Here is a 56811-nt window from a genome sequence, read left to right on the forward strand (position 1 = left end):
AGAGCTAGTGCCGCCCGCACCCGGCCAGCGCGCCTGCCACCATGGTCAAACAACGATCAACAGGCCGGCGCGCCGTGCTCCGCGCGCGGCGGCGTTTACCGCATCGCCATCGCGCGGGCGTAGTTGACCTGGTTGTGGACGTGCTGGGCCTGCGCCTGGTTGTACACCGGGATGCGGGCGACGTACGTGAACGGCCCGTTGGACACGGTCACCTGGACGACGCCGCTCAGCACGGTCTCCTTGGCCAGCAGGAACAGCAGGCTGAAGAACGTGAGGAAGCAGAAGCCGACGATCGCCAGTACGACGGCCCACGTCGGGGTCTTCTGGCTGGACACCCACTGGTCCTGCGACACCCACGTGGACCCGCGCAGCGGGCAGCCGCCCACCGGGGTGTGCACCATCGTGGTGGTCACGGCGATCTCGCCGATCTGCGCGATCGGCTGCTCACCCGGTCCGCTGACGGGCACCAGGCCGCCGGTGGTCGGCTGGCCGCCGTAGGTGGGGCCGCTCACGGGCTGGGCGCCGTACGTCGGGCCGCTCACCGGCTGGGGGTTGTACGCGGGTCCGCTCACCGGCCCGGGTGCGTACGGCTGCCCGTACTGCGGGCCCTGCTGGGGCGGGTACGGACCGGGAACCTGCGGCGGGTACGGCTGGCCGCCACCGGACATCGGCGCGCCACTCGCCGGCATGGGTGCGCCGCTCGCGGGCATGGGTGGCCCGCTCGCGGGAGCCGGCGGGGGACCGCCGTACGCCGGTTGACCCGACCAGGGTTGGTCAGGCTGCTGCTGGTGTGCCCCGTGGTCCGCCATGGAGGTGAGCCTATCGGTAGCCGCGTGTTCACGGGTCAGCCGGCGGGTGCCGATTCCCTGTCCGGCTCCCCATCCGCCGGTTCCGGCGATTGCGGCCGGTTCTCGCGGACCTGTTTGCGTACCAGATGGACGTACCCCACGAGGGTGAGCGCGGCGAACGCCCACCACTGCAGCGCGTATCCGCCGTTCTGCAGGGTGCCCTCGTACTCCACCGAGACCGGCCGGAGCCCGTCCTGTTCGATCGACACGTAGCCACCCAGCACCGGGTACGGCAGCTCGCGGCCGAGTTGTGCCGGGTTGATGCGGCGTACCTGCAGGCGGCCGCCGGTGCGCTCGACCTTGCCGAGCTGGCGCTCCGGCAGGCGCACCGCACCGGTGACCGTGACGTCGCCGGTCGGCGCGGCCGGGTACTCGGGGATGGCCAGCGCGTTGGCGCCCGCCGGCACCCATCCGCGGTCGACGAGCAGGGCCGTTCCGTCGGGGAGGACCAGCGGGGTCAGGATCTCGTAGCCGACCCGGTCGTCGATGGTGCGGCCGCGGGCCAGGATCTCGTTGGTGGGGTCGTACCGGCCGGTGGCGGTGACCCGGGTGTACCGCTGCTCCCGGGCCGGCGCGCGGCCCGTCACCAGCACGTTCTCCACCGCGACCGGCGCGGCGACCGCGGCCGCGTCGATACGTTCGTTGATCGCGGACTTCTGCTGGTACCTGCTCAGCTGCCAGTTGCCCAGGCCCACCATCACCACGGCGAGCCCGAACATCAGCGCCGCGAGGCCCAGCCATCGCCGCGTGAGCAGGAACCGGTACACGCCCCAACTCTAGTGAGGCTCACGGGCGCTTGTTCGGTCGCGGTATCGTGCGACCCGCCGGTGCCGCCACGCGGTGCCGGCGCACAAGCGTGAGCGTGCTCGGGAGGCTGGACGGGGTATGAGCTCGATTCCGCGGATCGTGATCAGCGCGCCCTCCTCCGGTCACGGCAAGACCGCCGTGTCGGTGGGTGTGCTCGCGGCGTTGGCCGCGCGGGGGCTGCGGCCGTCCGGGTTCAAGATCGGTCCGGACTTCGTCGACGCCGCCTATCTGGGCCTGGCATCCGGCCGTCCGGGCCGCAACCTCGACCCTCGGCTGGTCGGCTCGCACCGCATCGCGCCGCTGTTCACGCACGGTGCGACGGGCAGCGACGTCGCGGTCGTCGAGGGGACGATGGGGCTGTACGACGGGCTCACCAGCCGCACCGACAGCGAGTCGACGGCGCAGATCGCCGGGCTGTTGCGCGCGCCGGTGATCCTGGTGGTCGACGTGGCGGCGATGGGTCAGTCGGCGGCGGCGCTGGTGCACGGGTTCCGCACGTACGACGAGCTGCTGTGGCTCGGCGGAGTGGTGCTCACCCGCACGATCTCCAGCCGGCACGAGCACCTGCTGCGCGAGTCGCTCGCCGACATCGGCGTCCCCGTCCTGGGCGCGCTGCGTCGCCGCGACCTGGCCGCGCTCGGCGCCGGCGGTGCCGCGCTGCCGCCGCGCGAGCACGGGCTCGCGCCGGCGGCGCACCGGAACCTCGACGCGCTGCGCGGCATCCGGCGGCTCGGCGAGCTGATCGCCAACGCGGTGGACCTCGAACGGGTGCTCATGCTGGCGAGGTCGGCGCCGCGGCTGGCGACCGACGCGTGGTCGCCCACCGACGCGCTCGCGCTCGACAGCGTGGTCGACTCGACGGGCGACGTCTTCGCCCCGTACGGCACCGGCCACCGGCCGGTGATCGCTGTCGCGTCGGCCTACGGCTACGCCGAGATGCCCGAGCTGCTCGCCGCGGCCGGTGCCGAGATCGTGCACATCGACCCGCTGCGCGACGACCGGCTGCCCGACCGCGTCGACGCGCTCGTGGTGCCGGGTGGGCTGCCCGAGGCGTACACCGACCAGCTGTCGGCGAACACGCGCCTGCGTGGCGACGTGCTGAACCTGGCCCGCACCGGCCGGCCCATCATCGCCGAGGGCGCGGGCCTGGTCTGGCTGGGTCGCGAGATCGACGGCCTGCCGATGTGCGGCGTCCTGGACGCCACCGCCACGACCACCGACCGGTACGTCGTCGGCTACCGCGAGGCGGCGGCCTGCATGGCCTCGGTCGTCCACGGCCGGGGTGACTCGGTCACCGGGCACAAGCTGCACCGCACCAGCATCACCCCGCGTGCCGGGTCCCGGCCGGCCTGGGTCTGGGCCGGTGGGCATCCGGAGGGCTTCATCGAGGGCGCGGTGCACGCGTCGTACCTGTCGCTGCACTGGGCCGGCGTCCCGCGGATGGCGTCGCGGCTGGTGAGCGCGGCGGCCGCGCTGTCGTCGGCGTACTCGCCGCCGCACCCGGTCACCTCGGCGCCGCCGTCGATGGCCCAGAGCTGGGCGTTGCCGGCCGCCGGCACGTACAAGTCCCCGGCCGCGTCGGTCACCCCGGCCCTGCCCCCGCCGTACGTCACCGACGGCGACGACCTGCCGCCGCTGGAGCCGTGGGCGCCGGAGATCCCGCCGCGCGTCGACCACACGTCGGTGGCGTCCGCGCCCCCCACGGGAACGGCGGCGGTGTCACCGGCGGTGTCCGCGACCACCCCACCGCTGGGAACGCCGGTGGTGTCACCGGCCGGCTCGGTCTCGGCCGGCTCCGCGTCGGCGGGCTCCGTTGCGGCGGGCTCCGTTGCGGCGGGCTCCGTTGCGGCGGGCTCCGTTGCGGCGGGCTCCGCACGGGTCGGTTCGGCGCCGGCGGACGAGGCGTCGGTTCCGGCATCGGCACCGGCGTCACCGGCACCGCTGACCGCGGGGTCGGTGCCGACCCACGATCCCGAGCCGCTCCCCGCCGACACGGGTGGCTGGCCGCGGCTCCCGTCCATGCTCGGCGACCCGAAACAGACCGCCGACGCCGCACCGGCCGGCGAGCCGGTCTCGGCCGTCCCGGCGCCGTCCACGCCCGTGTCGGGCACTCCGGCGCCGTCCACGCCCGTGTCGGGCACTCCGGTGTCGGGCACGCCCGTGTCGGGGGCGCCGGCCGCGGCGCCGGCTTCGTCGGTGCCGGCCCTGTCCGCGCCGGTCTCCGCCGTACCGGTGTCCCCGCCCGCGGGGCCGCCGGCAGAACCCGCGGAACCCGCAGAGCGCGCCGACCAGCCGGACGGAACAGGTCCCGGCAACGACGGGCCGGACGACAGGCCTGACAACGGGCCCGACGACAGGTCCGACGGGAACAGGCCGTCCGGAGCGGAGGCTGTCTGATGCACACCGGCTGGCCGGTGCCCGTGCGACGGTTCCCCGATCTCACCGTCGCCACGCCACGGCTGCACGTGCGGCAGCTCGCGGCCGGCGACGCTGACCCGGTCACCGAGATCTTCGCCGACGCCCGCACCCGGCGGTGGCTGCCGTTCCCGCCGCAACATCTCGTGGTCGACGGCCTCTCCTGGTGCACCGACCTGGCCCAGGAGCGCCGGCACAACGGCGACGGCGACCACTACGGCGCGATCCGGCGCGAGGACGGCTGCCTCGTCGGCTGCCTGTGGACCCAGCGCGCCGACTGGGTGGCCGGCTCGGTCGAGGTCGCGTACGCGGTCGCACCGGCCGCACGCGGGTTCGGGGTGGCGGCCGAGGCCGTCGACGCGTTGGCGATCGCGTTGCTGTTCGAGCACGGCTTCGAGCGGGTCGAGGTGCGCGTGGCGCCGGGCAACATCGCGTCGCGGCGGGTCGTGGAGAAGGCCGGCTTCAGCTACGAGGGGCTGCTGCGCAACGCCGGGTTCGTCCACAGTGGACGCGTCGACGTCGAGATGTGGTCGCTGGTGAGCGCGGACCTCAGGCCGACCTGAGCCGGGTCACCGGGCGCGTGACGGCTTGGACGCGCCCACCACGTGCGCCGGTGGCGGGGCGAAGCCCAGCACCGGCGCGCCGGCCAGGGCGTCGCGCAGGGTGTAGGCGATCGCCTCCTTCGGCTTCACCCGGTCGTCGGGAGCCACCGTGTGGAACGGGTTGTCCGGGTCGGCGATGAAGCCGGCAGCGGTCAGACCCGGCGTGATGCCGATGAACCAGATCGCGCGGTTGTCGTCGGTGGTGCCGGTCTTGCCGGCCACCGGACGTCCCACGATCTTGTAGACGGCCGGAGCCGTCCCACCGCCGCACGCCCCGCCGGCGGCGTTGTACCCGGTGACGCAGCGGGCCGCGTCGAGTCCGCCGCGGGCGACCTCCGGCGCGATCGCCTGCACGCAGTTCGGCCCGGGAGCGTATGGCTTGCCGTCGGCGTTCACCGTGACGCCGCCCGGCGCGGTGACCGACGCGACCGGCAACGGCGAGCAGTACTTCCCGTCGGCGGCGAGCGTCGCGTAGGCGCCGGCCATCTCCAGTGGGCTCGTGTCGGCGACGCCCAGCGTGAACGCGCCCCACGTGCGGGCCTTGGCGGGGGAGGCCTGCAGCCGGTCGATGTCGGTGTGCCAGGTCAGCCCGAGGCGTTCGGCCATCCGGACGGCCGCCTCGGGCCCGACCCGCTCCTCCAGTTGCACGAAGAACGTGTTCACCGACTTGCCGAAGCCGCTCCACATCGTGTGCCGGCCGGCCATCGACGCCGACGCGTTCGACGGGCACCAGTACTGCCCGTTGCACCGGGCGGGGCTGTTCCACTCGGTCTTCCACCGGGAATGGTACCGGTGCGGGCTGTTGATCGCGGTCGACAGCGGCATGCCGCGTTCGATGGCGGCCAGCATCGTGAACAGCTTGAACGTGGAGCCGGCCTGGTAGCCGGGCAGGTTGCCGCCGCCGAGCAGGGGATTCACGGTCGCCGGGTAGTTGCCGCGGACGCCGAGGCGGGCCCGTTTGGGGTCGGTGTGCCGGCCGTTGCCGGCCTGGTCGAGCGAGTAGACCCGGTTGACGGCCATGGCGCGCACGTTCCCGGTCCCCGGCTCGACCGCCACCGTGCCCAGCGCGAACGCCGAGCCGATCCGCTCGCGGCTGGCGACCTGCGCGTACGCGGCCGCCTGCGCCTTCGGGTCGAGCGTGGTCACCACGGTCAGCCCGCCGCGGCGGAGGAGATCGAGCCGCTCCATCGCGTTGGCGCCGTACTCGGGCCGGGTCATCCACCAGGTCTTGAACAGGTCGCAGAAGAAGCCCCAGTGGTTCACCGCGCCGGGCACGTCGACGCAGTCGTTCGGCGGCTCGTGCAGGTTGAGCTGGATCGGCGCGGCCTGTGCCTCGGTGGCGACCTCCGGGGTCACGAACCCCGACGCGACCATCCGGTCGATGACGTAGTTGCGGCGGTCGTGCGCGGCGGTCCGGTCGCGGGTGGCCGGGTCGTACGCCGACGGCGCCTGCACGAGCCCGGCGAGCAGGGCCGACTCGCCGATGGTCAGCTCGGCGGGTGTCTTGGAGAAGTAGACCTCGGCCGCCGCGTAGATGCCGTACGCCCGGTGCCCGAAGTAGGCGGCGTTGAGGTACCGCTCGAGGATCTCCTGTTTGGAGACCTCCTTCTCCAGGTCGATGGCGAGCCGCATCTCCCGCAGCTTGCGGGTGGGCGTCTGCTCGACGGCGGCGAAGACCTCCTCGGGGGAGTCGGCCGAGTCGCGCAGCGACATGCGCACGTACTGCATGGTGATCGTCGACGCGCCCTGCGAGACGCCGCCGGCCCGCTGGTTGGCGACGAACGCCCGGGCGATGCCGCGCGCGTCGACGCCGTTGTGCTCGAAGAACCGGACGTCCTCGGCGGCGATGATCGCGTGCTGCATGTGCGGCGAGACCGTCTCGAGCTCGACGGGGATGCGGTACTCCTCGTAGAACTGGGTGATCAGCGTGCTGCCGTCGGCGGCGTACACCCGCGACACCTGCGACAGCGGCGCGGTCCTGAGCCGGCCGAGGTCACCGGCCAGTTCGGAGGCACCGGTCTTGATGCCCAGACCGCCGAGGGCCACCAGCGGGTACAGCAGGGCAGCGACCACCACACCCGCGACGATTCCGGTTCGGACGAGGGTCGCGACCCGCCTTATGAAACGGACTCGCGCCATGGCTCTAGGCTAGGACAAATCATCCCAATTCATAGCCGAGTCGAGGTGGCGGATCATATTCCGATGAACCTGTACCCGCTGGGACTGAAGCTCGACGGGTTGCGCGTGCTCGTCGTCGGTGCCGGCGCGGTCGCGACCCGCCGGGTGCCGGCGCTCCTCGACGCCGGCGCGGAGGTCACGGTGGTGGCCCCCGAGGCCACGCCGGCCCTCGAAGGCATGGCGCAGACGGGCCGGATCACGTTGCACCGCCGCCGGTTCGAACCGGCGGACGTCGACGGCGCCTGGTTGGTGACGGTCGCGGTCGACGACCCGGCGGCCGGCGCGCTGGCGAGCGCCGCGGCCCGGGAGCGCAAGGTGTTCTGCGTCCGCGCCGACGACCGGCACGCCGCCACGGCCTGGACCCCGGCGGTCACCCGGCACGGCCCGGTCACGGTCGCGGTCCTCGGCGGCGGCGACCCCAAGCGCTCGGCCGCGGTCCGCGACTCGATCCGCGACCACCTGGAGAGCGCCAACGAGGAAGCGGCCGAACCGCAGCGGGGGACGGTTGCGCTCGTCGGCGGCGGCCCCGGCGATCCGGAGCTGATCACCGTGCGGGGGCGGCGGCTGGTCGCGGCCGCCGACGTCGTCGTGGTGGACCGGCTGGCGCCCGGCCTCCTGCTCGACGAGCTGAGGCCCGAGGCGGAGGTCGTCGACGCGTCCAAGATCCCGTACGGCCCGGCGCGTACCCAGGAGGAGATCAACGCCGTTCTGGTCGACCGCGCTGTCAAAGGGAAGTTCGTCGTGCGGCTGAAGGGCGGCGATCCGTACCTGTTCGGCCGCGGCGGCGAGGAGCTCCTCGCGTGCGCGGCGCACCAGATCCCCGTGCTCGTCGTCCCCGGGGTCACCAGCGCGCTGGCGGCCCCGGCCGCGGCCGGCATCCCGGTGACCCACCGGGGGGTCGCCCACGAGCTGGTCGTCGTCTCGGGTCACCTGCCGCCGGGCCACCCCGAGTCGCTCGTCGACTGGTCGGCGCTCGGCCGACTGCGCGGCACGCTGTGCGTCCTGATGGGTCTGAAGAACCTGCCGGCGATCGCGGCCGCACTCATCGACGGCGGCCGGCCACCGACCACGCCGGCCGCGGTCGTCCAGGAGGCGACCACCGCGGCCCAGCAGGTCGTGCACGCCACCCTGGCCACCGTCGCGGGCGAGGCCGCGCGGGTCGCACCACCCGCGGTGGTGATCATCGGTGACGTCGTGAGGGCGCTAAGCCTGGAGGAAGCCGCGCCGGGTGTCCAGGAGGAGGGCGAGTAGCCGGGCGGCGTCGTGCGGGGTGTCGACCCGGTACCGCGCGCGGGTGTCGCCGGGCCCGACCTTGACGCCCACGTCGGACCCGTCGAGGTGGGCGAACGCGTTCTCGTCGGTGACGTCGTCGCCCACGAACACCACGGCGCTCGCCGACAGCTGCGCGCGCAGCGTGTCGAGCGCGGTGCCCTTGTGGGTGGTGATCACCGACAGCTCGATGACCTCCTTGCCGTTGGTGACCACGACGTCCGGCCAGGTCGCCGGGCCGCCGCGGACCGCCTCGGCGACCCGCTGGGCCACGTCGCGGGCCGCGGTGCGCACGTGGACGGCCACGCTCGCCGGCTTCACCTCCAGCCGCACGCCCGGCTCGTGGCCGACCAGCGTCGTGAGCTCGCGCTCGACGTCGCCGAGCAGCTTCTGCCGGTCTTCGGTGAGCTCGTCGACGAAACCGGTGCCGAACTCCGAACCGTGGCTGCCCACCAGGTGCACGACGGGGGACAGCCCGGTGAGGACGGCCAGGTCGGCGCGGGCCCGGCCGGAGATCAACGCGACCGCGGTCCGCGGCAGCGCGGCGAGGCCCTCGATCGCGGCGACGGCCTCCGGAAGCGGCGCCGCCTCCATCGGGTTCTCCACGATCGGGGCGAGGGTGCCGTCGAAGTCGGCGGACACGAGCAGGGTGGGCACCCGGGCCACCCGCTCGATGGCGCTCGTCAGTTCACTGGTCATGCCGGTCGGCCCGTTCGGTCGAGAGCGGTCAGGAAGGATTCGGCCCACGCCTGCACGTCGTGGGCGCGGAGGTATCGGCGCATGGCGCGCATCCGGCGGGCCGCGTCGCCCGCCTCGATCTTCACGGCGCGCATCAAGAGTTCCTTCACCCCGTCGAGATCGTGTGGATTGCACAGGAACGCCTGGCGAAGCTCCGCCGCCGCTCCGGCGAACTCGCTGAGTACCAGCGCACCCCCGTTGTCGGCCCGGGCCGCCACGTACTCCTTCGCCACGAGGTTCATCCCGTCGCGCAGCGGCGTGACCATCATGACGTCGGCCGCGAGATACAGCGCGGCGAGCTCGGCCCGGTTGTACGACTGGTGGAGGTAGTGGACGGCGGGTTCACCGACCCGACCGTACTCACCGTTGATCCGGCCGACCTCGCGTTCGACCTTCACCCGCAGCGCCTGGTACTGCTCGATGCGCTCCCGGCTCGGCGTCGCCACCTGCACCATCACCGCGCCCGGCACGGTCAGCCGCTTCTCGGCCAGCAGCTCGCGGAAGATCTTGAGCCGGCGCTCGATGCCCTTGGTGTAGTCGAGCCGGTCGACGCCCAGGATGATCGCCGCCGGCCTGCCCAGCTCCTCCCGGATCTCCGCGGCCCGCTGGCGCACCTCCTCGCTCTGCGCCAGCCGCTCCATCTCGACGAAGTCGATCGAGATCGGGAACGCGCCGGCGAGCACGGTGCGCCCGTCGGGCAGCTCGACGCTGTCACCGCGCGGGCGCAGCCCGAGCACGTGCCGGGTGAGCTGCAGGAAGTTGTGGGCGCCGAGCGGACGCTGGAAGCCGACGAGGTCGGCGCCGAGCAGGCCCTTGAGCACCTCGGCCCGCCGCGGCAGCTGCATGAACAGCTCGACCGGCGGGAACGGGATGTGCAGGAAGAAGCCGATGCGCAGGTCGGGCCGCTGCTCGCGGAGCATCGCCGGCACGAGCTGGAGCTGGTAGTCCTGCACCCACACGGTGGCGCCCTGTGCGGCGACCTTCGCGGTGGCGTCGGCGAAGCGCTGGTTGACCTTGCGGTACTCCTCCCACCAGCGCCTCTTGTAGACCGGCGGCTCCACCGCGTCGTGGTACAGCGGCCACAGGCTGGAGTTGGAGAAGCCCTCGTAGTAGCGCTCCATCTCGTCGGCCGACAGTGGCAAGGGGCACAGCTCCATGCCGTCGACCTCGAACGGGTCCGGCGCGGGCCGGCCCGCCTTGGTGATGCCGCCGGTCCAGCCGACCCAGGTGCCCTTGTGCTGGGCCAGGACGGGTTGTAACGCCGTGACCAGGCCTCCCGGGCTGCGCCGCCAGGTGGTCCCCTCGGGGCTGCGCACCTCATCGACCGGCAGTCTGTTGGCGACCACGACGAACGAACTGTTTCCCGTCACCTGGCAATTCCCTCCGGGTTTGCGGCACGTGTCCCCCACGCTACCGACCGTTCTCCCAGATACGTGCCTCGATATCAGGCCGTGCTGGGCGTTCAGCAGGGCGCCTGCGATGCTCTAACCTTTGCCGTTTCTTCATGGGAGCCAGTACATGTCCGACTTCGACGATGAACCGCGTGGCCGTTCGGCGACCGGTGCGGTGGTCATCGCCGTGATATTTCTCGCGCTTCTCGGCACCGGCGTGGGGCTCGTGCTCGGCTCCCAGCACGAGAAGGACGGCGGCGACCGGGCCGCCGGGCCCTCGCCGACGGCAACCGCGCAACCGACGCCGACGGGCACCCCGAAGACCACCGGAACCACCCGACCGCCGACCAACACCGGCGGCTCGTTCCGTCCGACCGCCCGCGACCGGTGCCCCGACCAGACGGTGGCGGCGGCCGGCACGTCCCTGACCGTGAAGCGGTACCTCAAGACCAGCCGCTCCGAGGTGTGGATCTGCTCCGGCGGCGGCAAGCTCTACTACCAGGGCCACACGCTCGGGAATCCGTTCGACGGTGCGACCACCGAGTCGAGCATCTTCCTCCCGGCGGAGGAGGGCGACTCCGACCTCTACTTCGCCCGCAACCGCGACACGACCTACTACGTCGGTGTCGACCGCCTGCGGATCGAGAGCAACGGCGTCGAGCAGAGCAACGAACCCGCCGTGGACCGCTACGAGGGGTGATTTGAGCTAGCGACGGGCCGCCTGGAAGAATTCCGGGCGGCCCGTCGCTGTATATGGCCGAATCATCTCCCAGACATCGAAGGGGCGCCCCACCGTGGCCCAGTACATCTACACGCTCGAGAGGGCACGCAAGGCGCACGGCGACAAGGTCGTGCTCGACAACGTCACGCTGAGCTTCCTGCCCGGGGTGAAGATCGGTGTCGTCGGCCCGAACGGCGCCGGTAAGTCCAGCCTGCTGCGGATCATGGCCGGTGAGGACCAGGTCAGCAACGGCGAGGCCCGCCTGATGCCCGGCTACTCGGTCGGCATGGTGGCCCAGGAGCCGAAGCTCGACGAGTCGCTCACGGTGCTGGAGAACATCGAGCTGGCCGTCGCCGACGTCAAGGCCAAGGTGGCCCGCTACAACGCGATCGCCGAGGAGATGGCCACCGACTACACCGACGAGCTGATGGAGGAGATGGGCCGCCTCCAGGAGGAGCTCGAGCACGCCGACGCGTGGGACCTCGACTCCAAGCTCGAGCAGGCCATGGACGCGCTGCGCTGCCCGCCCGGCGACGCCGAGGTCGGCCCGCTCTCCGGTGGTGAGAAGCGCCGCGTCGCGCTGTGCAAGCTGCTCCTGGAGCAGCCCGACCTGCTGCTGCTCGACGAGCCCACCAACCACCTCGATGCCGAGAGCGTGCTCTGGCTCGAGCAGCACCTCGCCAAGTACCCCGGCACCGTCATCGCGATCACGCACGACCGGTACTTCCTCGACCACGTCGCCTCGTGGATCCTCGAGCTCGACCGCGGCCGCACCTACCCGTACGAAGGCAACTACTCCACGTACCTGGAGAAGAAGGCCGAGCGGATGCAGATGCAGGGCCGCAAGGACACCAAGCTCAAGAAGCGGCTCGAGGACGAGCTCCAGTGGGTGCGGTTGAACGCCAAGGCCCGCCAGACCAAGTCGAAGGCCCGCCTCGACCGGTACGAGGAGATGGCCGCGGAGGCGGAGAAGACCCGCAAGCTCGACTTCGAGGAGATCCAGATCCCGCCGGGCCCGCGCCTGGGCAACACGGTGATCGAGGTCAACGACCTGCAGAAGGGCTTCGGCGACCGCACGCTGATCGACGGCCTGTCGTTCTCGCTGCCGCGCAACGGCATCGTGGGCGTCATCGGTCCGAACGGCGTCGGCAAGACGACGCTGTTCAAGACGATCGTGGGCCTGGAGAAGCCCGACAACGGCACGGTGCGGGTCGGCGAGACGGTCTCGCTGTCGTACGTCGACCAGGGCCGCGAGGGCCTGGAGGGCAAGCAGAGCGTGTGGGAGGTCGTCTCCGACGGGCTCGACCACCTGATGGTCGGCAAGGTCGAGATGCCCTCGCGCGCCTACGTGGCCGCGTTCGGCTTCAAGGGTCCCGACCAGCAGAAGCCGGTCAACGTCCTGTCCGGTGGTGAGCGCAACCGGCTGAACCTGGCGCTGACGCTCAAGCAGGGCGGCAACGTGATCCTGCTCGACGAGCCCACCAACGACCTCGACGTCGAGACGCTCTCCAGCCTGGAGAACGCGCTGCTGGAGTTCCCCGGCTGCGCCGTGGTCATCTCCCACGACCGCATGTTCCTCGACCGGGTGGCCACGCACATGCTGGCCTGGGAGGGCGACGACGAGAACCCGGCCAAGTGGTTCTGGTTCGAGGGCAACTTCGAGGCCTACGAGAAGAACAAGATCGACCGGCTGGGCGCCGAGGCCGCCCGTCCGCACCGGGTCACCCACCGCAGGCTCACCCGCGACTAAGGGGGCACCTCGTGAATCTTCACCGGCCTGCGCCGGGCCCGGACGACGACCGGCGGCGTTGCGGTTCCGCCCGGATACAACACCGGTATCCGGGCGGAACCGCGCCTTGCCGGATCGTCGTCCGGGCCTCGCCGCAGACTCGGCAAGATCCACGAGGCACCCCCTAGTGGCGCGCTTCCACTACGCCGCCTCGTTGCGCTGGTCGGACCTCGACGCGTTCGGACACGTCAACAACTCGCGCTTCCTCACGCTGTACGAGGAGGCGCGGGTGGCGTTGATGTTCGTGGAGGCGCGCAAGGCCGGGGTGGTCGGCTTCGAGCAGGGCGTGGTGGTGTCCCGGCACGAGGTCGACTACCTGCGGCCGGTCGACTACACCGACCCGGTGCACATCGAGATGTGGATCGAGCAGATCCGCTTCAGCCGGTTCACGATCGCCTACGAGCTGTTCGACGGGACAGACCTGGCAAGCCGGGCAAAAACCATCTGCGTCCCCTTCGACCTTGCCGCCGGACGCCCGCGCCGGATGACCGACGCCGAGCGGGAGTTCCTGGAGCCATGGCAGGAGTGATCCCGGCCGAGGCGCGGCCCGACGTCGGCGCGTTCCTGAGTCGCCTCCTGCGCCTCGACAAGGCTGCCGTAATCAGGCTGGTCCCGGGCGTGGGGAGCACCGCGTTGTGGGGGCGGGTGCCGTTCGGGGTCCTGGTCGTCCGCGGGCTTCCGGCCGTCTCCAGCCGTGATGTCACGGTCCGCGCACAGGATCTATTGGACGCGCTACGGGGCGACGCCACTCTTCCAGCTTCGCGTGATCACGAGTGGAGGTGGCTGCTCCCGCCGTCGACGGGTCGACGCATCGAAGAGATCCCGGCGGCAGAGGTGCACCGGGTGGCCGCCGCCGCTGCCGAGACGGCCCGCACGGCCCTCGACCAGGGGGTGGGTGGCCGGGCGGTGGGCAGCCGCCGGGTCCGCGACGCGCTGCTCGACCACGTGCCGATCGTGGTGGAGACCGCCGACGGCCGGGTCGAGGTGCCGCAGCGACTCGTGCAGGCGGTGATCCGCATGAACTTCGTCGGCGGTCCCGACGGCCCGCCGGTGAGCGTGCGCCGGGCCGGCCCGTGGGTCGCGTTGGCGGGGGCGTACGGCACCGGCTGGCATCGACCGATCGGGGAATCCCTCAACCTGCAGGTCTCGCCCTACCGTCCGAACGGCTGAAGGCTTTATCATCCGATCACTCACGGGGGGAAATTGGGGGGATGTCAACCGTCCTCCAAACGGGTACCGTCGTGCCTCGGGTCCAACACGCGGTACTTATATGAATACTCACCGATATGTGTGGGCCCCTGGGGAGAAGCGCGGAAGCAGGGAGCGCGGGCTATGCCATGGTGGTCCTGGCGTGCCGGCCAAGCCGACACGTCGCCGGGTAGCGAGTCGCCGTCAGCGGTCGCGACGGTTGTGGGAAATCCGTCCGATGGAGCCCTTGCCGGGTCCGACGGAGCGGTCCGTCCGGTCACGCTCGACCGGTTGTCGGAGGCATTGGACGCGGTCGACATCCGGTACCTCACCGACGTGTCGGGCAGCCTGCTGGCGCTCTGGGAGCGGCACGCCGTGCTGTTCACGCTGGAAGGGCCGACCGACGAGATCCTGGTGATGCGGGTCCGTCCGCACGCCACGGTGCCGCCCGACTGGGGCGACCGGGCGTACCGCGTGGTCAACGAGTGGAACCACACGCGGCGGTTCTGCAAGGCCTACGTCGGTGACCCCACCGACCGCAACCAGCTTCCGATCTATGCCGAGATGCAGGTGCCGCTCGGTGCCGGCGTGCACGACGCGCTGCTCAACGAGATGGTCGACTGCGCGGCCGCGGTGGCCACCGGCTTCGTCGACTGGCTGCACGACGACGGGGGTCTGCTGTAACCGGGATCATCCGGACGCCGACGGTCGAGAGTCCGGCGCTGTCCGGCCGGCTGGGCCGGCAGGTGTTCCTGAAGCTGGAGAACCTGCAGCGCGGGGGTACGTTCAAGCGGCGCGGGGTGGCGGCGCGGTTCGCCCTCCTGTCCGTCGGGGAGCGGGCGCGGGGCGTGCTGGCGGTGAGCGGCGGCAACTTCGGCCGCGCCGTGGCCGACCTCGCCGGTGAGACGGGTGTCGCCGCCACGATCGTCCTGCCGGCCTCGGCGCCGGCGGCGTCGGTGGGGTACATCCGGTCGGCGGGCGCGCGCACCGAGGTCACCGACACGGTCGAGCAGGCGTTCAAGCGCGCCGACGAACTGGCGGTGTCGACCGGCGCGGTGCTGCTCGACGACGTCTCCGACCTCACGATCGCCACCGGCTACGGCACGCTCGCCCCCGAGATCGTGGAAGACGTTCCCTCGGTGACCGACCTCGTCGTCTCCGTGGGTGGGGGAGCGCTGCTGGCAGGGGTCTGCCGCGCGGTCGACCTGCGGGTCTGGGCCGCGGAGCCCGACGGTGCCGACTGCCTGTCGGCCGCGCTGGCCGCGGGTCGACCGACGCCGGTGCCGGTCACGACGCGGATCTCCACGCTCGGCGTGCCCGAGGTGTCGCCGCTGATCCTCGAGCAGGTGGTGGGCCGTCTCGCCGGGGTGGTCACCGTCTCCGACGAGGACTCCTTCGCCGCGACGAGGTGGCTGATCGAGGAGGCGCGGGTGTGGGCGGAACCGGCCGCGGGCTGCGCGGTGGCGGCCGCGGAGGTCATCGCGGCGACCCTGCCGACCGACGCCGTGGTCTGCGTGATCGTCTGCGGCGGCAACGCGACGCTGGCTGACGCGGCGAGCATGGGACGATAGAGGCTGGCCCTCCCGCGTCACCAAAGAATGGACCTCGTCTGTGCCACCGATGCTCGACCCCGGCAGCCACCCCGGCGCGACCTCGCCGGAGCGCATCCGCAACTTCTGCATCATCGCCCACATCGACCACGGAAAGTCGACGCTGGCCGACCGGATGCTGCAGCTCACCGAGGTGGTCGACGCCCGGCAAATGCGCGCGCAGTACCTCGACCGCATGGACATCGAGCGTGAGCGCGGCATCACGATCAAGAGCCAGGCCGTGCGGATGCCGTGGCAGGTGCGCGAGGGCGATCTGGCCGGCGACCCGTTCGTCCTGAACATGATCGACACGCCCGGTCACGTCGACTTCACCTACGAGGTCTCGCGCAGCCTCGCCGCCTGCGAGGGCGCGGTGCTGCTGGTCGACGCGGCGCAGGGCATCGAGGCGCAGACGCTGGCCAACCTGTACCTGGCGATGGAAAACGACATGACTATCATCCCGGTGCTGAACAAGATCGACCTGCCGGCCGCCCAGCCGGACAAGTACGCCGAGGAACTGGCGCACCTGATCGGCTGTGAGCCGTCCGACTGCCTGCGCGTCTCCGGCAAGACGGGCGACGGGGTGCCCCACCTGCTCGACGAGATCGTGCGCCAGTTCAAGCCGCCGGTCGGCGACGCCGCGGCACCCACCCGCGCGATGATCTTCGACTCGGTGTACGACGTGTACCGGGGTGTGGTCACCTACATCCGGGTCATCGACGGCCGGCTCGACCCGCGCGACCGGATCAAGATGATGTCCACCGGTGCGGTCCACGAGCTGCTCGAGATCGGCGTGATCTCGCCGGAGCCGATCAAGTCCGGTGGCCTGGGTGTCGGCGAGGTCGGCTACCTGATCACCGGCGTGAAAGACGTGCGCCAGTCGCGCGTCGGCGACACGGTCACCCTGAACGGCAAGCCCGCCACCGAGGCGCTCGGCGGGTACAAGGACCCGAAGCCGATGGTCTACTCCGGGCTGTATCCGATCGACGGGTCCGACTACCCGATCCTTCGCGACGCCCTCGACAAGCTCAAGCTCAACGACGCCGCCCTCAACTACGAGCCGGAGACCAGCACCGCGCTCGGCTTCGGCTTCCGGTGCGGCTTCCTCGGCCTGCTCCACCTGGAGATCATCCGCGAGCGGCTCGAGCGCGAGTTCGCCCTCGATCTCATCTCCACCGCTCCGAACGTGGTCTACCGGGTCGACATGGAAGACGGCGCCGAGCACATCGTCACCAACCCGAGCGAGTACCCGGCCGGCAAGATCGGCTCGGTGTACGAGCCCACAGTGCGGGCCACCGTGCTCACGCCCAACGACTACGTCGGCGCGGTGATGGAGCTCTGCCAGGGCCGCCGCGGCCAGCTGCTCGGCATGGACTACCTGAGTGCCGACCGCGTCGAGCTGCGCTACACGCTGCCGCTGGCCGAGATCATCTACGACTTCTTCGACCAGCTCAAGAGCCGTACCAAGGGCTACGCGTCCCTGGACTACGAGCCCTCCGGCGAGCAGGAGAGCGACCTGGTGAAGGTCGACATCCTGCTGCACGGCGAGCCTGTCGACGCGTTCAGCGCGATCGTGCACAAGGACAAGGCGTACAACTACGGCGTCACGATCGCGGCGAAGCTGCGCGGGCTGATCCCGCGGCAGCAGTTCGAGGTCCCGATCCAGGCGGCGATCGGCAGCCGGGTGATCGCCCGCGAGACGATCCGCGCCATCCGCAAGGACGTGCTCGCCAAGTGCTACGGCGGCGACATCACGCGGAAGCGCAAGCTGATCGAGAAGCAGAAGGAAGGCAAGAAGCGGATGAAGATGGTCGGCCGCGTCGAGGTGCCGCAGGAGGCGTTCATCGCCGCCCTGTCGACCTCCGACGGCACCGACGGCAAGGCGTCCGCGAAGAAGTGATCCGGTTCTGCCCCGCCTGCGCGGCGGCGCTGCCCGGCCTGCCGCCCGTCTCCTGCGTCTCGTGCGGGTACGCCCTGTTCGTCAACCCGAGGCCCACCGGGTTGACGATCATCATGGACGGCACGCGCGTGCTCGTCATTCTGCGCGCGCACGAGCCCCGGTCGGGAATGTGGGCCCTGCCGGGCGGATTCTGCGATGGCTGGGAAACCCCCGCCGATGCCGCCGTACGTGAGGCGCGCGAGGAACTAGGTGTCGACGTGGCGCTCACCGGATTCGTGGGCATGTATATCGGAGACTACGAATACCAAAACGAGACATTGCCCGTTCTCGATTGCTTCTGGCTGGCCCGCATCGTGGCCGGAGACCTCCGCGTCGACCCCACCGAGCTGGCCGGATACACATGGGCGGAGATAGGTTCTACCCCGCCAATGGCCTTTGAAACCATGCAATCTGCACTCGATGAGGTGGCCCGAAATCTCATTGGTGGTGTTTGACTTCCGATATCCCGGGGCATCCCTCTAGCAACAAGCCAATACCCCCGGATCGGGAGAGGAACTCGACCGTGACTGTCACTGGCATTATCACTGCGCTGATCGTGGGTCTGATCATCGGCGCGCTCGGTCGGCTCGTGGTACCAGGTCGGCAGAGCATTCCGATCTGGTTGACCATGGTCATCGGTGTCGTCGCCGCCCTGCTGGGCACCGTGCTGGCCCGCGCCCTCGGAATCGCCACCGCCACCAGCGGCATCGACTGGCTCGAACTGCTGGTCCAGGTCGCCCTGGCCGCCGTCGGTGTGGCCCTGGTCGCCGGCTACGCCGGTCGCGGTCGCACCCGCCGCACGTACTGACCAGCACGTAACCAACACACGGAGCGGCCCCGAGGCGTGAGCCTCGGGGCCGCTCCGTGTCGTGTGGAAGAGGTGCTAGCGGAGCCAGGGGACCGAGCGGTCGAGCAGACCGCGGGTCTTCAGTTCCTTGCGCAGCGGGATCTCGTCGTCGACGTAGCCGTTCCAGTTGATGCCCCAGTAGTTGGCGCTGCTGGTGGCCTCGCCGCAGATCTGGCGCTGCACCGGCGTGCGGTTCTGCCACCACTCGCCGTTGTAGTCGATCGGCATGTCGTCGAGGTGGCGGATCCACCGGTAGGTGTAGCCGACGAACAGCATCTTGCGGGTCACGTCGCTGTAGTTGGGCGAGCGCGAGTGCCACAGACGCCGGTCGAAGATGAAGCAGTCACCCGGGTTGGCCGTGATCTCGACCGTGCCCTCCGGGTCGGGGTTGTGGACCGTGGTGTCGGCCGGCCGGGGAAGCGAGTTCCACAGGTGGCTGCCCGGGATGACCTTCGTGGCACCGCGACCGGTCTCGGACAGGTCCGACAGAACGTACGCGACCTTCAACGAGAACATCGGGCGCGGGAGGTTCGGGTCCATCGTCTCCGGGTCGGAGTTCTGGCGGTACCCGTCCTGGTGCCAGCCCCACGACGGGGGCTCCTCCTCGGGCGTCGGCGGCGTGACGTCGAGGTGGTTGTGGTGCGTGTAGATGTTCCAGCCGGCCAGGCCCCACATGTACGGGAACACGGTCGGGTGGGTGAGGAGCTGGCCGAACAGCTCGTCCCGGTTCAGGAACCCGAGCAGGTGCAGGACGCCGGTCTTCTCCTTGACGTTGCCGGCGACCTTCTCTTCCTCGTACACGCGGTCGACCGCGGCAACGAGTGCGGCCCGGTGCTCCTCGGTGAGCACGTTGCGTACCTGGAGGAAGCCCTGCTCGAGAAACTCCTTCCGGTCGGCGTCGCTGATCGGCTCGTAGCCGGTCAATCCGCCGTAGTCGAACGGTGCCGACACGTTTCCACCCCTTGTTGCGGCTCGGTGGGACAAAGAACGCCCGATAGTAACCCCTGGGCACCACGGGGCAACCTGACCGCGGGAAGCCTCACATCTCGTAACGCAAAGCAACGGTGGGACCGTCAGGAGTGGACCTCGGCGACCACGACCGTGCCGGTGGCGGTGCCGTCACCGGACGCCCAGGAGCCGGACTCGGCGTCCCACTGCCGGCCACCGAACGTGACCCGCCTGACCCCCCGGTCGGTGGCGTGCGCGACCAGCCAGTGCGCGTACTGCCAGCCGGCCTGCTCGTTCCTGACGGTCACCGAGACACCGGCGGCGTCGAGCGTGCCGGTCTTGTCGCCCCAGTCGAGGCGCAGCCCCTGCACGAGCGCCTCGGCGGCGGCCACCCCGCGCGACTCCGGCTTGCCGTCGACGGTGCAGCCGACCGAGCCGCCGGCCTCGCCGGCCAACGCGGTGGCCAGCACGAGGGACTCGTCGGCCCACTTCTCGTACGCCTCCGGGTAGGCGCTGCGCTGCACCGCCTGCGCGGCGTCGGTGACCCGCATGTCCTGCCAGCCCTTGACCCGCACCAGCGCGTTGTAGAACCGGGCCGACGCGTACCGCGGGTCGGCGATCTCCTCCGCCTTGCCCCAGCCCTGGCTGGGACGCTGCTGGAACAGGCCGATCGAGTCGCGGTCGCCGCCGGTGAGGTTCTCCAGCTTCGACTCCTGCCACGCGGTGGCGAGCGCGACCACGATGCCCTGGCGCGGAATCCCACGCCGGATGCCTACCGCGGCGATCGTGGCGGCATTGGCCAGCTGACCGGCCTCGAGCTCGACCTCGGTGCCGGCCGGCACGCCGACCTTGCACGGGTACCCGGACGGCAGGAGCTTCGGCACGTTGTCGAGCATCCGGACCACGGCGACGACGCCGAGCCCGGCCAGCACGACAAAGGCCATGAAGCCCGCGAGCGCCGCCCATTTCCGCATGGCGAACAGAGTACGTCCGCTGTGTGGGAAACCTGTGAAGATGCGCTGGCAGTTGGCCCGATCTAGGGAACCCAGCGCGGCGAACGCTTCTCCAGCAGGGCGGAGATCCCTTCCCTGCCCTCGTCGGAGGTGAAGTACCGCACCGACAGGTCGGTCAGGGAAGCCAGCCGCTCCCGCACCGACGACTGCAGCAGTTCCTTCGTCCCCGCCAGCGCGGCGGGGGCGCCGCGCAGCAGAGCCTGCGCATACGCGTCCACCCGTTCGTCGAGCGACGACGCGGGCACCGCCGCCGTGACCAGGCCGATCTCGACGGCGCGACGCGCGTCGAACGTGTCGCCGGTGAGGAACAACTCGGCGGCCGCGCGCGGGGCGAGGCGGGGCAGCACCGTCGCGGAGATCACCGCGGGGATCACCCCGATGCGCACCTCGGTGAACGCGAACGTCACGTCGTCGGCGCACACCGCGATGTCGGCGGCCGCGACGATGCCGAGGCCGCCCGCCCGCGCGGCGCCGCCGACGCGGGCGATCACGGGCTTCGGGGACTCCCACAGCGCCGCCAGCACCTCACCCATCCGACCGGCCGGCACTCTGCTTGATGCGCCCGCCTCTGCGGGCGCGGGCCCCGGGTCCTCTGGGGCGTCGCCTTCCCTCGTCGCTCCAGTCGCTGCGCTCCCTGCGCTCCTCAGTCCAGGCGACGCCGGCCCCGGGGCCTGACCGGAGGAGAAGCCCGCAACGGTCTCCTTGAGATCGGCGCCGGCGCAGAACGCGGGACCGGTGTGCGTGAGCACGATCACCCGCGTGCCCTCGTCGGCGGCCGCGACCCCCAGCGCCGCCAGCAGGTCGGTGATGAGCTGTCGGGACAGCGCGTTCCGGTTCGAAGGGCTGTCGAGCGTGATCGTGGCGATGCCACCCGCGACTGAATGCCGGATCATCGCAGAAAGGTAGCGTGGACGGCATGCCCGGCCCACTCCCCACTGGCGATCCGGTGCCGGCAACCGGGCCGGTCGCAGCCCAACGTCCGAGCGGACGGTTCGGCGTCTACGCGCACGTCCCGTTCTGCGCCAGCCGCTGCGGGTACTGCGACTTCAACACCTACACCCCCGACGAGGGCGTGATCCGCGAAGGCTACGTCGACGCCGTCCTCGCCGAGCTGGGCAGGGCCGCCGACCTGGTCACCCCCGCGCAGGTCGACACGGTGTTCGTCGGTGGCGGCACGCCGACCCTGCTGCCGCCGCGGGATTTGGGCCGCATCCTCGACGGCATCGACAAGGTGTGGGGCCTCAGCGGCGACGCCGAGATCACCACCGAGGCCAACCCCGAGTCGGTCACGCCCGCGTCGCTCCGGGACCTGCGCGCCGCCGGCTTCACCCGGATCTCCCTGGGCATGCAGTCGGCGGCCGCGCACGTCCTCAAGGTCCTCGACCGCCGGCACACGGCGGGCCGCGCGGCCGCCGCCGCGGGCGAGGCCCGCGCGGCGGGTTTCGGCCACGTCAACCTCGACCTCATCTACGGGACCCCCGGAGAGCGGCCCGAGGACTTCGCGGCTTCCCTCGACGCCGTGGTGGCGGCCGGAGTGGACCACGTGAGCGCGTACGCGTTGATCGTCGAGGACGGCACCCGGCTGGCGGCCCGCATCCGGCGCGGCGACCTGCCCTTCCCCGACGACGACGTGGCCGCCGACCGGTACCTGGCGGCCGAGGCGGCCCTCACCGCCGCCGGCTTCCACTGGTACGAGGTGTCCAACTGGGCCACCGGCGACGACGCCCGCTGCCGGCACAACCTGCTCTACTGGCGCGGCGCCGACTGGTGGGGGCTCGGACCGGGCGCGCACAGCCACGTGGGCGGCACCCGGTGGTGGAACGTCAAGCATCCGGCGGCCTACACGGCGGCGCTGGCGCGGGGGGAGTGGCCGGCGGCCGGCCGGGAGGTCCTCGACCCCGAGGAGACCGCCACGGAGGAGATCATGCTCCGGCTGCGCCTGGCCGAGGGCCTGCCGCTGGAGCGGCTCACGCCCGCCGGGGTCGGGGCCGCGCGCACGCTGGTCACCGATGGTCTTCTCAACGGTGACGCGTTCGCGGCCGGAACCGCCGTACTGACGCTGCACGGCCGCCTCCTCGCGGACGCGGCCGTGCGGACGATCCTGCTGGCGTGACTACTTGATGCCCTGCCTACTTAATGAACTGGATCGACATCGGGTAGCGGTAGAACTCGCCGTTGGTGGCCTTGACGCCACCGATGATGCCGAAGACCATCGGGACCAGCCAGACGATCAGCGGCACGAAGAACAGGAAGCCGCAGGTGATGATCGCCACCACGAAGCTCAGCGCGTAGGCGATCGCCCAGGTGATGTGGAAGTTCAGCGCCGAGATCGCGTGCGCCCGCACGGTCGGCGAGACGTTGCCCTTGGCCACGTAGGCGATCAGCGGGCCGACCCAGCCGAGGAAGCCGCCGCCGACGAAGACGCCGGCCGCGCCGCCCCAGTGCGCGATGAGCGCGTAGGTCTTGTCGTCGGCGGTTGGGTAGCCGGGCGGCGGGGTGCCGTATCCGCCCTGCTGCGGGTAGCCGGGCTGCACGCCGTAGCCACCGGCCGCCGCGCCGTACGCCCCGCCGTAGTTCTGGCCGGAGGGCTGCTGGTACGCCTGCTGCTCCGAGGGGTAGGTGTGACCCGCGCCGCTGGACGGGGGCGCGTAGCCGGCGCCGCTGGTCTGGCCGGGTGGCGTGTAGCCGGCGCCGCTCGACTGGCCCGGTGGCGTGTAGCCGGCGCCGCTCGACGGCGGGGCATAGCCGGCGCCGCTCGACGGTGGCGCGTAGCCCGCGCCGCTCGACGGCGTCGACGGGGTGGAGTAGCCGGCGCCGCTCGGCGGCGGGGCGTAGCCGGCGCCGCTCGACGGCGCCGGCGGCTGGTAGTCGCTCCCGCCCGGCATGCTGTACCCACCGCCGGGGCCGCTGCTCGGGGCCGAGGGCGGCGGGCTGTAGCCCGAGCCGGGAGTCTCGCCCGGCATCGTGTAGGGGTTGCTGGGTGCGGAGGGATCCGGGTTCGGATCTCCGCTCGGGCGAGGTGGTTCCGTCATGTTCGCCACGGTAGGACCGCCGTACCAGCCGGCGCCACCGACACACGGCTGATCGTGCCCTGAACTATCCCTGGTGATCGCCCCCGAGGCGGGCATCGCGCTCGGCCGCGCCGCGTCGTAGACTGGCACTCGTTGATGACGAGTGCCAGCCGGCCGCTACGCGGGCCGGCTGAGTCGGTTGTGAGGTGGTGACCATGGCCCTCGACGAACGGAAGCTCGACGTGCTGCGAGCGATCGTCCAGGACTACGTCGCCACCCAGGAGCCGGTCGGCAGCAAGGCCCTCGTCGAGCGGCACCACCTGGGGGTGTCGCCGGCGACGGTCCGTAACGACATGGCCGCGCTGGAGGACGAGGGCTACATCCACCAGCCGCACACGAGCGCCGGGCGGGTACCCACCAACCGGGGCTACCGGCTGTTCGTCGACAAGCTGTCGCGGGTCAAGCCGCTGTCTCCCGCCGAGCGGCGGGCGATCGAGCAGTTCCTGGTCGGCGCCGTCGACCTCGACGACGTGGTGCACCGGTCGGTGCGGCTGCTCGCCCAGCTCACCCGGCAGGTGGCGGTGGTGCAGTACCCGAGCCTGAGCCGGTCGAGCGTGCGTCACCTCGAACTGGTGCCGGTGTCGACCACCCGCATCATCCTGGTGATGATCGCCGACACGGGCCGGGTCGAGCAGCGGCTGGTCGACCTTCCCGGTCCCACCCCCGCCGACGACGTCACCGAGCTGCGCCGCCTGATCAACGACAAGCTGGGCGGCAAGCGGCTCATCGACACGCCGCCGCTGGTCGAGGCGCTGGCCGACGAGGTGCCCCAGAGCCTGCGGGCGCCGATGGCCGCGCTGTCGTCGGTGCTGCTGGAGACGCTTGTCGAGCGCACCGAGGAGCGGGTGGCGCTGGCCGGCACGTCCAACCTGGCCCGCGGCACGATGTACGACTTCCAGGGCACCCTCCGCCCGATTCTGGAGGCGCTCGAGGAACAGGTCATCCTGTTGAAGTTGTTCGGTGAGATGGAGCCGGCGACGCGGGTCCTCATCGGCGACGAGAACGAGATCGAAGACCTGCACAGCACGTCGGTCGTCACCACCGGCTACGGTCCGGGCGTTACCGTCGTCGGAGGGATGGGCGTCCTCGGCCCGACCCGCATGGACTATCCGGGCACGATCGCCACGGTGCGGGCGGTTGCCCGGTACGTCGGCGACCTGCTGGCGCAGAGTTGAGACGAGAGCTTCTGGGATGAGCGGCACGAGCGATAGGGCGGGCGTGGCGAAGGACTACTACGGGATCCTCGGCGTGAACCGGGACGCCGGTCCTGACGACATCAAGCGGGCCTACCGCAGGCTCGCCCGCGAACTGCACCCCGACGTGAACCCCGACCCGGGCGCGCAGGAGCGGTTCAAGGAGGTCAACGCGGCCTACGAGGTCCTCTCCGACCCGCGTAAGCGGGAGATGTTCGACCTCGGCGGCGACCCGATGTCCAGCGCCGGTGCCGGTGCGGCCGGCAGCCCGTTCGTCGACTTCCAGAACATCATGGACGCGTTCTTCGGCACGTCGCAGGCGCGCGGCCCGCGTCCGCGTACCCGTCCGGGTGCCGACGCGATCCTGCGGCTGGAGCTCGAGCTCGACGAGACCGCGTTCGGCGTCGAGGCGCCGATCACCGTCGACACCGCGGTGCTGTGCACCACCTGTTCCGGTGCCGGCACGGCCGCGGGCACCCACCCGGCCACCTGCGACATCTGCGGCGGCCGCGGCGAGGTGCAGGCGGTGCAGCGCACGTTCCTCGGCCAGGTGATCTCGGCCCGCCCGTGCGCCGCCTGCCAGGGCTTCGGCACGGTCATCCCGCACCCGTGCGCCACCTGTGGCGGCGACGGCCGGGTCCGCACGCGGCGCAGCCTCACGGTCAAGATCCCCGCCGGTGTCGAAGACGGGATGCGGATCCGGCTCGCGTCGCAGGGTGAGGTCGGCCCCGGCGGCGGCCCGGCCGGCGACCTGTACGTCGAGATCGCCGAGAAGCCGCACGACGTGTTCTCCCGCAAGGGCGACGACCTGCACTGCCGGGTCACCGTCCCGATGACCGCCGCTGCCCTGGGCACCCGCCTGACGATCAAGACCCTCGACGGCGAGGAGGCGGTCGAGGTCCGCGCCGGCACCCAGCCCGGTGCCACGCTGCGGATCCGCGAGCGGGGTGTGCAGCACCTGCGCGGGGTCGGCCGGGGTGACCTGTTCGTGCACCTCGACGTCCGCACCCCGACCAAGCTCTCCGCCGACGAGGAGCGCCACCTGCGCGAGTTCGCCCGCGCCCGCGGCGAGGAGGTGGCCGAGCTGAGCAAGCACGGCGGCTTCTTCTCCCGGGTGCGAGACGCCTTCAACGGCCACTAATCCCCCCGCCCCGCGCGCCCCGCTGCCCCCGCGCCGCTCGCGCGCCCCTCTCCACGCGCCGATCGTGCACTCCTGGCCGCCACTATTTCGTGCTATGTCCGCCTTTGATGGCGGCCACAAGTGCAAGATCGGCGCGTGGAGAGGGGCGGCGGAGGGCGGCGGAGGGGGCTGGCCGTCGTGCCTGGGGCGGTCGCGGTCGGCGGCGGGTTGGGCTCGTACGCGGGGGCCAGGGCTGGGACGCGGGGAACCGGGGCTGCGACGCGGCCTGGCCGTCCCGTCGAGGCGGCGGGGTTCCGGTCGTCCCGGGGCCGCCCGGTGGGAGCTGATTCCCGGGGCAGCGTGGTCGGCGCGATCGTCGAAGTGCCGGTCGACGCCAGCCGCGCGGGAGGCGGCCGCCGGCCTTCGGGGCGGCCTTGCAGAATGAGCCGGTGAGCCCACCCCTGTTCCTCGTCGACGAGTTGCCGCCCGGCGACGTCCTGCGTCTCGACGGCCCCGAGGGCCACCACGCCGCCGTCGTGCAGCGGCTGCGGGTCGGCGAACGCATCGTCGTGGGTGATGGTCGCGGAACGCGGGCGTCCGCGGTGGTCACGGCCGTGCGCAAGGGCGTATTGGACGCCGAGCTCGTGGCCCGGTCACACCGGTCCGCCGCGCGGCCTTCGATCGCCGTGGTGCAGGGCATCGCGAAAGGTGACCGGGCCGAGCTCGCCGTGGCGACGATGACCGAGGTCGGCGTCGACCGGATCGTTCCCTGGCAGGCGGCGCGCACCGTCGTCCGGTGGAAGGACGACCGGCCGCTGCAGCGCTGGCGGGCGACGGCCCGGGAGGCGACCAAGCAGTCCCGCCGCGCCTGGCTGCCCGACGTGGCCGACCCCGTGAAGACGGCCGACGCCGCGCGGATGCTGGCCGGCACGGCGGTGGCGCTGGTGCTGCACGAGGAGTCCGACCGTCCGCTGTCGACGGTGGACCTGCCGGCCGAAGGGGAGATCGCCGTGGTGGTGGGCCCCGAGGGCGGCATCGACGCCGACGAGCTGTCCGTGTTCGTCGCCGCCGGTGCGTTGCCCGTACGCCTCGGCTCCGACGTGCTACGCACCTCCACGGCCGGCGCCGCGGCGGTGGCCGCCCTGTCGGTGCGCCTCGGACGCTGGTAGCGCCCGCTCCGCGGGCGTGGCCCGTAACATGCCAGAGGTGTCCGATGACTGCCTGTTCTGCCGCATCGTCGCCGGGGAGATCCCGGCGACCGTCGTGTACGGGAACGAGAGCGTGATCGCCTTCCGTGACATCCAGCCGCAGGCGCCGGTGCACGTGCTCGTGATCCCGCGCGCGCACCACCCGAACGCCGCCGCCATCGGTGAGGCCGACCCGGCCGTCGCCGGCGCGATCCTCGCGGCGGCCGGCGCGGTCGCGAAGGCCGAGGGCCTGGCCGACGACGGGTACCGGGTCATCTTCAACACCGGCCCGAACGCGCTGCAGACGGTGTTCCACGTGCATGCCCACGTGCTGGGTGGCGGACCCCTCGGGCCCATGCTGGCCTCATGAAGGCGTACGAACGGCACGTCCGGCTGGCGCAGCGGAAGGGGCGCATCCCCGCCGTGTCGGTGGCCGTCCACCGGGCCGACCGTCCACTATGGACCTTTCAGATCGGGTGCGACGCCGACTCCCGGTTCCGCATCGGCTCGATCACCAAGACGTTCACCGCCGTCCTGGTGCTGCAGTGCCGCGACGACGGCCTGCTCGACCTCGACGAGCCGATCGGCAAGTACCTCGACGTGCCCGCGCACGGCGACGTGACCATCGCCCGCCTGCTGTCGCACCGCGCCGGCCTGCAACGCGAACCGCACGGCGACATGTGGGACACCCTGCGCGCCCCCGACGACGAGGAGCTGCTCGCCACGCTCGACCGGGCCGAGCGGGTGCTGCCACCGGGCCGCCGTACGCACTACTCCAACCTCGCCTACGGGCTGCTCGGCCGTCTCGTCGCGCAGCTGCGCGACCAGCCGTGGGCGGCGGCCCTCGCCGGCCGCGTCCTGGAGCCGCTCGGGCTGGCCGCGACCACGCTGGAGCCCACGTCGCGGGCGGTGCCGGGGTACCTCGTCGACGCGTACTCCGACCACGCCCGGCGCGAGCCGGTGCTCGAGTGCCGCGGCCTGGCCCCGGCCGCCCAGCTGTGGAGCACGGCGGCCGACATGGCCCGCTGGGCCGGTTTCCTGGCCGATCCGTCCACAGTGGACCCGACCGGTGCCGTGCTCGCGTCGTCCACTGTGGACGAGATGCGGTACCCCCGCGCGGTCGCCGACGAGAGCCGCTGGTACGCCGCGTTCGGCCTCGGCCTCAACGTGGTTCCGCAGGCCGGCAACGACCGGATCCTGCACGTGGGGCACGGCGGCGCGATGCCCGGCTTCCTCGCCGCGGCCTACGGCCGGCGCGGCGGCGACGGGGTGCCGCCCGGCCTCGGGGTGGCGAGCCTCGGCTCGTCCGGCACCGGGGCCGAGGTCATGCAGCTGGCCCACACGCTGCTCACCACGGTGGTGGCCGACGACCCCGCCGACCTCGAGCCGTGGCGACCCGGCGAGCCGGCACCGGCCGACCTGCGCTCGGCGCTCGGCCGCTGGTGGGGCGAGGGCTTCGAGTACGTCTTCTTCTGGTGTGACGGGCGGCTGCGGGCCCGCGAGGTCGGCGACCCGCCGAGCCTGCCGCCGGCCGTGTTCGTGCCCGTCGACGGCCGGCCCGACGTGCTGCGTACCGAGTCCGGCCGGGAGGCCGGCGAACTGCTGCGGCTCACGCGCGACGACGCCGGCGCGGTGGTGCGGATGCACTGGGCGACGTACCGGTTCACCCGCGGTCAGGAGGCGTTCGACGGCACCGTCGCCAGCGAGCCCGGCTGATACAACCGTTTCAATCTCTGCGGGGTAGGGTGCGCCGTTATGGTCGTCCAGGTGAGAAAACTGCTGCTGGTCGCGCTGCTCACGGTCGCGTTCACCGCGGGCTGCGCAGGATCGGACGGAGACGCGGGCACGTCGCCCACGGCCAGCGGCACCGCCGCGGCCGACAACACCAAACAGGTGTGCGACGAGGCCAGGGCGCTCGGCGAGGAGTACAAGAAGAAAGCGACCGAGATCCTCACCCGGGCGCTGCAGCAGGCCGGCACCGACGAGACGAAGTCGGAGCAGATCCTGGGCGAGATCGTGCCGCTGTCGAAGGAGTACAAGGCCAAGTTCGAGGCGCTGGGCGCCAGGGCGAACGACCAGAAGTTGAAGGACGCGCTCACCACGCTGTCCAAGGACCTCGACAACGCCTCGGCGGAGACCGCGGCCGAGTCGACCGGCGTCGCCGAGGAGACGCTCACCGGGATCTGCGGCGCGTGAGGCGTACAGACCCCGATTGCCCGACGCGGAGGATAACGGCAGGCCGGGGCGGCCCGGGGCAGATACCATAGGACGGAGTCATCAGTCCCCAGAACCAGGAGTATCTGGCCCCCGTGGGCCGCCCATGACCGAGACGCAGCCCCCCGCCAGCCCCTCCGGCGAACCCGGCGTTCCCGGCGTACCGCCGGTGCACGTGCAGACGAGGATCACCGTCGACGACCCGCACGTCATGGTCAGGTTGCTCGGCGCGCGCGACGAGCTGCTCAAGCAGGTCGAGAGCGCCATCGCCAGCGACATCCACGTGCGCGGCAACCAGATCACGATCACCGGCCAGCCGGCCGACAACGCGCTGGCCGAGCGGATCTTCTCCGAACTGCTCGAACTCATCCAGAAGGGCGAGACACTGACCGCTGACGCCGTGCGGCGCACCGTCGGCATGCTCGAAGAGGGCACCACCGAACGGCCGGCCGAGGTACTGACACTCAACATCCTGTCCCGCCGCGGGCGCACCATCCGCCCCAAGACGCTCGGGCAGAAGAAGTACGTCGACGCGATCGACCAGCACACGATCGTGTTCGGCATCGGCCCCGCCGGTACCGGCAAGACGTACCTGGCCATGGCCAAGGCCGTGCAGTCGCTGCAGGCCAAGCAGGTGAACCGCATCATCCTCACGCGGCCGGCGGTCGAGGCGGGCGAGCGGCTGGGCTTCCTGCCCGGCACGCTCTACGACAAGATCGACCCCTACCTGCGTCCCCTCTACGACGCCCTGCACGACATGATCGACCCCGAGTCGATCCCCAAGCTGATCGCGGCCGGCACCATCGAGGTAGCCCCCTTGGCCTATATGCGTGGTAGGACTTTGAACGACGCGTTCATCATTCTCGACGAGGCGCAGAACACCACGCCCGAACAGATGAAGATGTTCCTCACCCGGCTCGGGTTCGGGTCGAAGATCGTTGTGACCGGTGACGTCACCCAGGTCGACCTGCCCGGGGGGACCCGGAGCGGGCTGCGGGTGGTCCGTGACATCCTCGACGGGCTGGAAGACGTGCACTTCGCGTCGCTGGGCAGTGCCGACGTCGTGCGGCACCGGCTGGTGAGCAATATCGTCGACGCGTACGACCGTTGGGACGCCGCTCAGGAGTCCCAGGAGCAGCAGCAGGGTGTGCACGCGATGCCGGGCCGGCGTTCCGGCCGCCGCCGTTAACCGAATACAAGAGGAACCCGTGTCTATCGAGATCGCCAACGAGAGCGGTGTCGAGGTCGACTCCGACGCCATCCAGTCGGTCGCCCGCCACGCGTTGGACGAGATGGGTGTGAACCCGCTCGCGGAGTTGTCGATCCTGCTCGTCGAGGCCGAGTACATGGCCGAGCTCAACCACCGGTGGATGGACGGCGACGGCCCCACCGACGTGCTCGCGTTCCCCATGGAGGAGAGCAGCGTCGACCACGGCCCCGGCGAGTCCAACGGTGGCGAGCCGGCGCTGCTCGGCGACATCGTGCTCTGCCCCGACGTGGCCGCGAAGCAGGCCGCCCAGGCGGGGCACAGCACGGCCGACGAGTTGGCGCTGCTGACCGTCCACGGCACGCTGCACCTGCTCGGCTACGACCACGCCGAGCCCGACGAGGAGCGCGAGATGTTCGGGCTTCAGGCCCGGCTGCTCGACAGCTGGCGAAGCACCCGTTAGGTAGGACGCGACGATGGCGACGACGACCCTGCTCACCACGGCGGCCGGGTTGGTGGTGCTCGCCGGGCTGTTCGCCAGTACCGAGGCGGCGCTGGCCGCCGTCTCGCCGGCGCGGGCGGCCGAGCTGGCCCGGGAAGGCGCCCGCGGGGCGAAGACCCTGCAGGCGGTCGCGGCCGACGCGCCGCGGCACATCAACCTGCTTCTCCTGCTGCGGCTGGCGTGCGAGCTGGTCGCGACCACGCTCGTCGCGCTGGTCACGATGGGTGAGTACGGCGCCACGTGGAGCGCGGCGCTGATCACGGCGGGGTCGATGACCCTGGTGAGCTTCGTCGTGGTCGGTGTCGGTCCGCGAACTCTCGGCCGTCAGCACGCCTACACGGTGGGACGGGTGACAGCGCCGCTGGTGCGCTGGTTGGGACGCGCGCTGGGCCCGCTGGCGTCGCTGCTGATCCTGATCGGTAACGCGGTGACGCCCGGCAAGGGTTACCGGCAGGGCCCGTTCGCCACCACGGTGGAGCTGCGCGAGCTCGTCGAGCTGGCCGAGCAGCGGGGCGTCGTCGAGCACGGCGAACGCGAAATGATCAACTCGGTGTTCGCGCTGGGTGACACGATCGCCCGCGAGGTCATGGTGCCGCGCACCGAGATGGTGTGGATCGAGGCCACGAAGTCGCTGCGGCAGGCGCTGGTGCTGGCGTTGCGCAGCGGGTTCTCGCGGATCCCGGTGATCGGCGAGAACGTCGACGACGTCCTCGGCATCGTCTACCTCAAGGACCTGGTCCGCCGCACGAGCAACGACGACCCGCTGTCGGCGCAGGAGCCGGTGGGCGGCATCATGCGGCCGGCGACGTTCGTGCCCGAGTCCAAGCCGATCGACGACCTGCTCCGCGAGATGCAGGCCGGCCGCACCCACATGGCCGTGGTGGTCGACGAGTACGGCGGCACGGCGGGGCTGGTCACGATCGAGGACATCGTGGAGGAGATCGTCGGCGAGATCGCCGATGAGTACGATGTCGCGGAGCGTCCACCGGTGGAGCGGCTCGACGACGGTGCGGTGCGGGTCACGGCCCGGCTGCCCGTGGAGGATCTCGGCGAGCTGTTCGGCGTCGAACTCGACGACCGCGAGGTCGAGACCGTCGGCGGCCTGCTCGCCCAGGCGCTCGGCCGGGTGCCCATTCCGGGTGCCGCGGCCGAGATCGGCGGCCTGCGCCTGCTGGCGGAGGGCACCACCGGCCGGCGCAACCGCATCGACACGGTGCTGGTGCAGCGGGTGGACGCTGGTGGTTCAGCCGACCGTGAGTACGAGAACGACGCGCAGGAGAGGCAACCCGCCGATGCTTGAGCAGCTGTCCGCCGAAGACGCGAAGCTGGTGACGCTCGCCCGTCAGGCCCGCGCGCGGATCAACGCGATCGAGGGTGCGGCGGTGCGTGACAGCGACGGCCGCTCGTACGCGGCGGCCGCGGTCACCCTGCCGTCAATGACGCTGTCGGCGCTGCAGCTGGCGGTGGCGAGCGCGGTGTCGGCGGGCGCCGCCCGGCTGGAGGCGGCCGCGGTGGTCACCGAGGCGTCGACCATCGACGACCCCGGCCTGGCCGCGGTGCGCGACCTGGCCGCGACCGCGCCCGTGCACCTCGCCGCACCCGACGGTGCGCTGGTGGGGACGATCGTCAACTGATGGAGTTCAGAGCTGGGTTCGCCTGTTTCGTCGGGCGCCCGAACGCCGGCAAGTCGACGCTGCTGAACGCGCTCGTCGGGCAGAAGATCGCGATCACGTCGAACCGTCCGCAGACCACCCGGCACGTGATCCGGGGCGTCGTGCACCAGCCCGACGCGCAGGTCATCCTCGTCGACACGCCGGGGCTGCACCGGCCGCGCACGCTGCTCGGCGAGCGGCTGGGCGACCTGGTGCGCCAGACCTGGAGCGAGGTCGACGTGATCGGCCTGTGCATGCCCGCCGACGAGGAGGTGGGCCGCGGCGACCGGTTCATCGCCGCCGAGGTCGCCGAGCTGAAGGCTTCCGTGCTGGCCGTCGTCACAAAAACCGATCTTGTGTCGCGGGAGAAGCTGGCCGAACGGCTGCTGGCCGTGCAGGACCTGCACCCGTTCGCCGACATCGTGCCGGTCGGCGCCGTCACCGGCGACAACCTCGACCGGCTCGTCGACGTCCTGAAGAGCCACCTCCCCGCGTCCCCTCAGCTCTATCCCGACGGCATGATCACCGACGAGCCCGAGCAGGTGCTGATCGCGGAGATGGTGCGGGAGGCGGCGCTGGAGGGCGTGCGCGACGAGCTGCCGCACTCGATCGCGGTGGTAGTGGAGGAGATGCTCCCGGAAGAGGGGCTCCTGCGCATCTTCGCCGACGTGTACGTGGAGCGGCCGAGCCAGAAGGCCATCGTCATCGGCCACCGCGGGAGCCGGTTGAAGGCGGTCGGTACGCAGGCCCGCGCGCACATCGAGGAGCTGCTCGGCCGGCGGGTCTACCTCGATCTGCACGTACGGGTGGCCAAAGACTGGCAGCGTGACCCTCGTCAGCTGCGCAAGCTCGGTTTCTAGACTTACCTTCGTGCCCCGCTTCCAGCGCAAGCTCTACCGCGACGACGCCGTCGTCCTGCGGGTGCAGAAGCTGGGCGAGTCCGACCGGATCATCACGATGCTCACCCGGCGGCACGGCCGGGTGCGCGCGGTCGCCAAGGGCGTGCGTCGAACGATGTCGCGTTTCGGTGGCCGGTTGGAGCCGTTCGGGCACATCGACGTGCAACTGGCCGAGGGGCGCACGCTGCACCAGGTCAACCAGGTGGAGGGCATCGACCTGCTGGGCCGGGCCTTCCTCGAGGACTACCCGCGCTACACCGCGGCGAGCGCGATCGCCGAGACGGCCGAGCGGCTGTCGCCGGAGGAGCACGAGCCGTCGCTGCGGCTGTTCCAGCTCACGCTGGGGGCGCTGCGGTCGCTGGGCGCCGGCGAGAAGCCGGCCGCGCTGGTGCTCGACGCGTACCTGCTGCGGGCGATGTCGTACGCGGGGTGGGCGCCGGCGCTGCGCGAGTGTGCCGTGTGCGGGTCGGCGGGGCCGCACCGTGCGTTCTCGGTGCCGGCAGGCGGTAGTGTCTGCCCCGACTGCCGGCCTCCCGGCGCCGCGAACCCCGCCCCCTCGACGCTCAACCTCATGTCCGCCCTGGCCGAGGGCGACTGGGTGAGCGCCGAAGCCAGCCTGGTCTCGGTGCAGCGGGAGGCGAGCGGCCTGGTGGCGGCGCATCTGCAATGGCACCTGGAACGCGCGCTACGCTCGCTGCCGCTGGTCGACCGATCTTTTTGAGGGCTTTGAGGGAGAGAGCGCAGTGAAGTACCGCGACCCGTCGCCGCACCCTTCTGGGGCGAAGCCGCCGGCCATTCCGGCTGAGGCGGTGCCGAAGCACGTCGCGGTGATCATGGACGGGAACGGGCGGTGGGCGAAGTCCCGCGGTCTGCCGCGCACCGCGGGTCACACCGCGGGGGAGCACGCCCTGTTCGAGATCGTCGAGGGTGCGCTCGAGCTCGGCGTCCAGTGGGTGTCGGCGTACGCGTTCTCCACGGAGAACTGGACCCGCTCGCCGGAGGAGGTCCGCTTCCTCATGGGCTTCAGCCGCGACACGATCCACCGCCGGCGCGACGAGCTGCACGAGCGCGGGGTGCGGGTCCGCTGGGCGGGCCGCCGCCCGAGGCTGTGGCGCAGCGTCATCTCCGAGCTGCAGGAGGCCGAGAACCTGACGCGCCGCAACGACCGGATGACGCTCACCATGTGCGTCAACTACGGCGGACGCGCCGAGCTGGCCGACGCCGCGTCCCGCCTGGCCGCTGACGCCGCGGCCGGCCGGCTGAACCCGAACCGCGTGTCCGAGGCCACACTCGCGAAGTACATGTACGTGCCGGAGATGCCCGACGTCGACCTGGTCCTCCGGTCGTCCGGCGAGCAGCGGTTGTCGAACTTCCTGATCTGGCAGGCCGCCTACGCCGAGTTCATCTCCCTGGACACCATGTGGCCCGACTTCGACCGCCGCCACCTCTGGTACGCCTGCGAACTCTTCGCCAAACGCGACCGCAGGTTCGGCGGCGCCCTCCCCAACCCGGTCGCCCCCGAAATCCACTAACTCCTGCGTGCCCCCACGCGTCCCGCGCCCGCGCCGCCGACGACCGGGCCCGCGCCGTCCCGCACCCCCGTTCCCACACCCTCCTGTGGCCCGCGCCCCGGCTCCCGCTCGTGCCCCGCGCTCCTGCCCCGCCCCGCGCTCCGCGCCCCCTCGCGCGCCGATCTTGCACTCCTGGCCCCCGTTATAGGCGGCATATCGGATTTATCGGCGGCCACAACTGCAAGATCGGCGCGAGAGGGGGGCGTGCGGGGCGGGCGGACGATCCGCGCGCCCACCCCGGCGCGATCTTGGACGTCTGTGCATGCCTGAGGGTGCACGATCGTCCAAGATCGCCGAAGCGGGGCGGCGGCGCAAGCGGCTAGAAGAGGGGGCGGAAGGTGCCCAGCCAGATGCTGACCGCGATCGCCGCTGCTCCCAGCCCCACGCTCGCCGCCACCAGGGCCACGTCCGGGGCCCCGAACGCCTGTGGCCGGGCGACCGTCCGCGGGGAGCCGGACGCGAAGCCCCGGGCGTCCATCGCCGCGGCCAGCCGTGTGCCGCGGCGGATGGCGCCCACCAGGAGGGCGAACGTCGTGCCCGCGAACAGGCGGACCCGCGCCACCGGGTTCCAGCCGGCGTCGATGCCCCGGGCACGGCGGGCCAGCGTCAGGGCCTCCCAGTCGGCGGCCAGCAGGGGGGCCAGCCGCCACGCGGCCAGCGCGCCGATCGCGAACCGGGCCGGGACGCGGGCCTGCTGCACCAGCGAGTCGGCCAGGTCGGTGGGGTCGGTCGACGCGAACGCCAGCACACCGGGCAGCGCCATCGCCAGCAGGCGCAGGGCCATGCCCAGCGCCGTGAGCAGGGCCTCGTCGCGGCGGGTGGTGAACAGGAGCGTCACCACGAACACGCCCACCGCCGCGAGCAGCAGCGGCGCCAGCCGCCGGGCCAGCACGGTGAAGCGCACCCCGGCCAGCGGCACGCACAGGAGCACCCCGGCGAGCGCCAGACCGGCGGTCACCGGGTCGGCGGCCACCACCAGCACGAACACCAGCCCGAACGCGCCGAGCAGCTTCGCCACGGGGTTGCGCCGGCCCAGGAACGACGTCGGCGACGCCATCGGTGCCAGCAGCCTCACAACCTGAACCGCCGATCGGCCACCGCCGTCACCAGGGCGTCGTCGTGGGTCACGAGCACGATGCCGCGACCGTCGTCGCGCAGGTCGGCGATCAGGTCGACCAGTTCGGCCCAGGTGCGCCGGTCCTGGCCGAACGTGGGCTCGTCGAGCACGAGCAGCGCCGGCGCCGCCGCCAGCGCCGTGGCCACCGACAGCCGCCGCGCCTCGCCGCCCGACAGCGTGAACGGGTTCGCCTCGGCCAGATGGGCCAGCCGCAGCCGCTCCAGCAACCCGACAGGAACCGGCAACCCCAACCGCCGCGGCCCCAACGCCACCTCGTCAGCCACGCGGGACGTCACGAACTGGTGCTCGGGGTTCTGGAACACCGACCCGATCCGCCCCGCCAGGTGCCGCGCCCGCCACTTCCACGGCGGCGTCGCCGCGTCGGCACCGGCGAGGCGCGCGGTCGCCGCGACGGTCCCGGCCGTCGGCGCCATCAGGCCGCCCAGCACCAGCGCCAACGACGTCTTGCCGGCTCCGTTCGGGCCGAGCACCGCGAGCGCCTCACCCTCCGCGATTTCAAGATCAAGATCCGAGAATACGGGCACAGTCGACCCCGGATAGCAGTGTGCAGCCGCTCGTAGTGCCAGAAGCGGCGCTCCGCGGGTCCCGCCGGTTCTTGCCGCGACGGGCGACGGACCCGGCACCCACACACCCTGCCCGGCCAGCGCGGACCCGTGGTCTTGAAAGATCTTCTCCGGCGGGCCGTCGGCGACGACGCCCGCCGGCGACAGCACCACGACGCGGTCGACCAGCGGCAGCGCCTCGGCGACGCGGTGCTCCACCAGGATCATCGTGGTGTCGAGGTGGGCCAGGAGCTTGCGGATGACGTCGGCGCCGGCCGGGTCGAGGTTCGCGGTTGGCTCGTCGAGCAGCAGCAGGCCCGGCCGCAGCGCCAGCACCCCGGCCAGCGCCAGCCGCTGCTGCTCGCCGCCGCTGAGGGCGTTCGTGTCGCGGTCGCGGTCGTAGGGGAAGCCGACCTCGGCGAGCGCCGCGTCGACGCGCGGCCAGATGTCGGCCCGCGGCACGCCGAGGTTCTCCAGGCCGAACGCGACGTCGTCGCCGGCCCGGGCCATCACCAGCGCGGTCTGCGGGTCCTGGAACAGCATCCCGGCCCGGGCCGCCTGCGGCGGTTCGCCGCCGACCAGGATGGTGCCGGCCTGCTCGCCGGAGTCCTCGGCGAGCAGGCCCGCGAGCGCGGAGAGCAGGGTGCTCTTGCCGGCGCCGGAGGCACCGAGCAGCAGCACCCGCTCGCCGCTGTCGATGCGCAGGTCGACGTCGCGGAGCGCCCAGGCCTTCCGCCCGGCGTGCCGCCACCCGAACCCGCGCAGGTCGACGTGGGTCACACCGCTGCTCTCTCCCGGCCGATCGGGAACCGGTCGAGCACGCCCGTGCCCGCCACCGCCGTGGCGAGGGCCCAGCCGCCCACGCCGGCGATGACCGCCGCGCTGAGTGCCGTGATCACCACGTACGGTACCTGGAAGGTCGCCAGGTTGTTGGTGGCGTAGTAGGCGAAGACGTCCCAGACGGCGGCGAACGCACCCGCCGCCAGGCCGGCCAGCGCCGCCACCGGCAGCGTGAACCGGTGGTACCGGAACGCGGCGAACACGAGTTCGGCACCGGCGCCCTGCACCGCGCCCTGCAGGATGACCAGGCCGCCCCACTGCGACCCGAGCACCGCCGACAGCGTCGAGGCGACCAGTTCGCAGTAGATGGCCGCACCCGGCTTACGGATGATCAACCCGCCGAGCACGGCCGGCATGAGCCAGACGCCGTACAGCACCGACTGCAGCGGGGGATAGAAGGCGAACGCGGTGCCGGTGGCGCTCCAGAGCAGGTTCCAGGCCCAGAACACGACCCCGAACGCGACGGCGATGACCGAGGCGACGACGATGTCGACGGTCCTCCAACGATTGTTGGTCATGATGCTGCCTCCCGATTCGGATGAACCAGGAGAAGACGCACGCCGCGCCCGGAATGTCCGGACGCGGCGCTGCGATCTGAGGTGACCGAACTCCCTGCGCTGGCATTACCCAGATCAGGTTCGAGGGTCTGCGACCTGCGTTCTCAGGCCGCACTCTCAGCGCTGTGCGCTCCCCTGTCGGATATGAAGTTGTCTCTGCACCGTATACCGACCGGACTGCCAGCACATCCGCTGTCCTATGGTGATGTCCGTGACGCAGACCGAGGAGCCCACCGACGCCACCAAGCAGGGCTGGCGGTTCGGGTCGGTCGAGGCGCTGGCCCTGCTGCTCATCGCCGTCGTGGTGTTCCAGGGGCCGATCAGCGACGTCCTGTCGCAGGCCGCCCTGGCGACCTGGGCCACGGTGTTCATCGCGATCGTCACCCAGGCGATGCCGTTCCTCGTGTTCGGGGTGGTGCTGTCGGCGGTGATCGCGGTGTTCGTCCCGGCGTCGTTCTTCGCCCGGGTGCTGCCGTCGAAGCCGGCCCTGGCCGTGCCGGTCGCCACCGGCGCGGGCGTGGTGCTGCCCGGCTGCGAGTGCGCGTCGGTGCCGGTGGCGGGCGCGATGATGCGCCGCGGCGTGACCCCCGCGGCGGCGCTCGCGTTCCTGCTGGCCGCGCCCGCGATCAACCCCATCGTGATGGTGGCGACCGCGGTCGCGTTCCCCGGCAACCCGGAGATGGTCGTCGCCCGGTTCGTGGCCAGCCTGATCGCCGCCTGCATCATGGGCTGGCTGTGGATCCGGCTCGGCCGCACCGAGTGGCTCAAACCACCGTCGCGGCCCTCGTTCGAAGGGCAGGGCAGGGCAGCGGCGTTCTGGGGGTCGGTGCGCCACGACATCATCCACGCCGGCGGGTTCCTGGTGCTCGGCGGCATGGCCGCGGCGACGCTGAAGGCCGTGGTGCCGGAGGAGTGGCTGAGCGCGGTGGCCGACAACCCCGTGCTCGCCGTGATCGCGCTGGCCCTGCTCGCGGTGCTGCTGTCGATCTGCTCCGAGGCCGACGCGTTCGTCGCGGCTTCGCTGAGCCAGTTCTCCCTCAGCGCCCGGCTGACGTTCCTCGTGGTGGGCCCGATGGTCGACCTGAAGCTGATCGCGATGCAGGCCGGCACGTTCGGCCGGAGCTTCGCGATGCGGTTCGCGCCGGCTACGTTCGCGGTGGCGGTGCTGGTGTCGGTCGCGGTAGGGGCGGTGATCCTGTGAATCGTCAGGCTCAGGCGGTCGTGCTGCTGCTCGTCGGCGGTGCGATCCTGCGGGCGTCGTTCACCGACCTGTACCTGCGGTACGTGAAGGAGGGGCTGCGGCCGTTCCTGATCGCGGCCGGGGTGCTCCTGGTGGCGGCGGCCGTCGCGACGCTCTGGTACGAACTGCGCCCCCGGAAGGCCGCCGCCGTGGCTGATCACGACGACGGCCACGGCCACTCGCACCGGGAGCCGGCCGTGGCCTGGCTGCTCGTGCTGCCCGTGTTCGCGTTGCTGCTGGTCGCGCCGCCGGCGCTGGGGTCCTACGCGGCGAACCGGGCCGGCACCGCGCTGCAGGAGACCTCCGACTTCCCACCGCTGCCGGCCGGCGACCCGGTCAAGGTCGGCCTGGTCGACTACGCCACCCGCGCGGTCTACGACGAGGGCAAGTCGCTCGACGGGCGCCGCGTGGTGCTCACCGGGTTCATCCTGATCGGCGACGACAAGGCCCCCTACCTGGCCCGCATGACGCTGAGCTGCTGCGCGGCCGACGCGCGCCCGGTGAAGGTCGGGCTCGACGGGTCGGTGCCGTCGGGGCTCGCGGCCGACACCTGGATCGAGATTGTCGGCCGGTACACCACGAAGTCGACGAAGGACGAGGTCAACGGCGGGGTGATCCCGTACATCGAGATCGAGGAACTCCGTCGCATTGACGCCCCCACCAACCAGTACGAGAGTTGATCACATGCGGGTCGACGCACGCGGGTTCACGTTCGACGTCACGGTGGAGGGGCCGGCCACCGCCACCGCGGTGGTGCTCCTGCTGCACGGCTTCCCCCAGAACAGCCGGATGTGGTCGGGCGTGGTGCCGGCGCTGCACGCCGCCGGGCTGCGCACCGTCGCGCCCGACCTGCGCGGGTACTCGCCGGGCGCGCGTCCCGACGACCCGGCCGCGTACACGGCCGCCGAGGGCGCGGCCGACGCGATCGCGATCCTCGACGGGCTGGGCGAGACCGCGCCGGTGCACCTCGTCGGGCACGACTGGGGCGCGATCATCGGCTGGCACGCCGTCGCCCACCACCCCGGGCGGTTCCGCACCTGGACCGCGGTGTCGGTGGCGCACCAGTCCGCCCTGAACTTCGCCCTGGACACCGACGCAGACCAGCGCAAGCGCTCCGAGTACGTCGGCTTCTTCCGGATCCCCGGCAGATCCGAGGACGCCCTCCTCGAGGACGACGGCCGGCGGCTGCGGGCGATCTTCGCCGACGCGGGCCTCGACGACGCCGGCATCGACCGCTACGTGGCCCCGCTGCTCGACCGGGCGGCCCTGACCGGCGCCCTGAACTGGTACCGCGGCCTGCGCCGCGACGCCCCCGAGCTGCCGCCGGTGACCGTACCCACCACCTACGTGTGGAGCGACGGCGACCTGGCCCTGGGCCGCACCGGCGCGGAGAAGTGCGGCGAGTTCGTCACCGGTGAGTACGAGTTCGTCGAGCTTCCCGGTGTATCGCACTGGATCCCCGACCAGGAGCCGAAGCGGCTGGCCGAGATCATCCTGGCGAGGGTGCTTTAATCGCGCGGTGAGAATCGACGTCAGTATTCCTGACACGGACGACGCCGAACCCGTCCAGTCGTTCTTCGGCTGGATCACCGCCGACACCGAGCTCGCCGGTTCGATCGACGTCACCCGATCCAGCTCCGCGCCGGGTCACATGGGTGCGCTCGACATCATCAACGTCACCCTCACGCACCTGGTCGCGATCTCCAACCTCGCGATGGTGTACGCCGCGTGGCGGCGGTCGCGGCCGGAGGTGCCCACGGTCGTCTTCCGGGTGGGCGCGGTCACCGTGACCGCCTCCGACGCGTCTCCGGAGACCCTCGACCGGCTCTGCGAGACGCTGCGGACGGCGCTCGACACCGACGATGCCTCCTGACCCGAGCCGTTCCTGGGCCGTGCTCGTCGGGGTGTCGGAGTTCGACGACGCCACCCTCGACGACCTGCCCACGGTGGCGGCCGGCGTCGATCGGCTCCGGGACCTGCTGGTGGACCCGTCGGTGTGGGGTCTGCCGCCGGACCGGTGCACGGTCGTCCTCAACCCCCGCTCCGGCGACGAGGTGCTCGACCCCGTCGCCGACGCGAGCGCCGCCGCCGCCGACGCCTTCCTCCTGTACTACGCCGGACACGGGATCCTCGACCCGCGGCCGTTCGAGCTGTACCTGGCCACGGGCGCCACGAAGCTGGCGCCGATCCGCCGGTCGGTGCGCTTCGACGACATCCGCCGCATGCTGGAGCCGAGGCGGACGCTGTCGAAGGTCGTGCTCCTCGACTGCTGCTACAGCGGCCTGGCGATCGCCGGCACCATGGGCGACGGCGTGAAGGTCTCCGACCAGCTCCTGGTCGACCGCAGCTACATCATGACCGCGACGAGCAGCACCCGGCTGGCGCTGGCGCCGCCCGACGAGCCGTTCCCGGCGTTCACCGGCGAGCTGGTCCGGGTGCTCGGCGACGGTATCGCCGGCGGACCCGACGACCTCACGATGGCGTCGATCTACGGCCAGGTGCTGAGCGGGCTCGCGGCCAAGCGCCGGCCGACCCCGCAGGCCTCGGCCGACAACGACGGCCACACGATCGTGCTGGCCCGCAACCGCGCCCTGCGGCCGCGTGCCGGCGCCGGCCCGAACGCGGGCGCCGGCTCCGCCGGACCCGACCTGCCGCCGGAACACCTCCACCTGCTGGACCTGACACCGGCCGGCACCGTCGGATACCTGGCGCAGTACACCGGAGCCGACCTCGACGCGCTCCTGACCGCGATCGGCCGGTCGCGCGAGCCGCAGGGGCTGGCCGCCGTGGTGCACGCCCTGCGGCGCGCCGGCTCCGACCGGTCCGCGGCCACGGTGGTGGCCGCGGCGGCCGGACGCCCCGCCGGAGACCTCCTCGCGATCGTCGACAACCTCGGCGTCCTCGGCATGGACGGCCTGGCCGGAGACCTGGTGCGGGCCGCCGGACGGTCGGACGACGCGCTGGTGTGCGCGATCGGCCCGCACCTGTCCGAGCCGCGGCGGGAGGTGCTGGTCGAGGCGGCCCTGCTGCGGCGCATCGCCGAGCCGGCCGCGGCGATCAGGCTGATCGGCATGCTGTGGGCGACGGAGTCACGCGCAGCCGTGGAGCGCGCGCTGCGGGCGGTCGCCGCGACGATGCCGCACGAGGACGTGGGGGTGTTCGCCGACGCGCTCAGCGACGCCGGGTACGACGAGGCCGCGTTCGAGCTGTACACGCTCGCCGGGGACGTGCTCGCCGCCCGCGGGGCACCGGCGTCGGTGCGGGTGGCCGTGTCGATGAACCTGGCCGGCCGGCACGAGTGGGCCCGGCGGCTGCTGGCGCGCGTCGCCGACCGGTGCGACGACGCCGCCGTCGCCTTCGAGGCCGTCGACGCCCTGTGGAGCGCCGGCCTTCCGGAGGCCGCCGGTGACCTCCTGGAGGCCATGGCGGCCCGGCTCGACGACGCGCAGGTGCGGAACCTGGCCCGCCGGCTGCGCGCCCACGGCCGCGGCGACGAGGCGCTCGACCTGCTGAAACGGGCGGCGTCGCGGCGGCCGGTGACGAGCACACAGGACTACTTCCGGTTCCTGTTCGACCTCGGCCTCCCCATGGACGCGCACAGCCTGCTGCGGCACGTCGGGGCGCTGCTCGACGGCGCCTCGCTCGCCGACGCCGCGGTGTACGTCGACGAGGTGGAGCCGCAGACGTCGTACCCGGCCGACCTGCTGCGGGCGGCGGCGGCCCGCGAGCCGGTGTGCGGCCGCGACCTGCTGGTGCGGCTCTGCGCGCGGCCGGACCCCGCCGCCCGGCGGCTGGTCGGGCGGGCGGAGCGGGAGCTCGTCGCGGCCGGCCCGGAGCACGGGCTGGCGGTCGCCGCGCTGCTGGTCAGCGCCGACCGGATCGCCGAGGCCCGGAGCCTGGTGACGGCCGTCGCCGCGCGGTTCGCGGAGCCGGAGGTCGTGCCGGCGTTCCTGCGGCGCGTCGACGGGCTGGTGGGCGCGGCCGCGCCGCCGGAGGTCGACCCCCTGCCGCCGCGGCCGCCCGCGTCCTGGTTCCCCGCCAGCTCGCCGGCGCGTCCGTCCGGCACGGCCGAGGTGCCGGCGGCGGCGCCGGCGGCGGAACCGGGGGAGGCGGCGCCGCCGCTCCGGATCCCGGTGCCGCCCGGGCCGGCCCTGCCGGAGGCCGGGCGGCAGGACCTCGCCACCGTGCTCCGTGGCCGCGCCGACGACGCGGCGGCGCTGCTCGCGCTGCTCGTCCCGATGCTGCCGGTGGAGCACGCCGGTGCCCTGCTCGGCGCGCTGCTGCGGCTCGTGCCCGCGGCAGCCGGGCCCCTCGTCGGGCGCCTGCTGGCCGACGCGACGCTGCGCGCGGCCGTCGGCCGGGCCGGGCTGTGGCCCGCGTTCCCCACCTACGCCGGTGCGCTGCTCGCGGCCCGGTCGGCGCCGTTCGAGGCCCGGCTCGCGCAGGTCCTCGAGCGGGACGACCGCGCCCTGCTCGGTGCGTTCGCCGTCGAGGTGGCGGCGAACGGCTCGGTGACGGAGATCCTCGACCTGCTCGGCCGCACCGGGATCGACGGGTACGTACTCGACGCGCTCGGGTGGGGCGTCGACGAGGCGCGGGCGGTCGTCGACCTGTGGGACCCGCGCCGTTTCCACGTGGCCGACCGGCTGCTGCGAGCGGGCCGGGAGCCCCGGCCGGTGGTGCCGTTCCCGCTCCGCCGGCCGACGCCGGTGGCCCTCGCGGTGTCGCGGCTGTTCCTGATGTGGTCGCAGACCGACTACCGGCCCTGGGTGCACCGCTGGACCCGGGCCTTCGGCGCCGTCCTCGGCCTCGACCCCGGCGACGAGATCCTGTTCATCGCGTCGGTCGACGGGCCGAAGGTCGTCCTGTTCACCACCACCGGCATGCGGTTCGGCCCGCTGTCGCGGCGGAAGATGACGGTGCTCACGTACGCCGGGGTCGCCGCGGCCCGGTTCGAGGCGTTCAACACCTTCACGGTCCGCGTCCTGCGCCGCGACGCGCCGGCGGCGTTCGTCAACTTCTTCCGTGACGACCCGCCCGGGCTCCTGTCGGGCCTGCTGCGACCGCCGCCACCGCCGGACGTGCCCGGGATCTGGTTCACCGCGGCCGAGTTCGCCGACCGGCTGACCGAGCTCGGGTCGTTCGTGCGCGGTGTGCTCGCGGTCGACCCGGACACCGCACCGGCGCGCCGCGACCTCCCGGTGCGGCCGCACGAGGCCCGGGACCTGCCGCCCGCGCCCCGGCACCGGGCCTGGCGGCCGGTGCCCCGGCCGAGGTCGCCGCTACCGCCCGAGGGCTGAGCCGCCGTTGACGTGGATGACCTGTCCGGTGATGTAGCCCGCGTCGGGCGCGGCCAGATAGGTGACCGCCGCCGCGATGTCGTCGGGTACGCCGCCGCGGCCGACGAGCGTCTGCCGGACGCGCGACTCGTGGAACTCCGGCGACATGCGCTCGCCGAAGAACTCCGTGTCGGCCACGTACCCGGGTGCCACGACGTTGACCGTGATGCCGTCCGGCCCGAGCCGGGTCGCCAACGCGTAGGCCCAGCCGTGCAGGGCGGCCTTGGCCGCGCCGTACACGCCGCCGCCCTTCACCGCCGCCACCGAGCTCATGAACACGATCCGGCCACCGGGCCGGGTGAGCTTCGGCATCAGGGCGGTGGTGAGCAGCGCCGCGGTGAGCACGTTGGCGTCGAGCTCCGCGCGCCACTGCGCGGCCTGATCCTCCAATGTGGACAGTGGACCGTCGTACACGGCGCCGCCGGCGTTGTTCACGACGACGTCGACGCTGTCGAGTGTCGCCGCGACCCGCTCGACGTCGGCCGGCACCGACAGGTCCGCCGCTACCGCCGTCACGGTGTCGAACTCCGCCGCCACCTTCGCCAGCACGTCGGCGCGCCGGCCCACGATCGTCACGTCCTCACCCGCCCGCGCGAACGCCACGGCGATCGCGCGACCGATTCCCGTGCCCCCGCCGGACACCACGATCCTCCGAGTCATGGACGGAAGGCTATCCGGTCGGCCAGCTCCGACGCGTCGTGCGACGCCGAGTCGAGCACGGTGCGCTCGTCGGTCCACGGCTCGTAGGCGCGGGCCGCGACCCGGGCCCAGTCGGGCTTCCAGGGATCGGACGCGTGCCGCGCCTCGACCCGCGCCCGGTGCAGCGCCGGATCGGAGCACACCACCTCGACGAACCGCAGCGTCGCGCCGCTGCGCAGGGCGAGCTCCCGCCACTGCTGCCGCGCCACCTCGACGGCGTTCACCGCGTCGACCACCACGGTGCGCCCGCGCCGCAGGTGCTCCTCGGCCAGCGCCTCCACCACCACGTACGCCGTCACACCCGGCCGGCTCTCCGTGACACCCATCGACTGCATCGAACGGTCGACGGTGTCGACGGCCAGCACCGGCGCGCCGATCCGGTCGCCGTACACCTCGGCCACCGTGCTCTTCCCGGAACCGGGCAGCCCGGCGAACACGATCAGCGCGGTCACAGCGCCCGCCGCCAGATCTGCTCGGCCCGCACCGGCCCGCCCCAGGCCGGCGGCTCGCCCTCGTGGTCGAGCGTGAAGCCGACCCGCTCGTAGATGCGCCGCGCCGCGTGCAGGATCGCGTTGGTCCACAACACGATCTCGCGGTAGCCGGCCTCCTTCGCGAACCGCAGGCACTCGTCGACGAGCGTCGTGCCGACGCCGTGACCCCGGGCCGCGGGCTCCACGAGGAGCATGCGCAGCTGCGCGACGTCGTCGCTCCTGCGCATGCAGAAGATGCTGCCGACGGGCCCGCCGCCCAGTTCGGCGATCCAGCCGGCCTGGCGGGGGTCGGGCGCCGACGCGGTCGCGTACTCGGCGCAGAGGCCGGCCACCACCCCCTCGAACCGCACGTCCCAGCCGTACTCGGCGGCGTACAGCTGACCGTGCCGCTGCACGACCCAGCCGAGGTCGCCCGGACGCAGCGGCCGCAGCGTCACGGGCCCGGTGTCATGGGACGAGAGCACCGTGCGCACCGTCGACAGCGCCGACACCAGCGACCGGCGTTCCGGTTCGCTCGTGTGGGCGAGCAGGCCGGCGACGTGGGCGCTGGAGCGGGCGTCGAGGTCCCGTTGCACCTCGCGGCCGGCGTCGGTGAGGCGCAGCACCTGCTTCCGTCCGTCCACGATGGATCTTTCCCGGACGACGAGCCCGGCGGCCTCGAGCTTGGCGACGATGCGCGACAGGTAGCCGGGGTCGAGGGACAGCCGGGTGCGCAGGTCGAGCGTGTCGGCGGAGTCGGCCTGGCCGAGCTCGTACAGCACCCGCGCCTCGGTGAGCGAGTACGGCTCGGCGAGCTGGTAGCTGCCCAGGAGGCCGATCACCCCGGTATAGAAGCGGCTGAATTCGCGGACGGCGAGGACGGCGTCGGTCATCCGCACAGCGTCCCAGGTTCTTTGACTTTGTCAAACGTCTCGGGGTTTCGACCTACTTAACTCGCGGGTAACGTGGGGCTCACGAGTGCGAGCAGGAGGCCGACCATGACGAGTACGGACAGCCGGCACGTTTCCGAGAAGCAGGCGCGCGAGGTCGCCGAAGCGGCCCGCGAAACCGAGTGGCGCAAGCCGAGCTTCGGTAAGGAACTGTTCCTCGGCCGGTTCCGGCTCGACCTGATCGATCCCCGTCCCGAGCCCGACCCCGCGAAGGTCGCGCGCGCCGAGGTGTTCCTCGGCAAGCTGCGCGAGTTCATGGCCGGCGTCGACGGCATGGCGATCGAGCGCGACGCGAAGATCCCCGACGACGTGCTGCGCGGCCTGGCCGACCTCGGCGCGTTCGGCATGAAGATCGACGAGCAGTACGGCGGCCTCGGCCTGTCGAACCTGCACTACTGCCAGGCGCTCGCGCTCGCCGGCTCGGTGAGCCCCGCGATCGGCGCGCTGCTGTCGGCCCACCAGTCGATCGGCGTGCCGCAGCCGGTGAAGATCTTCGGCACCGAGCAGCAGAAGAAGTCGCTGCTGCCGCGGCTGGCCGCCGGCGAGGTCTCCGCGTTCCTGCTCACCGAGCCCGACGTCGGCTCCGACCCCGCCCGCCTCGGCTGCACCGCCACCCCCACCGAAGACGGCGACTACCTGCTCAACGGCGTGAAGCTGTGGGCCACCAACGGCACGCTCGCCACGCTGCTCGTCGTGATGGCGAAGGTGCCGAAGTCCGAAGGCCGCCGCGGGGGAATCACGGCTTTCGTCGTCGAAGGCGACGCCGAGGGCATCACGGTCGAGCGGCGAAATGCGTTCATGGGACTGCGTGGGCTCGAGAACAGCGTCACCCGCTTCCACAACGTGCGGGTGCCGAAGGAGAACGTCATCGGCGGCGAGGGCCGGGGCCTCAAGATCGCCCTGACCACGTTGAACACCGGCCGCCTCTCGCTGCCCGCGATGTGCGTCGGCGCCGGCAAGTACGCCCTGGCCGCCGCCCGCGACTGGGCCGCCGAGCGGGTGCAGTGGGGCCGGCCGGTCGCCGGTCACGAGGCCGTCGCGAAGAAGATCTCGTTCATCGCCGCGTCGACCTACGGCATGCAGGCGATGCTCGAACTCTGCTGCCTGCTGGCCGACGACGACCGCAACGACATCCGCATCGAGGCCGCGCTGGTCAAGCTGTTCGCCAGCGAGATCGCATGGGACGTCGCCGACGAGCTGATCCAGGTGCGCGGCGGCCGCGGGTACGAGACAGCCGAGTCGCTGAAGGCCCGCGGCGAGAAGCCGGTCGCGGCCGAGCAGATGCTGCGTGACCTGCGCATCAACCGCATCTTCGAGGGCTCGACGGAGATCATGCACCTGCTGATCGCCCGCGAGGCCGTCGACGCGCACCTCTCCGTGGCCGGCGACATCATCGACCCCGAGGCCGACCTGTCGCGCAAGGCGAAGGCGGCCGCGAAGGCCGGCGGGTTCTACGCGAAGTGGCTGCCGAAGCTGGCGGTCGGCAAGGGGCAGCTGCCGACGACGTTCGGGCCCGAGTACGGTCCGCTGGCCGGGCACCTGCGCTACGTCGAGCGGGCCGCCCGCAAGCTGGCCCGCGAGACGTTCTACGGCATGAGCCGCTGGCAGGGGAAGATGGAGTTCCGGCAGGCGTTCCTCGGCCGCATCGTCGACATCGGTGCCGAGCTGTTCGCGATCAGCGCGGCGTGCGTCAAGGCCCGGGCCGAGCGCGACGAGCACCCGGAGGGTTTCGAGCTGGCCGACCTGTTCAGCCGCCAGGCCCGCCACCGCGCCGAGGCGCTGTTCGCGGAGCTGTGGTCGAACACCGACGCCATCGACGTCAAGGCCGCCAAGCGCGTGGTCGACGGCCGGTACGCCTTCCTGGAGGAGGGCATCGTGCCGCCCCCGACGGAGGGCGACCTGGTCCAGCGCTGGGAGAACGGCCCCTCCCAGACCGAGGACGTCCGCCGCCGCCTCTAGGGCGCCCGCCCGGTCTCGCGCGTCGATCTTGCAGTTGTGGCCGCACCTATGTCGGGCCATGTCGCGCTTTTGCGGGGGCCACGACTGCAAGATCGGCGGGGGGTACTTATCGGCGGGGGTTACTTGAGGCCGGAGCCGCCCAGCTCGAGCTTGGCCAGGCGGGCTACCGCGTCTGCGTCGCCCCTTCGCCAGGCGGCGGCGATGTCGGGGTCGAGGGCCACCAGCTTTGTCAGGGGTTGGGTGGCCAGGGCGCGTAGGGCCAGGAGGTCCTTGCCGGCGGCGGTGCCGCGCATCTTCGCGGCGGCGCTCGCGCGCTCGATCCAGCGCAGACGCCGGGGCAGCCAGAACAGCAGCACCACGCTCAGAGACAGCACCAGCAGGCCGACCGACATCCCCAGCGCCACGTTGTGCACGACCTCCTGCTGCTGCCGGCCGGCCTCGGCGACCCCGGCGGCGGCGTCGCCGGCGCTGGTGAACGGGCCGGCCAGGTCGTCGCCGGCGATCGGGACGCGCTTGACCTTGCCGCCCGCGTCGCGGAGTTGCTGGGCGAGGCTGTCACCGGCGTCCTCGAGCTTCTCGCCCGGAACGGCCAGCTTCTCGATCGAGTCGTAGACGCCCTTCGACAGCCGTACCCAGAGGTAGACCCAGAGCACGGCCAGGATGTCGGTGATCAACTGTCGGAGTGCGGTGCCCGGCTTCTCGGCATAGAGCTTCACACCGGAGACGGTGTCACGAAGCGGGCGCCGCCGCAGCACACCTCGGGCAGGTACCGAAGATCTCCAGCGTATGGCTGACGTCGATGTAACCCTGCTCGGCGGCGACCTTGTCGGCCCACGTCTCCACGGCCGGGCCGAGCACCTCGACCGTGCTGCCGCACGACCGGCACACCAGGTGGTGATGGTGCCCGCGGCTGCACCGGCGGTACAGGTGCTCGCCGCCGGGCGGGCGCATCACGTCAACCTCGCCCTCGTCGGCCATCGTCTGCAGGGTGCGGTAGACGGTCGTCAGCCCGACCCGCTCGCCCCGTTCGCGGAGCATCGCGTGCAGGTCCTGGGCGCTGTGGAAGCCCTCGACGTCGTCGAGGATCAGACCCACCGCGCCCCGTTGGCGGGTGTTCCGCTTGACCGGCTGAGTCACGAACCAACCCTAGCCGGGTGGGATGAGCCCTCCGTCGCGTGGCTGACGGCGTCGGCCACGATGCGGGCGATGTGGTCGTCGGTGAGGGAGTAGGCGATCTCGCGTCCGCGGCGGGCGCCGTGCACGACGTTGGCGCCGCGCAGTACCCGCAGGTGCTGGGAGATCAGGGGCTGCGGCGCGCCCAGGGCGTCGACCAGTTCGTGGACGCACCGCGGGCCGGCCGCGAGCTCCGTGACGATCCCGATACGCAGCGGCGCCGCGAGCGCCTTGAGCAGCTCGCCGGCGGCGATGTACCCGGTATCGGTATCCATTGTCGACAACGGTACCGCGTCTCAGGGGTTCAGCACGCACTCCGGATCGTCGGCCGGATCGGGGGTGGCCATGAGCCGGCTGAGCCGCGAACGCACCGCCGCGCCGATGGTCACCAGCACGAACCCGCCGATCGCCACGAGCACGATCGTCGCGCCCGGTGCGCTGTCGACCTTCCACGCGGTCCACAGGCCGCCGGCGCTCGCCGCCACGCCGAGCGCCATCGCGCCGACCATCGTGACCGTGAAGCCGCGGCTCACCCGCTGCGCCGTCGCCACCGGGATCACCATCAGCGCGCTCACCAGCAGCAGGCCCACCGTGCGCATCGCGGCGGTGACCGTGACCGCCGCCGCCACGGCCAGCGTCAGGTTCAGCAGGCGCACCGGCACCCCGCTCACGCGGGCGTGCTCCTCGTCCTGGCACACGGCGAACAGCCACGGCTTGAGCAGCAGGGTCACGGCGAGCACGACGGCCGCCAGCACCCCGGTCACATAAAGATCGTTCTTGGACGCCGTGAGCGGTGACCCGAACAGGTAGGAGATCAGGCTCGACCCGCTCGACCCGCTGGACACGCTCACCAGCATGACCCCGCCGGAGATGCCGCCGTAGAACAGGATCGCCAGGGCCACGTCGCCCGACGTGCGGCCCCGCTCGCGCACCAGCTCGACGGCGACGGCGCCGAGCGCCGCGACGATCACGGCCATGAGCACCGGCTGCTGGTTGAGCAGCAGCCCGACGCCGACGCCGGTGAGCGCGACGTGCCCGAGGCCGTCGCCGATCAGCGACAGCCGCCGCTGCACCAGGTAGATGCCGATCGCCGGCGCGATGAGGCCCGTCATCGTCACCCCGATGAGGGCCCGGACCATGAAGTCGTACTCGAACATCAGGCGCTTCCCCCGAACAGCGACGGGGTCTCCTCGGGGGCGTGCGGGTGCACGTGGTCGTGGTCGGGATCGGCGTGGTGGCCGGCCGGCTCCGGCACCGGTCCATCGTGGACGATGCGACCGAGGTGCACGACCACCGCGCGGTTCACCAGCGGCGCCAACGGTCCCAGCTCGTGGGCCACCAGCAGCACCGTTCCTCCATTGTGGACGAAGTCGCCCAGCGCGCCCGCGAACGCCTGCTGGCTGGACGCGTCGACGCCGGCGGTGGGCTCGTCGAGCACCAGCAGATCGGGCTCGCCGGCCAGCGCGCGGGCGATGAGCACCCGCTGCTGCTGCCCACCCGACAGCGTGTCGGCCCGGTCGTTGGCGCGGTCGGCCAGGCCCACCGCGTCCAGTGCCGTCGAGACCGCGGCGCGATCGGCCGCACGGGTGAACGGCGCCCAGCCACGACGGGCCAGGCGACCCGACGCGACCACCTCGCGCACGGTGGCCGGAACGCCGCTGCCGGCACCGAGCCGCTGCGGCACGTAGCCGACGCGCTTCCAGTCGCGGAACTTCTTCAACGGGACCCCGAACAGCGCGGCCTCGCCCCGGGCGAGCGGAACGAGGCCGAGGGCCGCACGGATCAGCGTCGACTTGCCCGAGCCGTTGGCGCCGAGCACGGCGACCGCCTCGCCCTTCTCCACGGCCACCGAGGCGCCGAGCAGCACGAGGCGGTCGCCGTAGGCGACCACCCCGTCCGTGATGCTGAGGATTACCGGCAACTCAGTGCCGCGCGCAGCTTGCCGAGGTTCTGACGCATGACGGAAAGATAGTCCGTGCCGGGTGCGGCGTCGGAGGCCAGGCCCTCGATCGGGTCGAGCACCTCGGCCTTGGCGCCGACCTCCTTCGCGAGCGTCTCGGCGACCTTCGGGCTCACGAGCGTCTCGAAGAAGATCGTCGTGACGCCCTTCTCCTTCGCGAGCGCGGCGACCTCGGCCACCTGCTGCGGGTTCGGCTCCGCCTCCGGCGAGACCCCGCTGATCGGAACCTGGTTCAGGTTGTACTTCGCCGCGAGATACCCGAACGCGGCGTGGCTGGTGACGATGTCGCGCCGGTCGCACGTCTTCAGCCCGGTCTCGAACTCCGTGTCGAGTGTGGCGAGCTCCTTGCGGAGGGCGGTGGCGCGGTCCTCGTAGGCGTCGGCGTTGTCCTTGTCGACGCTGCCGAGACGCTCGGCGACCTTGTCGGCGATCGCGGCGAGGCGGGTGGGGTCGAGCCAGACGTGCGGGTCCTTACCCTCGTTGGCGTGCTCCTCCTTCTCGCCCTCTTCGTGAGCTTCTTCCGGCGCGTCGCTCAACGGCTGGACAGTGGCGACGTCGAACGCCCTGTCTTTCGCCTCGGCCTCGACGGCCTCGTCGACCGCCGGCTGGAACCCGGCCAGATAGAGGGACAGGTCGGCGTCGGCGATGCCGGCCAGCTGCTTCGGCTGGAGCTCCAGGTCGTGCGGCTCGACGCCGGGCTGGGCGAGGTTGGTGACCTTCACGGCGTCGCCGCCGACGCGCTCGGCCACGAACTGCAACGGGTAGAAGGCGGCGACGACGTCGACCTTGCCGCTGGCGGCCGCGCCGTCATCGGACGAGCAGGCGGCCGTACCCAGCGTGGCGACGGCGATACCGGTGGCAAGCAGGAGGGGGAGCGGTCTCACGCCACCCACTGTGCTCGCTAATGACAATCATTGTCAAAGGCGCATGGGTCCGCGTGGTCGCGGTGCCGCGACGGCGTGATCACAGGATGCGCTGCAGTGCCGTGATCACCAGCAGGGCCAGGATGACGAGCCGGGCGCCCCGCCCGACGAGCGTGAGCCGGTGCCAGGTGCCCATCAGCAGTGCCGCCGCCACCGCGGCCACCAGGAGCAGCAGCACGCCGCCGACCACACCGGGGATGAACAGCGCCGCGAGGACGATGACCGTTCCCACGAGGAACACCACCGTGGGGTTCAGGTTCTTCACGCCGCTACCATCCTCTTTCCGCTGCCGGTGATGGTTCAGCCTAGGGGTGATCGAGGGTGCTGGTGGTCAACCGCTTCGTCGTAGGAGACGAACGGACGTTCCGATCCCGGGCCGAGGCCGCGCTCGCCGCGCTCGCCGGCCGGCCAGGCTACCTGTCGGGCGCGTTCGGCCGGTCCGTCGACGAGCCGGACCACTGGTGCCTGGTGACCCGCTGGGAGTCGGTCGGGGCGTACCGGCGGGCGCTGTCGGCGTTCGAGGTCAAGGTCGAGGCGACGCCGTTGCTGGCCGAGTCGCTCGACGAGCCGTCGGCGTTCGAGGTGCTCATGGAGGCCGAACCCGGCGGAAACGTGACGACGGCTCGCAGTGACCGCGCCAGCGGACAGCCACCCGCATTACCATCTCAGCCATGAGCTACAACCCGGCTGGTGGTGTCGGAGTGGACCCGGGACCCTCGGTTCCGCCTCCGCCGCCGGGTCCGGGCGCCGCGCCGCCGTTCGCGTCGCCGCCCACCGAGCGTGACAAGCGCCGCACCTGGGTCGCGATCGGTGTCGCCGCGGCCGTGCTCGTGCTGTGCTGCGTCGGCGGCGTCGGCGGCATCGGCGTGGTGATCTGGGGCGGGGTCGAGCAGTCCAAGGACCAGGCCGCGGCCGTGGTGGGGGAGTTCCTCGACCGGATCGACCAGAGCGAGTCCGCGGAGGCGCGGCGGCTCGTCTGCGAGGACCTGCCGCCACGGGTCAGCGCCAACGAGCTGGTGAACCGCACCGCCTCGATCGAGTTCCGTAGCTACGAGGTCGGCGAGCCCACGATCACCAACACGATCGACGTGCCGGTGACGCTCACGACCGGCAGCTCCACCCTGCGCCAGCTCTACCTGGTGGGCGCCGAGGGAACGAGCGCCTGCATCCTCGATATCCTCGCTGGGTAATGTGGATGCCCGTGCGGTGCGCGTAACCGTACGCTTCAGGCGCGCGTTGAGATCTAGACCGACTTCGCGCATCAATCCGTTGATCCCCGAATGAACGCGCCGACACCCAGCCGGCGCTTGAAGGAGAGAGCATGGCCGCCGATCGCTTCGACTCCGTCGTCAGCCTCGCCAAACGGCGCGGCTTCGTCTTCCCGTCGAGCGAGATCTACGGTGGAACGCGGTCGGCGTACGACTACGGCCCACTGGGCGTGGAGCTGAAGGAGAACGTCCGCCGGCAGTGGTGGCGGGCGATGGTCCAGCAACGCGACGACGTGGTGGGCCTCGACTCGGCCATCGTGCTCGCCCGCCAGGTGTGGGTCGCCTCCGGTCACGTCGAGGAGTTCACCGACCCGCTCACCGAGTGCCAGTCGTGCCACAAGCGGTTCCGCGCCGACCACCTCGAGGAGGCGTACGCCGAGAAGCACGACGGCGCCACGGTGCCGTTGAGCGAGCTGAACTGCCCCAACTGCGGCAACAAGGGCACCTTCACCGAGCCCAAGCAGTTCAACGGCCTGATGAAGACCTACCTCGGCCCCGTCGACAACGAGGAGGGCCTGCACTACCTGCGGCCCGAGACGGCGCAGGGCATCTTCGTCAACTACAACAACGTCGCGGTCGCCGCGCGCAAGAAGCCGCCGTTCGGCATCGCTCAGGTGGGCAAGAGCTTCCGCAACGAGATCACGCCCGGGAACTTCATCTTCCGCACGCGCGAGTTCGAGCAGATGGAGATGGAGTTCTTCGTCGAGCCCGGCACCGACGAGAAGTGGCACGAGTACTGGCTCACCGAGCGCTGGAACTGGTACGTCGACCTCGGCATCCCCGAGTCGGAGATGCGCTTCTACGAGCACCCCAAGGAGAAGCTCTCCCACTACTCGAAGCGCACCGTCGACATCGAGTACCGGTTCCAGACCGGCGGCAGCGAGTTCGGTGAGCTCGAGGGCATCGCGAACCGCACCGACTTCGACCTCACCACGCACGGCAAGCACTCCGGTGTCGACCTGAGCTACTTCGACCAGGACAAGCAGGAGCGCTGGGTGCCCTACGTGGTGGAGCCGGCGGCCGGTCTCACCCGGGCCACGCTGGCGTTCCTGCTGCAGGCCTACGACGAGGACAGCGCGCCCAACACCAAGGGCGGCGTCGACAAGCGCACCGTGCTGCGCTTCGACCCGCGGCTGGCGCCGGTGAAGGTCGCCGTGCTCCCGCTGTCGCGCAACCCGGAGCTGTCGCCGAAGGCGAAGGAGCTGGCGAAGAACCTGCGCCTGCGCTGGAACACCGACTTCGACGACGCCGGCGCGATCGGCCGCCGGTACCGGCGGCAGGACGAGATCGGCACCCCGTACTGCATCACGGTCGACTTCGACACGTTGCAGGACAACGCCGTGACGGTTCGCGACCGCGACTCGATGAAGCAGGAGCGGATCTCGCTCGACCAGGTGGAGAAGTTCCTGCTGGAGCGCCTTCCGCCCTGTTGAGTTTCACGGCTTGAGAGCATGGGTAACGAGGACCTCCACATCGATTGATGTGGAGGTCCCGCCGTGTCCGTCCTCGATCGGTTCCCCACCAAGCACATTCCACCCGTGACCACCCGGGACGTGCCCGACCCTCCGCGCTCGCTGTGGCGGGTCATCGGGCCGGGTGTGGTCGGCGCCGGTGTCGGCCTGGCATCCGGGGAGTTCGTCCTCTGGCCCTACATCGCCTCCCAGGTGGGGCTGGTGTTCCTGTGGGCGGCCCTCGTCGGCATCGTCACGCAGTGGTTCATCAACATGGAGATCGAGCGGTACACGCTGGCCACCGGCGAGACCGCGCTGACCGGGTTCTCCCGGTTCTGGCGGCACTGGGGCCTGGTGTTCGCCGTCATGATCTACTTCGCGAACCTGTGGCCCGGCTGGGTGACCAGCTCGGCGACGATGGTCACCTACCTGTTCGGCGGCGACGTCACCTGGATCGCGATCGGCATGCTGCTGGTCGTCGGTGTCACGCTGACGCTGGCACCGGTGGTCTACACCGCGCTGGAGCGGGTCGAGTTCGTCAAGGTCGGGCTCGTGCTGCTGTTCATCGTCGTGGCGGTCGTGTTCGCGATCTCCGCGGAGGCGTGGGGCGAACTGCCGTCCACCGTCACGGCGCCCGAGTTCCCGGGTGAGGAGCTGGGCTTCGCGTTGATGCTCTCGGCGCTGGCGTTCGCCGGCGCGGGTGGCGGCCAGAACCTGTGCCAGAGCAACTGGATCCGTGACAAGGGCTACGGGCTCGGCGCGTACGTGCCCCGGCTGGTGTCGCCGCTGACCGGCAAGGAGGAGGCGGCACCCGCGTCGGCCGGTTTCATCTTCGAGCCCACCGACGACAACCTCAGCCGGTGGCGCCGCTGGTGGAAGATCGCCAACATCGAGCAGGCCGTGACGTTCGCGGCGATCTCGTTCATCACGATCGTGTTCATGTCGATGCTCGCCTACTCGACGGTGTTCGGGCAGGAAGGGCTCGCGAACAGCGTCGCGTTCCTCAAGGCCGAGGGCGAGGCGCTGAAGAACACGGTGGGTCCGTGGTTCGGGACGCTGTTCTGGGTGATCGGCGCGCTGTCGCTGTTCGCCGCGGCGATGGGCATCGTCGACTACACCAGCCGGGTGGCGGCCGACGTGCTGAAGGTCTGTTACCTGCGGCAGTTCTCCGAGAGCAAGATCTATTTTGGACTGGTGTGGGGCCTGGTCCTCATCGGCTGCGCGATCCTGCTGCTCGGCTTCGACCAGCCGCTGACGCTGCTGGTGATCTCGGCCTGTGTCGGCGGCATGATGATGTTCGTCTATTCGATCCTGCTTCTTGTGCTGAACCGCAAGGTGCTGCCCCCGCAGATCCGGATCCGCTCGTACCGCGTCGCCGCGCTGGTGTGGGCGGTGCTGCTGTTC

57 protein-coding genes, 1 pseudogene and 1 riboswitch (1 of these 59 only partly in view) are annotated in these 56811 nt (G+C 71.8%); of the genes and pseudogenes, 36 read left to right on the plus strand and 22 right to left on the minus strand.

Annotated elements, in window-relative coordinates; translation table 11 throughout:
* Positions 1–95: 95 nt before the first annotated feature.
* Both Voc01_RS13125 and Voc01_RS13130 read right to left on the minus strand, forming a co-directional pair.
* A complete protein-coding gene (locus Voc01_RS13125) occupies positions 96–689 on the minus strand; it encodes a hypothetical protein (protein ID WP_203927657.1) in 594 nt (197 codons plus the stop codon).
* A 155-nt stretch (positions 690–844) separates the two neighbouring features.
* Complete coding sequence (locus Voc01_RS13130; RefSeq protein ID WP_239160153.1) at positions 845–1615, minus strand: SURF1 family cytochrome oxidase biogenesis protein; 771 nt, start codon at positions 1613–1615, stop codon at positions 845–847.
* 118 nt (positions 1616–1733) lie between these two features.
* Here Voc01_RS13130 and Voc01_RS13135 point away from each other — a divergent pair, with 118 nt between their 5' ends.
* Together Voc01_RS13135 and Voc01_RS13140 are read left to right on the plus strand one after the other, a co-directional pair.
* Entirely contained in the window at positions 1734–4052 is a 2319-nt protein-coding gene (locus Voc01_RS13135; RefSeq protein ID WP_203927658.1) for a cobyrinic acid a,c-diamide synthase CobB, read from the plus strand.
* Positions 4052–4633, plus strand: coding sequence for a GNAT family N-acetyltransferase (locus Voc01_RS13140; RefSeq protein ID WP_203927659.1), 582 nt, complete (start codon positions 4052–4054; stop codon positions 4631–4633). Before Voc01_RS13135 ends, Voc01_RS13140 begins: the two co-directional genes overlap by 1 nt.
* A gap of 6 nt (positions 4634–4639) precedes the next feature.
* Here the strand turns inward: Voc01_RS13140 and Voc01_RS13145 are convergent, their stop codons facing one another.
* Positions 4640–6811, minus strand: coding sequence for a transglycosylase domain-containing protein (locus Voc01_RS13145; protein ID WP_203927660.1), 2172 nt, complete (start codon positions 6809–6811; stop codon positions 4640–4642).
* Between the two features lie 57 nt (positions 6812–6868).
* Here Voc01_RS13145 and cobA point away from each other — a divergent pair, with 57 nt between their 5' ends.
* On the plus strand, positions 6869–8101 hold the full coding sequence (cobA, locus tag Voc01_RS13150) for a uroporphyrinogen-III C-methyltransferase (protein WP_203927768.1): 1233 nt from the start codon (positions 6869–6871) through the stop codon (positions 8099–8101).
* Here cobA and otsB read toward each other — a convergent pair.
* A pseudogene (otsB, locus tag Voc01_RS13155) lies at positions 8063–8818 on the minus strand (trehalose-phosphatase); the annotation flags it as partial. The gene cobA and the pseudogene otsB overlap by 39 nt on opposite strands.
* Positions 8815–10227: an alpha,alpha-trehalose-phosphate synthase (UDP-forming) gene (locus tag Voc01_RS13160; RefSeq protein WP_203927662.1), complete on the minus strand. Its 1413-nt coding sequence runs from the start codon at positions 10225–10227 to the stop codon at positions 8815–8817. The pseudogene otsB and the gene Voc01_RS13160, both read right to left, overlap by 4 nt.
* Before the next feature lie 148 nt (positions 10228–10375).
* On the opposite strand from Voc01_RS13160, the gene Voc01_RS13165 reads away from it, so the two are divergent.
* The 9 genes from Voc01_RS13165 to Voc01_RS13205 all read left to right on the plus strand — a co-directional run bounded on the left by Voc01_RS13165 (position 10376) and on the right by Voc01_RS13205 (position 18282).
* On the plus strand, positions 10376–10948 hold the full coding sequence (locus Voc01_RS13165; RefSeq protein ID WP_203927663.1) for a hypothetical protein: 573 nt from the start codon (positions 10376–10378) through the stop codon (positions 10946–10948).
* A gap of 94 nt (positions 10949–11042) precedes the next feature.
* Positions 11043–12719 (plus strand): energy-dependent translational throttle protein EttA, encoded by a 1677-nt coding sequence (gene ettA, locus Voc01_RS13170; RefSeq protein ID WP_203927664.1) that lies wholly within the window; start codon positions 11043–11045, stop codon positions 12717–12719.
* 166 nt (positions 12720–12885) lie between these two features.
* Positions 12886–13287, plus strand: coding sequence for an acyl-CoA thioesterase (locus Voc01_RS13175; RefSeq protein WP_239160154.1), 402 nt, complete (start codon positions 12886–12888; stop codon positions 13285–13287).
* A complete protein-coding gene (locus Voc01_RS13180; protein WP_203927665.1) occupies positions 13275–13928 on the plus strand; it encodes a DUF8185 domain-containing protein in 654 nt (217 codons plus the stop codon). The genes Voc01_RS13175 and Voc01_RS13180 overlap by 13 nt, the downstream gene beginning before the upstream one ends.
* 162 nt (positions 13929–14090) lie before the next feature.
* Positions 14091–14630 carry a type III secretion system chaperone family protein gene (locus Voc01_RS13185; protein ID WP_203927666.1) on the plus strand — a complete coding sequence of 180 codons (540 nt, stop codon included), beginning with the start codon at positions 14091–14093 and terminating at the stop codon, positions 14628–14630.
* An 8-nt stretch (positions 14631–14638) separates the two neighbouring features.
* On the plus strand, positions 14639–15517 hold the full coding sequence (locus Voc01_RS13190; RefSeq protein WP_275423713.1) for a threonine ammonia-lyase: 879 nt from the start codon (positions 14639–14641) through the stop codon (positions 15515–15517).
* Positions 15518–15557: 40 nt separating this feature from the next.
* Positions 15558–17435 (plus strand): translation elongation factor 4, encoded by a 1878-nt coding sequence (gene lepA / locus Voc01_RS13195; protein ID WP_275423711.1) that lies wholly within the window; start codon positions 15558–15560, stop codon positions 17433–17435.
* Positions 17432–17929 carry an NUDIX domain-containing protein gene (locus tag Voc01_RS13200; RefSeq protein WP_203927667.1) on the plus strand — a complete coding sequence of 166 codons (498 nt, stop codon included), beginning with the start codon at positions 17432–17434 and terminating at the stop codon, positions 17927–17929. Before lepA ends, Voc01_RS13200 begins: the two co-directional genes overlap by 4 nt.
* Positions 17930–17997: 68 nt before the next feature.
* Entirely contained in the window at positions 17998–18282 is a 285-nt protein-coding gene (locus Voc01_RS13205; protein ID WP_203927668.1) for a GlsB/YeaQ/YmgE family stress response membrane protein, read from the plus strand.
* A 75-nt stretch (positions 18283–18357) separates the two neighbouring features.
* Here Voc01_RS13205 and Voc01_RS13210 read toward each other — a convergent pair whose 3' ends face one another.
* The 3 genes from Voc01_RS13210 to Voc01_RS13220 form a co-directional block, all read right to left on the minus strand.
* On the minus strand, positions 18358–19272 hold the full coding sequence (locus Voc01_RS13210; RefSeq protein WP_239160156.1) for a phytanoyl-CoA dioxygenase family protein: 915 nt from the start codon (positions 19270–19272) through the stop codon (positions 18358–18360).
* Between the two features lie 122 nt (positions 19273–19394).
* A complete protein-coding gene (locus tag Voc01_RS13215; protein WP_203927669.1) occupies positions 19395–20243 on the minus strand; it encodes a hypothetical protein in 849 nt (282 codons plus the stop codon).
* Between the two features lie 62 nt (positions 20244–20305).
* The gene (locus Voc01_RS13220) at positions 20306–21175 is read right to left on the minus strand and encodes an enoyl-CoA hydratase-related protein (protein WP_203927670.1); all 870 of its coding nucleotides are present in this window, start codon (positions 21173–21175) and stop codon (positions 20306–20308) included.
* Positions 21176–21198: 23 nt separating this feature from the next.
* Here Voc01_RS13220 and hemW point away from each other — a divergent pair, with 23 nt between their 5' ends.
* On the plus strand, positions 21199–22395 hold the full coding sequence (gene hemW / locus Voc01_RS13225; RefSeq protein WP_203927671.1) for a radical SAM family heme chaperone HemW: 1197 nt from the start codon (positions 21199–21201) through the stop codon (positions 22393–22395).
* Positions 22396–22411: 16 nt separating this feature from the next.
* Here hemW and Voc01_RS13230 read toward each other — a convergent pair whose 3' ends face one another.
* Positions 22412–23314: a DUF4870 domain-containing protein gene (locus Voc01_RS13230; RefSeq protein WP_239160157.1), complete on the minus strand. Its 903-nt coding sequence runs from the start codon at positions 23312–23314 to the stop codon at positions 22412–22414.
* Between the two features lie 194 nt (positions 23315–23508).
* On the opposite strand from Voc01_RS13230, the gene hrcA reads away from it, so the two are divergent.
* The 13 genes from hrcA (at position 23509) to Voc01_RS13295 (ending at position 34859) form a co-directional block, all read left to right on the plus strand.
* The gene (hrcA, locus tag Voc01_RS13235; protein ID WP_203927672.1) at positions 23509–24528 is read left to right on the plus strand and encodes a heat-inducible transcriptional repressor HrcA; all 1020 of its coding nucleotides are present in this window, start codon (positions 23509–23511) and stop codon (positions 24526–24528) included.
* A 43-nt stretch (positions 24529–24571) separates the two neighbouring features.
* Positions 24572–25687 (plus strand): molecular chaperone DnaJ, encoded by a 1116-nt coding sequence (gene dnaJ / locus Voc01_RS13240; RefSeq protein ID WP_203927774.1) that lies wholly within the window; start codon positions 24572–24574, stop codon positions 25685–25687.
* Between the two features lie 428 nt (positions 25688–26115).
* Positions 26116–26835, plus strand: coding sequence for a 16S rRNA (uracil(1498)-N(3))-methyltransferase (locus tag Voc01_RS13245; RefSeq protein WP_203927673.1), 720 nt, complete (start codon positions 26116–26118; stop codon positions 26833–26835).
* A gap of 28 nt (positions 26836–26863) precedes the next feature.
* Positions 26864–27223: a histidine triad nucleotide-binding protein gene (locus tag Voc01_RS13250; RefSeq protein WP_203927674.1), complete on the plus strand. Its 360-nt coding sequence runs from the start codon at positions 26864–26866 to the stop codon at positions 27221–27223.
* Entirely contained in the window at positions 27220–28569 is a 1350-nt protein-coding gene (locus Voc01_RS13255) for a serine hydrolase domain-containing protein (RefSeq protein WP_203927675.1), read from the plus strand. The genes Voc01_RS13250 and Voc01_RS13255 overlap by 4 nt, the downstream gene beginning before the upstream one ends.
* 51 nt (positions 28570–28620) lie before the next feature.
* On the plus strand, positions 28621–29049 hold the full coding sequence (locus Voc01_RS13260; RefSeq protein ID WP_203927676.1) for a hypothetical protein: 429 nt from the start codon (positions 28621–28623) through the stop codon (positions 29047–29049).
* A 124-nt stretch (positions 29050–29173) separates the two neighbouring features.
* Positions 29174–30256, plus strand: coding sequence for a PhoH family protein (locus Voc01_RS13265; protein ID WP_203927677.1), 1083 nt, complete (start codon positions 29174–29176; stop codon positions 30254–30256).
* Positions 30257–30275: 19 nt separating this feature from the next.
* Positions 30276–30737: an rRNA maturation RNase YbeY gene (gene ybeY, locus Voc01_RS13270; RefSeq protein ID WP_203927678.1), complete on the plus strand. Its 462-nt coding sequence runs from the start codon at positions 30276–30278 to the stop codon at positions 30735–30737.
* 13 nt (positions 30738–30750) lie between these two features.
* The gene (locus tag Voc01_RS13275; RefSeq protein WP_203927679.1) at positions 30751–32076 is read left to right on the plus strand and encodes a hemolysin family protein; all 1326 of its coding nucleotides are present in this window, start codon (positions 30751–30753) and stop codon (positions 32074–32076) included.
* Positions 32069–32410: a cytidine deaminase-like protein gene (locus tag Voc01_RS13280; protein WP_203927680.1), complete on the plus strand. Its 342-nt coding sequence runs from the start codon at positions 32069–32071 to the stop codon at positions 32408–32410. Before Voc01_RS13275 ends, Voc01_RS13280 begins: the two co-directional genes overlap by 8 nt.
* Positions 32410–33288 carry a GTPase Era gene (era, locus tag Voc01_RS13285; RefSeq protein WP_203927681.1) on the plus strand — a complete coding sequence of 293 codons (879 nt, stop codon included), beginning with the start codon at positions 32410–32412 and terminating at the stop codon, positions 33286–33288. The genes Voc01_RS13280 and era overlap by 1 nt, the downstream gene beginning before the upstream one ends.
* 10 nt (positions 33289–33298) lie before the next feature.
* Positions 33299–34048, plus strand: a complete 750-nt coding sequence (gene recO, locus Voc01_RS13290) for a DNA repair protein RecO (RefSeq protein WP_203927682.1) — start codon at positions 33299–33301, stop codon at positions 34046–34048.
* Positions 34049–34070: 22 nt separating this feature from the next.
* Entirely contained in the window at positions 34071–34859 is a 789-nt protein-coding gene (locus Voc01_RS13295; protein ID WP_203927683.1) for an isoprenyl transferase, read from the plus strand.
* A gap of 358 nt (positions 34860–35217) precedes the next feature.
* On the opposite strand, the gene Voc01_RS13300 is transcribed toward Voc01_RS13295, so the two are convergent.
* The 3 genes from Voc01_RS13300 to Voc01_RS13310 are packed head-to-tail and all read right to left on the minus strand — an operon-like array spanning position 35218 to position 37936.
* A complete protein-coding gene (locus tag Voc01_RS13300) occupies positions 35218–35973 on the minus strand; it encodes an energy-coupling factor transporter transmembrane component T family protein (protein WP_203927684.1) in 756 nt (251 codons plus the stop codon).
* Positions 35970–37358 carry an ABC transporter ATP-binding protein gene (locus Voc01_RS13305; RefSeq protein WP_203927685.1) on the minus strand — a complete coding sequence of 463 codons (1389 nt, stop codon included), beginning with the start codon at positions 37356–37358 and terminating at the stop codon, positions 35970–35972. The genes Voc01_RS13300 and Voc01_RS13305 overlap by 4 nt, the downstream gene beginning before the upstream one ends.
* Positions 37355–37936: an ECF transporter S component gene (locus Voc01_RS13310; protein WP_203927686.1), complete on the minus strand. Its 582-nt coding sequence runs from the start codon at positions 37934–37936 to the stop codon at positions 37355–37357. Before Voc01_RS13310 ends, Voc01_RS13305 begins: the two co-directional genes overlap by 4 nt.
* Positions 37937–38009: 73 nt before the next feature.
* Positions 38010–38122, minus strand: a riboswitch (TPP riboswitch).
* Between the two features lie 58 nt (positions 38123–38180).
* Between Voc01_RS13310 and Voc01_RS13315 the strand changes: the two genes are divergently transcribed.
* From Voc01_RS13315 to Voc01_RS13335, 5 genes are read left to right on the plus strand one after another with little or no spacing between them, the layout of a single operon-like run.
* A complete protein-coding gene (locus Voc01_RS13315; RefSeq protein ID WP_203927687.1) occupies positions 38181–39176 on the plus strand; it encodes a permease in 996 nt (331 codons plus the stop codon).
* On the plus strand, positions 39173–39895 hold the full coding sequence (locus Voc01_RS13320; RefSeq protein ID WP_203927688.1) for a TIGR03943 family putative permease subunit: 723 nt from the start codon (positions 39173–39175) through the stop codon (positions 39893–39895). The genes Voc01_RS13315 and Voc01_RS13320 overlap by 4 nt, the downstream gene beginning before the upstream one ends.
* Positions 39896–39899: 4 nt before the next feature.
* Positions 39900–40727, plus strand: a complete 828-nt coding sequence (locus Voc01_RS13325; protein ID WP_203927689.1) for an alpha/beta fold hydrolase — start codon at positions 39900–39902, stop codon at positions 40725–40727.
* Between the two features lie 7 nt (positions 40728–40734).
* Positions 40735–41088, plus strand: a complete 354-nt coding sequence (locus tag Voc01_RS13330) for an effector-associated constant component EACC1 (protein ID WP_203927690.1) — start codon at positions 40735–40737, stop codon at positions 41086–41088.
* The gene (locus tag Voc01_RS13335; protein WP_203927691.1) at positions 41078–44515 is read left to right on the plus strand and encodes a caspase, EACC1-associated type; all 3438 of its coding nucleotides are present in this window, start codon (positions 41078–41080) and stop codon (positions 44513–44515) included. Before Voc01_RS13330 ends, Voc01_RS13335 begins: the two co-directional genes overlap by 11 nt.
* On the opposite strand, the gene Voc01_RS13340 is transcribed toward Voc01_RS13335, so the two are convergent.
* Genes Voc01_RS13340 through Voc01_RS13350 form a run of 3 tightly spaced genes read right to left on the minus strand, consistent with a single transcriptional unit; the run spans position 44498 to position 46616 of the window.
* Positions 44498–45214 (minus strand): SDR family NAD(P)-dependent oxidoreductase, encoded by a 717-nt coding sequence (locus Voc01_RS13340; protein WP_203927692.1) that lies wholly within the window; start codon positions 45212–45214, stop codon positions 44498–44500. The two genes, Voc01_RS13335 and Voc01_RS13340, sit on opposite strands and share 18 nt — an antisense overlap.
* On the minus strand, positions 45211–45705 hold the full coding sequence (locus Voc01_RS13345) for a P-loop nucleotide/nucleoside kinase family protein (RefSeq protein WP_239160159.1): 495 nt from the start codon (positions 45703–45705) through the stop codon (positions 45211–45213). The genes Voc01_RS13340 and Voc01_RS13345 overlap by 4 nt, the downstream gene beginning before the upstream one ends.
* The gene (locus tag Voc01_RS13350; protein ID WP_203927693.1) at positions 45702–46616 is read right to left on the minus strand and encodes a bifunctional helix-turn-helix transcriptional regulator/GNAT family N-acetyltransferase; all 915 of its coding nucleotides are present in this window, start codon (positions 46614–46616) and stop codon (positions 45702–45704) included. The genes Voc01_RS13345 and Voc01_RS13350 overlap by 4 nt, the downstream gene beginning before the upstream one ends.
* Before the next feature lie 105 nt (positions 46617–46721).
* On the opposite strand from Voc01_RS13350, the gene Voc01_RS13355 reads away from it, so the two are divergent.
* Entirely contained in the window at positions 46722–48632 is a 1911-nt protein-coding gene (locus Voc01_RS13355) for an acyl-CoA dehydrogenase family protein (protein WP_203927694.1), read from the plus strand.
* A gap of 119 nt (positions 48633–48751) precedes the next feature.
* Here Voc01_RS13355 and Voc01_RS13360 read toward each other — a convergent pair whose 3' ends face one another.
* The 7 genes from Voc01_RS13360 to Voc01_RS13390 all read right to left on the minus strand — a co-directional run bounded on the left by Voc01_RS13360 (position 48752) and on the right by Voc01_RS13390 (position 52953).
* The gene (locus tag Voc01_RS13360) at positions 48752–49348 is read right to left on the minus strand and encodes a hypothetical protein (RefSeq protein ID WP_203927695.1); all 597 of its coding nucleotides are present in this window, start codon (positions 49346–49348) and stop codon (positions 48752–48754) included.
* A gap of 13 nt (positions 49349–49361) precedes the next feature.
* Entirely contained in the window at positions 49362–49769 is a 408-nt protein-coding gene (locus Voc01_RS13365) for a Fur family transcriptional regulator (RefSeq protein WP_203927696.1), read from the minus strand.
* Positions 49766–50080, minus strand: a complete 315-nt coding sequence (locus Voc01_RS13370) for an ArsR/SmtB family transcription factor (RefSeq protein WP_203927697.1) — start codon at positions 50078–50080, stop codon at positions 49766–49768. Before Voc01_RS13370 ends, Voc01_RS13365 begins: the two co-directional genes overlap by 4 nt.
* A 21-nt stretch (positions 50081–50101) precedes the next feature.
* Positions 50102–50962 carry a metal ABC transporter permease gene (locus Voc01_RS13375; RefSeq protein ID WP_203927698.1) on the minus strand — a complete coding sequence of 287 codons (861 nt, stop codon included), beginning with the start codon at positions 50960–50962 and terminating at the stop codon, positions 50102–50104.
* Entirely contained in the window at positions 50962–51726 is a 765-nt protein-coding gene (locus Voc01_RS13380) for a metal ABC transporter ATP-binding protein (RefSeq protein ID WP_203927699.1), read from the minus strand. The genes Voc01_RS13375 and Voc01_RS13380 overlap by 1 nt, the downstream gene beginning before the upstream one ends.
* Positions 51717–52658, minus strand: coding sequence for a metal ABC transporter substrate-binding protein (locus Voc01_RS13385; protein ID WP_373873811.1), 942 nt, complete (start codon positions 52656–52658; stop codon positions 51717–51719). The genes Voc01_RS13380 and Voc01_RS13385 overlap by 10 nt, the downstream gene beginning before the upstream one ends.
* Before the next feature lie 70 nt (positions 52659–52728).
* A complete protein-coding gene (locus tag Voc01_RS13390; protein ID WP_203927701.1) occupies positions 52729–52953 on the minus strand; it encodes a DUF6703 family protein in 225 nt (74 codons plus the stop codon).
* 56 nt (positions 52954–53009) lie between these two features.
* Here Voc01_RS13390 and Voc01_RS13395 point away from each other — a divergent pair, with 56 nt between their 5' ends.
* From Voc01_RS13395 to Voc01_RS13410, 4 genes are all read left to right on the plus strand, one after another.
* Positions 53010–53363, plus strand: a complete 354-nt coding sequence (locus Voc01_RS13395; RefSeq protein ID WP_203927702.1) for an antibiotic biosynthesis monooxygenase family protein — start codon at positions 53010–53012, stop codon at positions 53361–53363.
* Positions 53360–53878, plus strand: coding sequence for a hypothetical protein (locus tag Voc01_RS13400; protein WP_203927703.1), 519 nt, complete (start codon positions 53360–53362; stop codon positions 53876–53878). The genes Voc01_RS13395 and Voc01_RS13400 overlap by 4 nt, the downstream gene beginning before the upstream one ends.
* A gap of 131 nt (positions 53879–54009) precedes the next feature.
* Positions 54010–55389, plus strand: a complete 1380-nt coding sequence (locus Voc01_RS13405; RefSeq protein WP_203927704.1) for a glycine--tRNA ligase — start codon at positions 54010–54012, stop codon at positions 55387–55389.
* A gap of 105 nt (positions 55390–55494) precedes the next feature.
* Positions 55495–56811 carry the 5' portion of an Nramp family divalent metal transporter gene (locus Voc01_RS13410; RefSeq protein WP_203927705.1) on the plus strand. The gene runs 54 nt beyond the window's last position, so the window shows 1317 of its 1371 coding nt (coding positions 1–1317); the start codon lies at positions 55495–55497; its stop codon lies beyond the right edge, outside the window.

It is taken from the genome of Virgisporangium ochraceum, assembly GCF_016863655.1.
GTDB classification, from domain to species: domain Bacteria; phylum Actinomycetota; class Actinomycetes; order Mycobacteriales; family Micromonosporaceae; genus Virgisporangium; species Virgisporangium ochraceum.

Coding starts and splice junctions, on each gene's coding strand:
- Voc01_RS13125 (WP_203927657.1), bottom strand. CDS start 689: ATGCCGGCGAGTGGCGCGCCGATGTCCGGTGGCGGCCAGCCGTACCCG.
- Voc01_RS13135 (WP_203927658.1), top strand. CDS start 1,734: ATGAGCTCGATTCCGCGGATCGTGATCAGCGCGCCCTCCTCCGGTCAC.
- Voc01_RS13140 (WP_203927659.1), top strand. CDS start 4,052: ATGCACACCGGCTGGCCGGTGCCCGTGCGACGGTTCCCCGATCTCACC.
- Voc01_RS13145 (WP_203927660.1), bottom strand. CDS start 6,811: ATGGCGCGAGTCCGTTTCATAAGGCGGGTCGCGACCCTCGTCCGAACC.
- Voc01_RS13165 (WP_203927663.1), top strand. CDS start 10,376: ATGTCCGACTTCGACGATGAACCGCGTGGCCGTTCGGCGACCGGTGCG.
- Voc01_RS13180 (WP_203927665.1), top strand. CDS start 13,275: ATGGCAGGAGTGATCCCGGCCGAGGCGCGGCCCGACGTCGGCGCGTTC.
- Voc01_RS13185 (WP_203927666.1), top strand. CDS start 14,091: ATGCCATGGTGGTCCTGGCGTGCCGGCCAAGCCGACACGTCGCCGGGT.
- Voc01_RS13215 (WP_203927669.1), bottom strand. CDS start 20,243: ATGCGGAAATGGGCGGCGCTCGCGGGCTTCATGGCCTTTGTCGTGCTG.
- Voc01_RS13220 (WP_203927670.1), bottom strand. CDS start 21,175: ATGATCCGGCATTCAGTCGCGGGTGGCATCGCCACGATCACGCTCGAC.
- hemW (WP_203927671.1), top strand. CDS start 21,199: ATGCCCGGCCCACTCCCCACTGGCGATCCGGTGCCGGCAACCGGGCCG.
- Voc01_RS13230 (WP_239160157.1), bottom strand. CDS start 23,314: ATGACGGAACCACCTCGCCCGAGCGGAGATCCGAACCCGGATCCCTCC.
- hrcA (WP_203927672.1), top strand. CDS start 23,509: ATGGCCCTCGACGAACGGAAGCTCGACGTGCTGCGAGCGATCGTCCAG.
- Voc01_RS13250 (WP_203927674.1), top strand. CDS start 26,864: ATGCCAGAGGTGTCCGATGACTGCCTGTTCTGCCGCATCGTCGCCGGG.
- Voc01_RS13255 (WP_203927675.1), top strand. CDS start 27,220: ATGAAGGCGTACGAACGGCACGTCCGGCTGGCGCAGCGGAAGGGGCGC.
- Voc01_RS13265 (WP_203927677.1), top strand. CDS start 29,174: ATGACCGAGACGCAGCCCCCCGCCAGCCCCTCCGGCGAACCCGGCGTT.
- Voc01_RS13275 (WP_203927679.1), top strand. CDS start 30,751: ATGGCGACGACGACCCTGCTCACCACGGCGGCCGGGTTGGTGGTGCTC.
- Voc01_RS13280 (WP_203927680.1), top strand. CDS start 32,069: ATGCTTGAGCAGCTGTCCGCCGAAGACGCGAAGCTGGTGACGCTCGCC.
- era (WP_203927681.1), top strand. CDS start 32,410: ATGGAGTTCAGAGCTGGGTTCGCCTGTTTCGTCGGGCGCCCGAACGCC.
- Voc01_RS13310 (WP_203927686.1), bottom strand. CDS start 37,936: ATGACCAACAATCGTTGGAGGACCGTCGACATCGTCGTCGCCTCGGTC.
- Voc01_RS13315 (WP_203927687.1), top strand. CDS start 38,181: ATGTCCGTGACGCAGACCGAGGAGCCCACCGACGCCACCAAGCAGGGC.
- Voc01_RS13325 (WP_203927689.1), top strand. CDS start 39,900: ATGCGGGTCGACGCACGCGGGTTCACGTTCGACGTCACGGTGGAGGGG.
- Voc01_RS13335 (WP_203927691.1), top strand. CDS start 41,078: ATGCCTCCTGACCCGAGCCGTTCCTGGGCCGTGCTCGTCGGGGTGTCG.
- Voc01_RS13340 (WP_203927692.1), bottom strand. CDS start 45,214: ATGACTCGGAGGATCGTGGTGTCCGGCGGGGGCACGGGAATCGGTCGC.
- Voc01_RS13350 (WP_203927693.1), bottom strand. CDS start 46,616: ATGACCGACGCCGTCCTCGCCGTCCGCGAATTCAGCCGCTTCTATACC.
- Voc01_RS13355 (WP_203927694.1), top strand. CDS start 46,722: ATGACGAGTACGGACAGCCGGCACGTTTCCGAGAAGCAGGCGCGCGAG.
- Voc01_RS13370 (WP_203927697.1), bottom strand. CDS start 50,080: ATGGATACCGATACCGGGTACATCGCCGCCGGCGAGCTGCTCAAGGCG.
- Voc01_RS13375 (WP_203927698.1), bottom strand. CDS start 50,962: ATGTTCGAGTACGACTTCATGGTCCGGGCCCTCATCGGGGTGACGATG.
- Voc01_RS13400 (WP_203927703.1), top strand. CDS start 53,360: ATGAGCTACAACCCGGCTGGTGGTGTCGGAGTGGACCCGGGACCCTCG.
- Voc01_RS13405 (WP_203927704.1), top strand. CDS start 54,010: ATGGCCGCCGATCGCTTCGACTCCGTCGTCAGCCTCGCCAAACGGCGC.